Annotated in this window: 49 protein-coding genes; 33 read left to right on the top strand and 16 right to left on the bottom strand. The window is 67.5% G+C overall.

Features of this window, described 5'->3' with window-relative positions:
* Both NN2_RS26925 and NN2_RS26920 read left to right on the top strand, forming a co-directional pair.
* Positions 1–378 (top strand): transglycosylase SLT domain-containing protein (locus NN2_RS26925; protein ID WP_156511478.1); only part of this gene is annotated, 378 nt, incomplete at its 5' end.
* Positions 379–482: 104 nt separating this feature from the next.
* Positions 483–1,631 carry a cystathionine gamma-synthase gene (locus tag NN2_RS26920; protein ID WP_063017008.1) on the top strand — a complete coding sequence of 383 codons (1,149 nt, stop codon included), beginning with the start codon at positions 483–485 and terminating at the stop codon, positions 1,629–1,631.
* Positions 1,632–1,807: 176 nt separating this feature from the next.
* Here the strand turns inward: NN2_RS26920 and greA are convergent, their stop codons facing one another.
* Together greA and NN2_RS26910 are read right to left on the bottom strand one after the other, a co-directional pair.
* Positions 1,808–2,302, bottom strand: coding sequence for a transcription elongation factor GreA (greA, locus tag NN2_RS26915; RefSeq protein WP_030518168.1), 495 nt, complete (start codon positions 2,300–2,302; stop codon positions 1,808–1,810).
* 275 nt (positions 2,303–2,577) lie between these two features.
* A complete protein-coding gene (locus NN2_RS26910) occupies positions 2,578–3,075 on the bottom strand; it encodes a DUF4307 domain-containing protein (RefSeq protein ID WP_082857295.1) in 498 nt (165 codons plus the stop codon).
* Between the two features lie 184 nt (positions 3,076–3,259).
* Between NN2_RS26910 and mca the strand changes: the two genes are divergently transcribed.
* From mca to NN2_RS37435, 16 genes are all read left to right on the top strand, one after another.
* Positions 3,260–4,192: a mycothiol conjugate amidase Mca gene (mca, locus tag NN2_RS26905; RefSeq protein WP_063017006.1), complete on the top strand. Its 933-nt coding sequence runs from the start codon at positions 3,260–3,262 to the stop codon at positions 4,190–4,192.
* Between the two features lie 5 nt (positions 4,193–4,197).
* Entirely contained in the window at positions 4,198–4,572 is a 375-nt protein-coding gene (locus NN2_RS26900) for a hypothetical protein (protein WP_439955868.1), read from the top strand.
* A 324-nt stretch (positions 4,573–4,896) separates the two neighbouring features.
* Entirely contained in the window at positions 4,897–10,350 is a 5,454-nt protein-coding gene (locus tag NN2_RS26895) for an ATP-binding protein (RefSeq protein ID WP_063017002.1), read from the top strand.
* 81 nt (positions 10,351–10,431) lie between these two features.
* The gene (locus NN2_RS26890; protein WP_342749156.1) at positions 10,432–11,370 is read left to right on the top strand and encodes an alpha/beta hydrolase; all 939 of its coding nucleotides are present in this window, start codon (positions 10,432–10,434) and stop codon (positions 11,368–11,370) included.
* Between the two features lie 703 nt (positions 11,371–12,073).
* A complete protein-coding gene (locus NN2_RS38250; protein WP_218022061.1) occupies positions 12,074–12,598 on the top strand; it encodes a hypothetical protein in 525 nt (174 codons plus the stop codon).
* Between the two features lie 172 nt (positions 12,599–12,770).
* Positions 12,771–13,385, top strand: coding sequence for a hypothetical protein (locus NN2_RS26880; RefSeq protein ID WP_063910884.1), 615 nt, complete (start codon positions 12,771–12,773; stop codon positions 13,383–13,385).
* 5 nt (positions 13,386–13,390) lie between these two features.
* Positions 13,391–14,467 carry an SRPBCC family protein gene (locus tag NN2_RS26875; protein WP_063016994.1) on the top strand — a complete coding sequence of 359 codons (1,077 nt, stop codon included), beginning with the start codon at positions 13,391–13,393 and terminating at the stop codon, positions 14,465–14,467.
* Positions 14,464–14,877 carry a gas vesicle protein GvpJ gene (gene gvpJ / locus NN2_RS26870; protein WP_174553898.1) on the top strand — a complete coding sequence of 138 codons (414 nt, stop codon included), beginning with the start codon at positions 14,464–14,466 and terminating at the stop codon, positions 14,875–14,877. Before NN2_RS26875 ends, gvpJ begins: the two co-directional genes overlap by 4 nt.
* Positions 14,877–15,638, top strand: a complete 762-nt coding sequence (locus NN2_RS26865) for a GvpL/GvpF family gas vesicle protein (protein ID WP_051757144.1) — start codon at positions 14,877–14,879, stop codon at positions 15,636–15,638. Before gvpJ ends, NN2_RS26865 begins: the two co-directional genes overlap by 1 nt.
* 3 nt (positions 15,639–15,641) lie before the next feature.
* On the top strand, positions 15,642–15,869 hold the full coding sequence (locus tag NN2_RS26860; protein ID WP_063016993.1) for a gas vesicle protein GvpG: 228 nt from the start codon (positions 15,642–15,644) through the stop codon (positions 15,867–15,869).
* Positions 15,870–15,897: 28 nt separating this feature from the next.
* A complete protein-coding gene (locus NN2_RS26855; protein WP_245658866.1) occupies positions 15,898–16,218 on the top strand; it encodes a gas vesicle protein GvpO in 321 nt (106 codons plus the stop codon).
* Positions 16,218–16,619: a gas vesicle protein gene (locus NN2_RS26850; protein ID WP_063016991.1), complete on the top strand. Its 402-nt coding sequence runs from the start codon at positions 16,218–16,220 to the stop codon at positions 16,617–16,619. The genes NN2_RS26855 and NN2_RS26850 overlap by 1 nt, the downstream gene beginning before the upstream one ends.
* Positions 16,609–17,397: a GvpL/GvpF family gas vesicle protein gene (locus NN2_RS26845; protein WP_082857294.1), complete on the top strand. Its 789-nt coding sequence runs from the start codon at positions 16,609–16,611 to the stop codon at positions 17,395–17,397. Before NN2_RS26850 ends, NN2_RS26845 begins: the two co-directional genes overlap by 11 nt.
* Entirely contained in the window at positions 17,394–17,645 is a 252-nt protein-coding gene (locus tag NN2_RS26840; RefSeq protein ID WP_063016989.1) for a gas vesicle protein, read from the top strand. The genes NN2_RS26845 and NN2_RS26840 overlap by 4 nt, the downstream gene beginning before the upstream one ends.
* Positions 17,638–17,934 (top strand): gas vesicle protein K, encoded by a 297-nt coding sequence (locus NN2_RS26835; protein WP_030518151.1) that lies wholly within the window; start codon positions 17,638–17,640, stop codon positions 17,932–17,934. Before NN2_RS26840 ends, NN2_RS26835 begins: the two co-directional genes overlap by 8 nt.
* Positions 17,935–18,258: 324 nt before the next feature.
* Positions 18,259–18,408, top strand: a complete 150-nt coding sequence (locus tag NN2_RS37435) for a hypothetical protein (RefSeq protein WP_156055833.1) — start codon at positions 18,259–18,261, stop codon at positions 18,406–18,408.
* A 75-nt stretch (positions 18,409–18,483) separates the two neighbouring features.
* Here the strand turns inward: NN2_RS37435 and NN2_RS26830 are convergent, their stop codons facing one another.
* Positions 18,484–19,692: a helix-turn-helix domain-containing protein gene (locus NN2_RS26830; protein ID WP_169812450.1), complete on the bottom strand. Its 1,209-nt coding sequence runs from the start codon at positions 19,690–19,692 to the stop codon at positions 18,484–18,486.
* 150 nt (positions 19,693–19,842) lie between these two features.
* Between NN2_RS26830 and NN2_RS37865 the strand changes: the two genes are divergently transcribed.
* From NN2_RS37865 to NN2_RS26815, 4 genes are all read left to right on the top strand, one after another.
* Positions 19,843–20,013 carry a hypothetical protein gene (locus NN2_RS37865; protein ID WP_169812449.1) on the top strand — a complete coding sequence of 57 codons (171 nt, stop codon included), beginning with the start codon at positions 19,843–19,845 and terminating at the stop codon, positions 20,011–20,013.
* Positions 20,014–20,387: 374 nt separating this feature from the next.
* Complete coding sequence (locus NN2_RS26825; RefSeq protein WP_063016985.1) at positions 20,388–20,648, top strand: hypothetical protein; 261 nt, start codon at positions 20,388–20,390, stop codon at positions 20,646–20,648.
* 429 nt (positions 20,649–21,077) lie between these two features.
* The gene (locus NN2_RS37430) at positions 21,078–21,482 is read left to right on the top strand and encodes a hypothetical protein (RefSeq protein WP_156511476.1); all 405 of its coding nucleotides are present in this window, start codon (positions 21,078–21,080) and stop codon (positions 21,480–21,482) included.
* Between the two features lie 91 nt (positions 21,483–21,573).
* Positions 21,574–23,652 (top strand): thioredoxin domain-containing protein, encoded by a 2,079-nt coding sequence (locus NN2_RS26815; protein WP_063016983.1) that lies wholly within the window; start codon positions 21,574–21,576, stop codon positions 23,650–23,652.
* Positions 23,653–23,829: 177 nt separating this feature from the next.
* Here the strand turns inward: NN2_RS26815 and NN2_RS26810 are convergent, their stop codons facing one another.
* Positions 23,830–25,341 carry an adenylate/guanylate cyclase domain-containing protein gene (locus tag NN2_RS26810; protein WP_036526294.1) on the bottom strand — a complete coding sequence of 504 codons (1,512 nt, stop codon included), beginning with the start codon at positions 25,339–25,341 and terminating at the stop codon, positions 23,830–23,832.
* A 105-nt stretch (positions 25,342–25,446) separates the two neighbouring features.
* The gene (gene trhA, locus NN2_RS26805; protein ID WP_063017014.1) at positions 25,447–26,070 is read right to left on the bottom strand and encodes a PAQR family membrane homeostasis protein TrhA; all 624 of its coding nucleotides are present in this window, start codon (positions 26,068–26,070) and stop codon (positions 25,447–25,449) included.
* Between the two features lie 304 nt (positions 26,071–26,374).
* Between trhA and NN2_RS26800 the strand changes: the two genes are divergently transcribed.
* Both NN2_RS26800 and NN2_RS26795 read left to right on the top strand, forming a co-directional pair.
* Positions 26,375–27,169 carry an isoprenyl transferase gene (locus tag NN2_RS26800; RefSeq protein ID WP_063016981.1) on the top strand — a complete coding sequence of 265 codons (795 nt, stop codon included), beginning with the start codon at positions 26,375–26,377 and terminating at the stop codon, positions 27,167–27,169.
* Positions 27,170–27,262: 93 nt separating this feature from the next.
* Positions 27,263–27,868, top strand: a complete 606-nt coding sequence (locus NN2_RS26795; RefSeq protein WP_063016979.1) for a hypothetical protein — start codon at positions 27,263–27,265, stop codon at positions 27,866–27,868.
* Between the two features lie 27 nt (positions 27,869–27,895).
* Here the strand turns inward: NN2_RS26795 and coaA are convergent, their stop codons facing one another.
* Positions 27,896–28,828: a type I pantothenate kinase gene (coaA, locus tag NN2_RS26790; RefSeq protein ID WP_063016977.1), complete on the bottom strand. Its 933-nt coding sequence runs from the start codon at positions 28,826–28,828 to the stop codon at positions 27,896–27,898.
* A gap of 264 nt (positions 28,829–29,092) precedes the next feature.
* On the opposite strand from coaA, the gene NN2_RS26785 reads away from it, so the two are divergent.
* Both NN2_RS26785 and glyA read left to right on the top strand, forming a co-directional pair.
* Positions 29,093–30,289 (top strand): DUF885 domain-containing protein, encoded by a 1,197-nt coding sequence (locus NN2_RS26785; RefSeq protein ID WP_063016974.1) that lies wholly within the window; start codon positions 29,093–29,095, stop codon positions 30,287–30,289.
* Between the two features lie 559 nt (positions 30,290–30,848).
* Positions 30,849–32,147 (top strand): serine hydroxymethyltransferase, encoded by a 1,299-nt coding sequence (gene glyA, locus NN2_RS26780; RefSeq protein WP_063017012.1) that lies wholly within the window; start codon positions 30,849–30,851, stop codon positions 32,145–32,147.
* 109 nt (positions 32,148–32,256) lie between these two features.
* Here glyA and NN2_RS26775 read toward each other — a convergent pair whose 3' ends face one another.
* On the bottom strand, positions 32,257–32,529 hold the full coding sequence (locus NN2_RS26775) for a hypothetical protein (protein ID WP_030518599.1): 273 nt from the start codon (positions 32,527–32,529) through the stop codon (positions 32,257–32,259).
* Between the two features lie 302 nt (positions 32,530–32,831).
* On the opposite strand from NN2_RS26775, the gene phoH2 reads away from it, so the two are divergent.
* The 3 genes from phoH2 (at position 32,832) to NN2_RS26760 (ending at position 36,039) form a co-directional block, all read left to right on the top strand.
* Complete coding sequence (gene phoH2, locus NN2_RS26770) at positions 32,832–34,211, top strand: RNA 5'-3' helicase PhoH2 (protein WP_030518600.1); 1,380 nt, start codon at positions 32,832–32,834, stop codon at positions 34,209–34,211.
* Between the two features lie 256 nt (positions 34,212–34,467).
* Positions 34,468–35,061 (top strand): LGFP repeat-containing protein, encoded by a 594-nt coding sequence (locus NN2_RS26765; protein ID WP_063910885.1) that lies wholly within the window; start codon positions 34,468–34,470, stop codon positions 35,059–35,061.
* Between the two features lie 120 nt (positions 35,062–35,181).
* Positions 35,182–36,039, top strand: coding sequence for an acyl-ACP desaturase (locus NN2_RS26760; RefSeq protein WP_063016970.1), 858 nt, complete (start codon positions 35,182–35,184; stop codon positions 36,037–36,039).
* Positions 36,040–36,139: 100 nt separating this feature from the next.
* On the opposite strand, the gene NN2_RS26755 is transcribed toward NN2_RS26760, so the two are convergent.
* Both NN2_RS26755 and NN2_RS26750 read right to left on the bottom strand, forming a co-directional pair.
* Positions 36,140–36,583, bottom strand: coding sequence for a limonene-1,2-epoxide hydrolase family protein (locus NN2_RS26755; protein WP_036505026.1), 444 nt, complete (start codon positions 36,581–36,583; stop codon positions 36,140–36,142).
* An 80-nt stretch (positions 36,584–36,663) separates the two neighbouring features.
* On the bottom strand, positions 36,664–37,377 hold the full coding sequence (locus NN2_RS26750) for a TetR/AcrR family transcriptional regulator (RefSeq protein WP_063016968.1): 714 nt from the start codon (positions 37,375–37,377) through the stop codon (positions 36,664–36,666).
* A 96-nt stretch (positions 37,378–37,473) separates the two neighbouring features.
* On the opposite strand from NN2_RS26750, the gene NN2_RS26745 reads away from it, so the two are divergent.
* On the top strand, positions 37,474–38,658 hold the full coding sequence (locus NN2_RS26745; protein WP_063016966.1) for an FAD-dependent monooxygenase: 1,185 nt from the start codon (positions 37,474–37,476) through the stop codon (positions 38,656–38,658).
* Positions 38,659–38,719: 61 nt separating this feature from the next.
* On the opposite strand, the gene NN2_RS26740 is transcribed toward NN2_RS26745, so the two are convergent.
* A complete protein-coding gene (locus tag NN2_RS26740) occupies positions 38,720–40,126 on the bottom strand; it encodes a class II fumarate hydratase (protein ID WP_063016964.1) in 1,407 nt (468 codons plus the stop codon).
* Positions 40,127–40,243: 117 nt separating this feature from the next.
* On the bottom strand, positions 40,244–42,970 hold the full coding sequence (locus NN2_RS26735; RefSeq protein ID WP_218022060.1) for a beta strand repeat-containing protein: 2,727 nt from the start codon (positions 42,968–42,970) through the stop codon (positions 40,244–40,246).
* Between the two features lie 562 nt (positions 42,971–43,532).
* On the opposite strand from NN2_RS26735, the gene NN2_RS26730 reads away from it, so the two are divergent.
* A complete protein-coding gene (locus NN2_RS26730) occupies positions 43,533–44,522 on the top strand; it encodes a hypothetical protein (protein WP_156511475.1) in 990 nt (329 codons plus the stop codon).
* Between the two features lie 179 nt (positions 44,523–44,701).
* Here the strand turns inward: NN2_RS26730 and glpX are convergent, their stop codons facing one another.
* A complete protein-coding gene (gene glpX / locus NN2_RS26725; protein WP_063017010.1) occupies positions 44,702–45,748 on the bottom strand; it encodes a class II fructose-bisphosphatase in 1,047 nt (348 codons plus the stop codon).
* Positions 45,749–45,932: 184 nt separating this feature from the next.
* Between glpX and NN2_RS26720 the strand changes: the two genes are divergently transcribed.
* Positions 45,933–46,496, top strand: coding sequence for a DUF4245 domain-containing protein (locus tag NN2_RS26720; RefSeq protein ID WP_063016961.1), 564 nt, complete (start codon positions 45,933–45,935; stop codon positions 46,494–46,496).
* Between the two features lie 18 nt (positions 46,497–46,514).
* On the opposite strand, the gene NN2_RS26715 is transcribed toward NN2_RS26720, so the two are convergent.
* The 4 genes from NN2_RS26715 to NN2_RS26700 all read right to left on the bottom strand — a co-directional run bounded on the left by NN2_RS26715 (position 46,515) and on the right by NN2_RS26700 (position 49,226).
* Entirely contained in the window at positions 46,515–46,859 is a 345-nt protein-coding gene (locus NN2_RS26715; RefSeq protein ID WP_030518610.1) for a VOC family protein, read from the bottom strand.
* A gap of 2 nt (positions 46,860–46,861) precedes the next feature.
* Positions 46,862–47,089 (bottom strand): exodeoxyribonuclease VII small subunit, encoded by a 228-nt coding sequence (locus NN2_RS26710; protein ID WP_063016960.1) that lies wholly within the window; start codon positions 47,087–47,089, stop codon positions 46,862–46,864.
* Complete coding sequence (gene xseA, locus NN2_RS26705; RefSeq protein ID WP_218022062.1) at positions 47,086–48,333, bottom strand: exodeoxyribonuclease VII large subunit; 1,248 nt, start codon at positions 48,331–48,333, stop codon at positions 47,086–47,088. The genes NN2_RS26710 and xseA overlap by 4 nt, the downstream gene beginning before the upstream one ends.
* Positions 48,334–48,449: 116 nt before the next feature.
* The gene (locus NN2_RS26700) at positions 48,450–49,226 is read right to left on the bottom strand and encodes a lipid droplet-associated protein (protein ID WP_063016959.1); all 777 of its coding nucleotides are present in this window, start codon (positions 49,224–49,226) and stop codon (positions 48,450–48,452) included.
* Positions 49,227–49,365: 139 nt separating this feature from the next.
* Between NN2_RS26700 and NN2_RS26695 the strand changes: the two genes are divergently transcribed.
* Positions 49,366–50,373 (top strand): 4-hydroxy-3-methylbut-2-enyl diphosphate reductase, encoded by a 1,008-nt coding sequence (locus tag NN2_RS26695; protein WP_063016958.1) that lies wholly within the window; start codon positions 49,366–49,368, stop codon positions 50,371–50,373.
* Positions 50,374–50,867 lie beyond the last annotated feature (494 nt).

The raw sequence follows: 50,867 nt of genomic DNA, 5'->3' as shown, positions 1-50,867 counted from the left end.
GCTCCGGCGCCCGCCCCCGCGCCGCTTCCGCCGCCGCCCCCGCCGGCGCCGGTCTACCCGGACAACCTGGACGGCTGGATCCACAACGCTCTCGACATCATGGCCGCGCACGGCATCCCGGGCAGCTACAACGGCATCTACCGCAACATCATGCGGGAGTCCTCGGGTAACACCCAGGCCATCAACCTGTACGACTCCAACGCCGCCATGGGCATCCCGTCCAAGGGTCTGCTGCAGGTCATCGACCCGACCTTCGCGGCCTATCACGTCGACGGCACCTCCTGGGACATCTGGGATCCGGTCGCCAACATCGTGGCCGCCTGCAACTACGCAGCGCATCGCTACGGCTCGATGGACAACGTCAACTCGGCGTACTGAGCCGAGGCGACCGCGCCCGAGCGGGCATGACCCCGCTCACATCGATCCCCGGCCGGGGGTTCCCGCCTCGAGCGCCGCGGCGGCACGGATCTAGGCTGGTCGGCATGACCGACGATCAGCTGGGGTTCTCCACACGAGCCGTGCATGCCGGGTTCGATCCCGACCCGCAGACCGGTGCGGTGAACGTGCCGATCTACGCGAGCTCGACCTTCGCCCAGGACGGCGTGGGCGGGCTGCGTGGCGGCTACGAGTACGCCCGCACCGGTAACCCGACCCGCGCCGCGCTGGAAGCGAATCTGGCCGCGCTGGAATCCGGGAGTTACGGGCGGGCATTCTCCTCGGGGATGGCGGCCACCGACTGTGTGCTGCGGGCGACGCTGCGCCCGGGTGATCACCTGGTGATCCCGAACGACGCCTACGGCGGCACGTTCCGGCTCATCGACAAGGTGTTCACGCAGTGGGGTATCGAATACTCCGTGGCCCCGGTGTCGGATCCGGACGCGGTCGCCAACGCGTTGCGTCCCAACACCAAACTGGTGTGGCTGGAGACGCCGACCAACCCGCTGCTCAACGTCGGCGACATCTCGGCACTGGCCGACGTCGCGCACGGCGGCGGCGCGAAACTGGTGGTGGACAACACCTTCGCCTCGCCGTATCTGCAGCAGCCGCTGCTGCTCGGCGCGGACATCGTGCTGCATTCGACCACCAAATATCTGGGCGGTCATTCCGATGTTGTCGGCGGTGCGCTGATCACGAACGACGCCGAACTCGACGCCGCCTTCGCCTTCCTGCAGAACGGCGCCGGCGCGGTTCCGGGTCCCACCGACGCCTTCCTCACCATGCGCGGCATCAAAACCCTTGCGCTGCGGATGGATCGGCATTGCGACAACGCGGAGACCCTCGCCGGATTCCTCGCCGAGCACTCGGCCATCTCACAGGTGATCTACCCCGGCCTGCCCGAACATCCCGGAAATCCGGTGGCGCAGAAGCAGATGCGCCGCTTCGGCGGCATGATCTCGGTGCGGCTGCGCGGCGGTAAGCAGGCCGCGCACGACTTCTGCGCGCGGACCAAGATCTTCACCCTCGCCGAATCGCTCGGTGGAGTGGAATCGCTGATCGAGCACCCCGGCGCGATGACCCACGCCTCGACCGAGGGCTCCGAACTGGAGGTGCCCGCGGATCTGGTGCGACTGTCGGTCGGTATCGAGGACATCAGCGATCTGCTCGCCGATGTGGAGCGCGCGCTGGGCTGACGCAGGGAAACGACGAACGGCCGCACCGGAATCGGTGCGGCCGTTCGTGTGGGTAGAGCTATATAAGGTATCCGGCCGGGCTGCTGCCGACCCGGCCGAATCTGCCGAGGAGCGCGCGCAACGCAGCCGCGGTGGTATCACCGCCGCTGCTCGCGTCCATCGACGACACCTTCCCGTCAGCTGTGGTACGGCTCCGCGCTGACCAGGGTCACCTTCATCATGTTGCCGTTGGGCAGGCGGTATTCGCGCGTCTCGCCGACCTTCGCGTCGATCAGGGCGCCGCCGAGCGGGGAACTCGGCGAGTAGGTCTCCAGGTCCGATCGGCCCAGGCCCTCTTCGCGGGTCGCGATCAGGAAGGTCTCGGTGTCGGTTTCGTCGCCGTCGTAGTAGACCTTGACCACCGAACCCGGAAGCGCCACACCGGATTTGGTCGGCGCGACGCCGACCTTGGCGTTGTTCAGCAGCTCCTGCAGCTGACGGATGCGGGCCTCCTGCTGACCCTGCTCCTCGCGCGCGGCGTGGTAGCCGCCGTTCTCCTTCAGGTCGCCTTCTTCGCGGCGTTCGTTGATCTCGGCCGCGATGACCGGACGGTTGGCAATGAGCGCGTCGAGTTCGCTCTTGAGCCTCTCATGCGACTCCGGTGTGAGCCAGGTCACTTGCGTCTCAGTCATCTCGATCACTCCCTAGTAGTTGTTCCCGGCGTGCCGGGGTCCGTGATACCCGTCGCGCATGCGCGAGAACGTGTCCGCGCACAGCAACAGTCGACGGCTAGAGCGATCCGGGGGGATGTTCCTCGAACCCCGACGGTGCGCGGGCATTGTGTGCCCGGGAACCGGCAGCGCTGGCCGTCAATGCAGCAAACACGGCTCCGAGCGTTCGGAACCGTGTTCGCGCCATTCTAGCACGAATTGGATATGTGCAGGTAGAAGGCTTGAATGTGGGGGTGTCAGCCGGCCTTCAGGTAGGCCGGTACCTGATCGCTGCACCCATAGATATTGCCGTTGGCGGGCCGGGCGGTGGTCCGCACCGTGGTGGTGAGTTCGACGGTTCCGCTGTCCGAGCCGGGGATCAGCACCTCGCGGCGGCCGATCTCGCTGCCCTCGGTGTCCATGCCCCGTACCAGGCACACCACCGGCTGCTCCGGATGCTTGCGGGTCAGCTTGAAGTGCACGGTCAGCGTGGAATCGTCGACGACGTCGTAGCCGAGTTGGTCGGGCTCGATATCCTTGGGACCGTACTGCCGATAACCCACATAGGCGACGATCAGCCCGAGTATCACCACCACGATGCCGAGTGCGATCGGAACCCAGCGGAGGTTGCGCACGGGACCGGTTCCGTAACGATTCGACACCCGATCGTTGCCTGCTCCCGTCGCCCCGGTCGCGGCGTCGGCGGTGCGCCCGTCCGGATCGGTCCGGTCGGACTGCGGTGCCGCCTCGCTCATGATGTGGTTGCTCCCGTGGTCGATCAGGGGGTAGGTCGGAACAAAAGACCGTCGGATGGAACTATAGGGAATGCAGTTCGGACACCCGCGTGCCGCTCGGGCACGGCGGACGGCTATGAGGTGAAACGGTGAGCAACGAGGTGAACGAGAAGTGAGCGGCAGCTTCGATCGGCCGCTGCGCCTCATGGCGGTGCACGCCCACCCCGACGACGAGTCGAGCAAGGGCGCCGCCACCACCGCGAAATATGCCGCGGAGGGTGACGACGTGCTGGTCGTGAGCCTGACCGGGGGTGAGCGCGGCTCCATCCTCAATCCGGCGATGGATGTGCCGGGCATTCTCGATCGCATCGACGATGTCCGCCGCGAGGAGATGGCGGCCGCCGCGAAGGCACTGGGCGTGCAGCACCGCTGGCTGGGATTCGTGGATTCCGGTCTGCCCGAAGGAGATCCGCTGCCGCCGCTGCCCGAGGGCAGTTTCGCGCTGGTGCCGCTCGAAGAGGCCACCGAGGCCCTGGTGCGGGTGGTGCGCGAGTTCAGGCCGCACGTGATGACCACCTACGACGAGAACGGTGGCTATCCGCATCCGGACCACATCATGTGCCACAAGGTGTCGATGGCGGCCTTCGAGGCGGCCGGCGACCCCGAGCGCTTCCCCGACGCGGGCGAACCGTGGACGCCGCTGAAGCTCTACTACAACCACGGTTTCAGCCTGCAGCGGCTGGAGACCTTCGCCGACGAGTACGACCGGATCGGGGAGCCGTTCCCGATGCGCGACTGGATGGAGCGCATCCGCAAGGCCGCCCAGGAACACGGCGATGTGATGTCGCGGGTGACCACGCAGATCGACTGCGGCAAGTACTTCCCGCAGCGTGACGAGGCCCTGCGCGCGCACGCCACACAGATCGACCCCAACGGCATGTTCTTCGCGATCCCGCTGGAGATGCAGCAGCGGTTGTGGCCGACCGAGGAATTCGAACTGGCCAGGACCCGGGTGCGCACCGCGATTCCGGAGAACGACCTGTTCGCCGGAATCCGGGACGCCGATGATGCGGAGGCAGATGACATGGTCGCCGACGATATGGTCGCCGACCGGGCGGTCGAGGGCACCGTTCGATGATGTCGATGTTGTACGCGCACACCGCGCTGCTGGCCCAGAACACCACCACGAACCCGACCGGTCCGGAATTCGGCAAGGCGTCGCCGCTGGGTCTGGTGATCATCCTCGTGCTGCTGGCCGGCACGGTGCTGTTGATCCGCTCGATGAACAAGCACATCAAGAAGCTGCCCGCGGATTTCTCCCGCGAACATCCGGAACCGGACCAGGAAGCCGACGAGGGCACCGAACACGGTGTCGCCGGTGATGGTGACGATGCGGCAGGTGGCGATGCGGCAGGCGGCGATCGGGCGGAGCAGCCGCGCGACGGCGCCGCCAACGGATCCGGCCGCAGCGATTCGGGTCCGTCCACCCCTCCGCCGGCCTCCGGTAAGGCCTCCTGAGATCCGCTGATTCGCCGCGTCGTCGCCGATTCGCCGCCCAATCGCAATCCGAGGCCGGTCACGGCCGCGGGCGGCGACGTCGATTGATGCTCTGATCTGCTTCGATGTTGCCCGGGTCATACGACCCGGCGCTCGCTCACGCATGTCTCGATACCGCGCTTCGGCGGGAATCGGCCGGACGACTCGTATGGGATCCCACACGATACGTGCGGGTAACCCTGCACGGCGTACACATTCGTGGAATAAAGGTGCACACTACGCGGAGCCGCGATACCTCGAATTCTGCCCATGCACCGGGCCTACGCTGTGGAAAGGAGTCGGCGAGTGTTCAGCCGCATCGCCATCGTGAACCGGGGTGAGGCCGCAATGCGCCTTATCCACGCCGTCCGAGATTTGGCCGCGGCGACCGCGCGACAGATCGAAACCGTCGCTCTGTACACCGATGTCGACCGGAACGCGACGTTCGTGCGCGAGGCCGATATCGCCTACGACCTCGGTCCGGCCTCCGCCCGCCCCTACCTGGATCTGAAAGCGCTGGAGAAGGCGCTGGTGGCGACCAAGGCCGACGCCGCCTGGGTCGGCTGGGGTTTCGTCGCCGAGGATCCCGCCTTCGCGGAACTGTGCGATCACATCGGTCTCACGTTCATCGGTCCGAGCCCGGACGCCATGCGCAAACTCGGCGACAAGATCGGCGCGAAGCTGATCGCCGAAGAGGTCGGGGTGCCGGTGGCGCCTTGGAGCCGCGGTGCGGTCGAGACGCTGGACGCCGCCATCGCGGCGGCCAAGGACATCGGCTATCCGCTGATGTTGAAGGCCACCGCCGGTGGCGGTGGTCGCGGTATCCGTGTCATCACCAACGAAGCCGAACTGGTCGACGCCTACGAGCGCACCAGCCAGGAAGCGGCCCGCGCCTTCGGCAGCGGTGTCGTCTTCCTGGAGCGGCTGGTCACCGGCGCTCGCCACGTCGAGGTTCAGGTGATCGCCGACGGTCAGGGCACCGCGTGGGCGCTGGGCGTGCGCGACTGCTCGGTGCAGCGGCGCAATCAGAAGGTCATCGAGGAGTCCGCCTCGCCGGTGCTGCGGCCCGAACAGGTCGCCGATCTCAAGGCCTCGGCCGAGCGGCTCGCGGTGGCGGTCGGTTACCGCGGCGCGGCGACCGTCGAATTCCTCTACCACCCCGGCGACGAGTTGTTCGCCTTCCTGGAGGTCAACACCCGCCTGCAGGTCGAGCACCCGATCACCGAGTACACCACCGGGTTCGACCTGGTCCGGGCGCAGTTGCACGTGGCCTCCGGCGGACGGCTCGAGGGTGAGCCGCCGGCCGAACGCGGGCACGCCATCGAGGCCCGCCTCAACGCCGAGGACCCCGACCGCGACTTCGCCCCGGCGCCGGGCCGCATCGCCCTGCTGGATCTGCCGGCCGGCCCGGGTATCCGCGTCGACACCGGTGTCAGCGAGGGCGACACCATCCCCGCCGACTTCGACTCGATGATCGCCAAGATCATCGCCTACGGCCGCGATCGCGAAGAGGCCCTGGGCCGGCTGCGCCGCGCGGTCGGCGAGACCCGCGTGATCATCGAGGGCGGCGCGACCAACAAGAGCTTCGTCCTGGATCTGCTCGACCAGCCCGAGGTCATCGACGCCAGCGCCGACACCGGCTGGATCGACCGGGTGCGCGGCGAGGGCCGATTGGTGGCCCAGCGGCACACCGCGGTCGCCTTGGCCGCCGCCGCCATCGACGCCTACGAGGAAGAGGAGCGGGCCGAGCGGCATCGGCTGCTGTCCACCGCCGCCGGTGGCCGCCCGCAGGTGCAGCACGAGAGCGGCCGCCCGCTGGATCTGAAGCTGCGTGGCGCGAGCTACCGCCTGCGGGTCGCGCGAGTCGGCGCGCACCGATTCCGGATCGGCATCGAGGCGGCCGGCGAGATCGCCACCGCGGACGTCGATCTCGAGCGTTTCGACCGCCACACCGGTCAGATCGTGGTCAACGGCACCCGGTATCGGCTGGTCACCGGCACGCACGGCCCCACCCACGTGGTGGATGTCGACGGCGTGACGCATCGGGTGAGCCGTGACGAAGGCGGTGTCGTGCGCTCGCCCGCGCCCGCGCTGGTCGTCGCCAAGCCGCTCGAGGTCGGCGACGAGGTCGAGGCGGGCGCGCCCGTGCTGGTCCTCGAGTCGATGAAGATGGAGACCGTGCTGCGGTCGCCGTTCAGGGCGCGCCTCAAGGAGTGCAGCGTCTCGGTCGGCTCGCAGGTCGAGGCCGGCGCGCCGCTGCTGCGGCTGGAACCGATCGCCGACGACGATCAGGCCGACGAGGCCGCCGCGGTCGAGTCGGTCGAACTGGACCTGCCCACCGCGCCCACCGAGGTGCTGGCCCACGAGCGCACCGTGCGCGGCCAGGAGGATCTGCGCGGGCTGCTGCTCGGTTTCGACGTCGACCCGCACGACGGCGGCCGTGTCCTGACGGACTACCTGGCCGCGCGCCGCGCGGCGATCGCGGACAGCCGCCGCCCGCTCGCCGAGGAACTGGAACTGATCGAGGTCTTCACCGATCTCGCCGAGCTGAGCCAGTTCTGGGGCGAGGACGCCGGCCACGGCCACGTCCACAGCGCCCGCGAATATTTCCACACCTATCTGCAGAGTCTCGACGTCGAGCGGGCCGGACTGCCGGAGTCCTACCGGGCCAAGCTGTCGAAGGCGCTCGCGCACTACGGCGTCACCGACCTGGAGCGCACCCCGGAACTCGAGGCCGCGGTCTTCCGGATCTTCCTCGCCCAGCAGCGCCCGTCCGACACGGTCACCGTCGTCACCACGCTGCTGCGCGAATGGCTGGGCGAGCCGGTGCCGGATCGGGTGCTGCAGGAACCGGTGGGCCTGGCGCTGGAGCGGCTGGTGGCCGCGACCCAGGTGCGCTTCCCGGTGATCGCCGACATCACCCGCGGTGTGGTCTACGCCTGGTACGGCCAGCCGCTGCTGCGCCGCAACCGCGCGCGCGTCTACACCACGGTCCGCAAGCATCTGAGCCATCTGGACGCGCATCCGGACGCCGCCGACCGCGCCGATCGCATCGCCGAGATGGTGCGCAGCACCGAACCGCTGGTACGCCTGCTGGCCCAGCGGCTGGTGCGGGGCAACCCCGACAACACCGTCATGCTCGAGGTGCTGACCCGGCGGTACTACGGCAACAAGGGCCTGACCGACGTCCGCACCCAGGAGGTGGACGGCTGCACCTTCGTGGTCGCCGAACGCCGCGGTGTGAATCTGGTCTCCGCGGCCGTTAGTTTCGACTCGCTCGACACGGTGCTGAGCGGGCTCACCGAACTGGCCGGCGGCGCCGCCTCCATCGAGGCCGACATCTACCTCGGCTGGGAGAACCAGCCGGAGGACTTCGACGCGATGGCCGCCGCCCTGCAGGAGGTGCTCGGCGCCCGGTCGCTGCCCAACCAGGTGAATCGGATCACGGCCACCGTCGCGGGCAGCAACGGCGCGGTGATGCACCACCACTTCACCTTCCGCCCGTCGGCGACCGGTCTGGCCGAGGAGCGGTTGATCCGCGGCCTGCACCCCTATATCGCCGAGCGGATGCAGATGCGCCGCCTGCGCAAATTCGATCTCACCCGGCTGCCGTCCTCCGACGAGGAGGTCTACCTGTTCCGCGGTGTCGCGAAGGAGAACCCCGCCGACGAGCGGTTGATCGCCTTCGCGCAGGTGCGCGACCTGACCGCGCTGCGTGACCACGAGGGTCGGCTGCTGTCGCTGCCGACCGCCGAGAGCACGGTCGCGACCTGTGTCGATTCGATCCGCCGGGCACAGTCGCGGCGCCCGTCGGCCAAGCGCTTCCACACCAACCGGATCGTGCTCTACATCTGGCCGCCGCTGGATGTGACCCGCGCCGAGCTGGACACCATCGTCGGTCGCGTCGAACCGGCCACCGCGGGCGCCGGGCTGGAGGAGATCCTGCTCATCGCCCGCCAGCCCGACGCGCAGACCGGTGAGCTCGTCAAGCTCGTCGTGCGCATCCGGTTCGATGCCACCGGTAGCACCGAGGTCACCGTCGGCGAGCGCACCGACGATCCGGTCGAACCGCTCGACGAGTACCGCCAGAAGGTGCTGCGGGCCGCCGGCCGCGGTACCGTGTACCCGTACGAATTGACCGGTCTGCTCGGCACTTTCACCGAATACGATCTCGACGCCGAGCACACCCTCGTCCCGGTCGACCGGCCCAAGGGCCGCAACACCGCGGCGATGGTCGCCGGTGTGGTGAACACGCCGACCGACCGGCATCCGCAGGGCATCACGCGGGTGGTGCTGCTCGGCGATCCGACCAAGTCGCTGGGCGCGCTCTCGGAGCCGGAGTGCCGCCGGGTGATCGCGGCGCTGGATCTGGCCGAGCAGATGCAGGTGCCGCTCGAGTGGTACGCGCTGTCCTCCGGCGCCCGGATCTCGATGAAGTCCGGTACCGAGAACATGGACTGGGTGGCGGCGGCGCTCAAGCGCATCGTCGAATTCACCCAGGACGGCGGCGAGATCAACATCGTGGTCTCCGGCATCAACGTCGGCGCGCAGCCGTACTGGAACGCCGAGGCGACGATGCTCATGCACACCAAGGGCATCCTCGTGATGACCCCGGATTCGGCGATGGTGCTGACCGGTAAGCAGGCGCTGGACTTCTCCGGCGGTGTGTCGGCCGAGGACAACTTCGGCATCGGCGGCTACGACCGCGTGATGGGCCCCAACGGTCAGGCGCAGTACTGGGCGCCGAATCTGGCCGGAGCCCGCGATGTGCTGATGTCGCACTACGACCACACCTACATCGCTCCCGGTGAGCAGGGTCCGCGCCGCGCGCAGACCACCGACCCGATCGACCGCGACGTGTGCACGTTCCCACACAACGTGCCGGACAGCGATTTCACGACTGTCGGCGAGATCTTCTCCGCGACCGCGAACCCGGATCGCAAGAAGCCCTTCGATATTCGCACCGTGATGCGGGCGCTGGCCGATCAGGACCACGCCGTGCTGGAGCGCTGGGCGGGTATGGCCGATGCGGAGACCGCCGTCGTCCAGGACGCGCATGTGGGTGGTATCCCGGTCTGCCTGCTGGGCATCGAATCGCGGGGTGTGCCGCGGCGCGGCTTCCCCTCCACCGACGGACCCGACACCTACACCGCGGGCACGCTGTTCCCGCGGTCGTCGAAGAAGGCGGCTCGCGCGATCAACGCGGCCAGTGGCAACCGCCCGCTGGTGGTGCTGGCGAATCTGTCCGGCTTCGACGGATCGCCGGAGTCGATGCGCAAGCTGCAGCTCGAATACGGTGCCGAAATCGGCCGCGCGATCGTGAACTTCCGCGGGCCCATCGTGTTCTGCGTGATCTCGCGCTACCACGGCGGTGCGTTCGTGGTGTTCTCGAAGGCGCTGAACCCGAATATGACCGTGCTCGCGCTGGAGGGTTCGTTCGCCTCGGTGCTCGGTGGCGCCCCGGCCGCGGCCGTGGTGTTCGCCGGTGACGTCAACACCCGCACCGCCTCGGATTCGCGGGTGCGCGAACTGGAGTCGCGGGTCGCGAACGCGTCGGGCACCGAGCGCGCGGAGCTGTCCGCCGAACTCGACGAGGTCCGTTCGCAGGTGCGCGCGGAGAAGCTGGGCGAGGTCGCCGCCGAGTTCGACCGGGTGCACAACATCCACCGCGCCGTCGAGGTCGGCTCGGTCGACGCGGTGATCAGCGCTCGCGAGCTGCGGCCGCGCATCATCGAGGCGATCGAGGCGCGTCTCGGCTGATTTCCTGCCCGTGACCGGCCGTCCGCGGCCGGTCACGGGTTCGGCCGCGTTGCGATGATCATGGCGGGGTAGTCCCTTGTCGTGACGGTAATCACGCGACTTCTCGTAATGGTGTGTGCGGTCGTTGCCGGGGGTACTTTCGCGGCGGGTTCGGCCGCGGCGGACCCGGCGGCGCATGTGGTGGGCGAACATCCGCTGGGTCCGGCGGCGGTCGAGATGGACGTCTATTCGCCATCGATGGACCGGGTGATCACGAACCGGGTGATCCGCGCGGCCGGTGGCGGACCGGCACCCACGCTCTATCTGCTCACCGGCATCGGCGGCGGTGTGGACAACATCTCCTGGTGGGACGACACCGATGTGCGCGCGTTCTTCGCCGACAAGCATGTCAATGTGGTGATGCCGATCGGCGGGCCCAACAGCATGTACACCGATTGGATCGCCGACGACCCGATGATGGGCCGCAATCGCTGGCAGACCTACCTCACCCAGGAACTGCCCGATGTGGTCGACGCCCAGCTGGGGACCACGGGCCGCAATGCGATCGCCGGGGTGTCGATGAGCGGGGCGTCGGCGGTGGACCTCGCCATCCAGGCACCGGAACGCTTCGCCGCGGTGGCTTCCTATAGCGGGTGCCCGTGGTCGAACGACCCGGCCGGGATCGCGATGGTGAGTGCCCAGGTCGTGCGGGGCGGCGGTAATCCGGGCAATATGTGGGGCCTGCCGGGAACCGGGGCGTGGCCCGCACACGATGCGTTCGCGCGGGCCGGCGCCCTGGCCGGCAAGGCCATCTATCTGTCGGCGGCGTCCGGCATTCCGGGTGGTATCGACCGGGGACTGCCCTTCCCACCGGTGGAGGCCGTCGCGAGTGCGTGTACCGGTGCTTTCGCCGGTCGGCTCGGGCAGCTCGGCATCCCGGCGGTGTTCGTGGACCGGCCCGAGGGCTCCCACACCTGGGGACTGTTCGAGGCGGACCTCCACGATTCCTGGCCCGTACTGGCCGGTGGTATCGGCGCCTGAGCCTGTTCTCGACGGTTCCCAGCAGTGGGAACAAACGCCGCCGAGATCAGCCGGTTCACGAGCGCCATATCGTTGCCGCCACCCGTGACCGGGGTGAAGGAGTAGACCAGGCGGCGACCGAGGTCTCGGGTGGTGAACATTCCGTCCGTGTAGCCGTAGGTACTGCCGGTCTTCCCCCAGACCGTCACTCCGTTCGCCGAGGTGACCCGCATGAGGCCCGCGCTGTAGTAGGCCCGGCTTCGGCCACTGTCGCTCGTCCCTCGGCGCTACGTAGCTGTATGGGGTGGGGCCGGGAATCGTCGTATCGGTCTGCGGGGCAGTGGTATCGGGTAGACGCGGCGCTGCCCGGACGGAACCGCCCGTCCACCGGCACCGGGGCTTTCGTGGCCGTGCTGGCGATGCCGGAAGTCCCGGACCACTGTCCTGCGGGTCCGTTCACCTGCGTGAGAACCGCCGTTGTTCGGTCGGGCGCGCTGGATACCGCGGCCTGCATCGATGCCGAATCGAGTTGTGGGAGAGCGGAATCGGCATACTCGTGGACGAGACTGCTCGTCGAGGGGACGAACTTCAGGGCCAGAGTTCCGGCGCCCAAGATCACTACGGCCGAGGCGGCGCTCACCAGGGCTACCCTCGGCGATCGGACTGCTCGCCGAAAACCGAACGGCGCGAAGAATTTTCAGACCGCTGCGGGCCGGAACCGCCGGTGGCAGATCTCGCAATCACAATCGAAATAGCCGAGTCCGGCATTGCCGTGGGCGCCACGTCGTTCGGCTTCTTCCAGATCCGCGAACCAAGGCCGCCGCCGCATCGGTACCGGTCGAATCTGCGCGCTGTCGTTCATGGCGACGGAGTACCCATTTCGGACAGCGCGTACGGTCACGGTTTCGGCGCGATGGGTGTGGTGATACTGGAGGGGATGGCGAGCACAGATCCCGAACCGATCCGGGAATCGCGCAGGGCGTCGGCGGGCGCCGGATGGTCGGCCGCCGACCGCGCGGCCTACCGCCGTTTCGTGCGCGCCCAGCACCCTGACGTCGGCGGCGACCCGGCCGCGTTCCGAGAAGGTCTCGCTCGCTACGAGGCCGCCCGCCGGGCCGGTACCTTCGCATCCGAAGTCGACCCGACGGACCGATTCGACGGGCCGGTGCGGTTCGTCGCCACACCGCGTGGCTGGCGGCGGGCAGTGCGCGTGCTGCGCCCGCGCCGGCGTACCCGGCACCTGCAGTGATCGATATGCCGGAAGCCTATCCGGCTAATGGCCGACAACAGCGATAGCTGGGTATACGCTGATGTAAGGCCATTCTGTGATGTGGCTTACTCCAAACATCGGGGTGTCGTCGCTCGACCTATCCCGCGGCAGTGCGTCCGCGTCGGCGTGTCGAGCAAACCAGGAGAAGGCCATGAAAGGTGGCACAAGTATCGCGATAGGGGTGGGCATAGGTTACGTGTTGGGGCGCACGCGCAAGATGCGGTTCGCGCTGGGGGTGGCGGGGGCGATGATGGCGAAACGTTCGTCGGATATCCCCGGTGAGTTGCTGGAGCGGGGGACATCGCTGCTCAAGTCGTCGGCGGATCTGACGCAGCTCACCGATACCGTTCGCGACGAATTGCTGGGCGCGGCCCGGTCCGCCGCCGTGACCGCTGCGAGCAATCAGCTCGACTCACTCAACACCCGGCTGCAGCAGGGCTCGTCCCTGCTGTCGGGCGACTCCCTGTTGTCGGGCAAGGACCGCGAGCGAGCACCGGCAGCCGAGCCGGACGACGAAGGCGAGCCCGAGGTCCTGGACGTGGAGTCCTCCGACGAAGATCTCGAGGAAGTCGATTCCGGCGACCGGGAAGAAGACCGGGAGCCGCCCGCCCCGCGGGCACGCAAGTCCGCGGCCCCCCGCGCGCGGAAGACGACTTCTCGGACTTCCACTACTCGTAAATCCGCGGAACGCAAACCCGTTTCGGTCAGCCGACGCCGTAGCAGCTCCGATTCCGACGAACCGCCCGTGCGACGCACGAGGAGGTGAGAGCGATGGCGAAAACGGCTCAGCCGACCAGCCCGCTCCAGCAATCGGTGCAGAACCTCGCGGGCACGCTGGCCGAACGCGCGGTGGAAGGGCTGTCGAACCGGGTCTCGAAGACCGCCGGCCGGTTGAACGACTACGCGGGTGGCGAGGGCAATCTCCTCGCGGCCGTGACCGGCGTCGACAAGCTGGCCGGCGGCGCTTCCCCACTGCACGCCGTCATGAGCGGAGGTATGAGCAAACTCAAGCACTCGGCGGGGGAGACGTTCCAATCGATCAAGAATTCGCTGACCGGTGGTGGCAAAGGAGGCGGGGGGAAGAAGCTCAAGCTGACCAATATCGTCGAGGAGATCGACGTCGGCGTGCCGATCGATCTGGCCTACGACCAGTGGACCCAGTTCGCGGACTTCCCGAAGTTCACGAAGAAGCTCGAGCAGGTCGAGCAGGTCTCCGATGAGAAACTCAGCTGGACCGGCAAGGTGTTCTGGTCGAGGCGGACCTGGGAATCGACGATCATCGAACAGATTCCGTTCGAGCGAATCATCTGGCGTTCCAAGGGCGCCAAGGGCTATATCGACGGTGCCGTCGGCTTCTACGAGCTCACCCCGAATCTCACCCGCATCCTGGTGGTGCTCGAGTACCACCCGCAGGGAGTGTTCGAGAAGACCGCCAATATGTGGCGCGCCGCCGGGCGCCGATGCCGGTTGGAGCTCAAGCACTTTCAGCGTCATGTCATGACCGATGCGGTCCTGCACAGCGACGACATCGTCGGCTGGCACGGCGAGATCCGCGACGGCAAGGTCGTGGAAGACGACGAGACGGCGCGACAGCGCGAAGAGGAAGAAGAGGCCGCCGAGGAAGACCACGAAGAGGACAACACCGACGAGGACAACGCCGGCGAGGAAGCATTCGACGACGAAGAACCGGATGAGGCAGAAGAAGAGGAAGACGAGGAAGACGAGCAGGACCGGGATCGGAGCGAGCCGGACGAGGAGGAAGAACCGGAGCCGCCTCGCCGCCGAACGGCCGCCCGCAAGAGCTCGGTCACTCGCCGGCCACGTGTGAGCGGAGGAGCAAGAAGATGACGATCGAACCCGCAGGAGGCGGGGGCGGAGGCGGAGCCGGCACGATGGCCCGGCCGAACTCGTCCAGCCTGGCCGATGTAATCGACACCATTCTCGACAAAGGCCTGGTCATCGACGCGTTCGCCCGGGTGTCGCTGGTGGGTATCGAATTGGTGACCATCGACGCGCGCGTCGTGGTCGCCAGTGTCGACACATATCTGCGGTTCGCCGAAGCGGTGAACCGGCTGGAGATTTCGACCAGTGAGCCGAAGGGCATCACCGACATCGTCGGCGACGTCACCGAGGGCGCGGCCAAGCACAAGACCAAGGGCGCACTCGATGCGGCCGGACAGAAGGTCGCGGACTTCCTCGGCGATGTGCAGGAGAAGCGGCAGACGGTGCACCGGCCCTCCAAGCGGGAGGAGCGGTGATGGCTGCCGATGCAACCGCCGTATACGTCTACGGCATCGTGCCCGCCGACGTCGAGCCGCAGCCACACGCCACCGGAGTCGGCGATCCACCGGGTGAGGTAACGGTCGTGCGGCACGGCGACATCGCCGCGCTGGTCAGTCCGCTCTCCTCCGATCGGCCCCTGGGCACACCCCAGGACCTCACCGCCCACGAGAAACTTCTCGACGGGTCCGCGGCGGTGGCCCCCGTGCTGCCGCTGCGGTTCGGCGCGGTCATGACCGACACCGATGCGGTGGAAAATGAGCTGCTCGAGGCGAACGAAGACGAATTCCACGCGGCCCTGGTGGAACTCGAGGGGCGCGTGCAGTTCGTTATCAGAGGACGTTACGTCGAGAATGCGATCTTGCGCGAACTGCTCGACGAGAATGCCGACGCCGCCCGCCTCCGGGACGAGATCCGTGGGAAATCGGAGGATGCGACCCGCAACGAGCGAATCATGCTGGGCGAGATGATCAATCAGGCCATCGAGACGAAGCGAGCCGAGGACACCCGCAAAGTGGCTTCCGAACTCGAGAAACTCGAGGCGATGGTCAACCTGCGCGACCCCACCCACGAAGAGGATGCCGTGCACCTCGCGGCACTGATCGAAACGGCCCGCCAGGACGAGTTGGAGGAGTTGTTGCGCCGGCTCATGTCGGACTGGGACGGCCGGGTGGAGTTGAGTCTGCTCGGGCCGATGGCGGCTTACGACTTCGTGACCAAGCGAGCACCGGAGGGGTGAGGCATGGGTCTGTTCTCTTCGATACTCCTGCTCCCCGCCGCGCCGGTTCGTGGCGTGATCTGGCTGAGTGAATTGATCCAGGAGCAGGTCGAACAGCAAATGCACGATCCCGTGAGGTTGCGGCGCGAGCTCGAGGACATCGACCGCGCCGCGGCCGCCGGCGAGCTGTCCGCGGAGGAGGCCGCGCAAGCGCAACAAGAGATCCTGAATCGGATGACCGGTCCGAGGTAGGTCCGACCGACCGGAAGAAGTGACTCCCGTGGCCCGCGACACCATCTCCGACGATGCCCAGGCATCGGACGAACAACCGCCACTCACCGCGGCGCAGGCCGCCGGGGTGGCGGTCGAATGCCTCGCGGAACTGACGACGAAGCCCCTCCAGGGTGTCACGAGCGTGGAGCCGACCGACGACGGGTGGCTCGTGGAGATCGAGGTGCTCGAGGATCGCCGCATCCCCTCGTCGGCGGACATCATGGCGACCTATCAGGTGGAGATCGATTTCGACGAGAATCTGCTGGCCTACCGCAGAACCGGACGCTACCACCGCGGTAGCACCGAAATCGGCCCGAGGGGGCGGTGATGACGGTAGTCGGAGGTGAGTCGTATCAGCCGCAGCCGTTCGGGGGCGGGGGCGGTGGCGGGCACTCGACCAACCTCGCCGACATCCTGGAACGTGTCCTCGACAAGGGCTTGGTGATCGCAGGCGATATCCAGGTCAATCTTCTCGACATCGAACTGCTCACCATCAAGCTGCGGTTGGTGATCGCCTCGCTGGAGACGGCCAAGTCGGTGGGCATCGACTGGTGGGAGACCGATCCCTGGCTCAACAGCAAGGCGCACACGCTGGAGAAACAGGACAACGACCTCGAACTCGAGAATCGGAAACTCCGCGAGCGGATCGCCCAACTGGAGGCCGCGAACGAACGCCCGGAGCCCATCGAACGTGCCCGCGAGCCGCGAAGGACCCACCGTGACCGGTGATCGGGCGGTCTGGTTGTACGCCGTGGCGGCCTCTCGCGACGACGCGGTCGCGCCCGACGGACCGGCCGGAGTCGCGGGGGAGTCGGTGCGCGCTGTTGTGTCGGGCGATCTCACCGCGATCGTCGGCTCGGTGCCGATGGATGTGTTCGGCGAGGAGCCGCTGCGCCGGAACTTCGAAGACCTGGACTGGCTGGAGGCGACCGCGCGGGCACACGACGCGGTCGTCTCGGCCGTGGTGCGCCGCGGCCCGGCCGTACCGTTGCGGCTGGCCACCGTCTTTCGCGACGACGAGCGGGTGCGTGAGCTGCTCGACGAACGGCGAGCGGATTTCGCCGCGGCGCTGGAATTGGTGAGCGGGCGCACCGAGTGGGGAGTGCGCGCCTACGGCGACCGTGCCGTCCTCACCGCCGCCGTGGCCGAGGCCAAGGCCGAAGCCGGCACCATGACGCCGGGCGCGGCCTATCTCGCCCGGCGGCGCGCGCAATTGTCCGCGCAGGAGACGGTCGAACGCGACGCGGCCGAGCGGGCGTCGCAGGTGCACGAGCGGTTGCTGCGCCGGGCCGCGGCCGGACGATGTCAGCCACTGACCGATCCGGCGGTGAGCGGCCGCCGGGACTGGATGGTGCTCAACGGCACCTACCTCGTCGACGACGACCGGACCGAGGACTTCACGGCGACCGTGAACGCGCTCGGCGCCGAATTTCCCGGTATCCGGCTCGAACTCACCGGCCCGTGGCCACCGTATTCGTTCGCCGGCGTACAACGTGAGCCGACATGACGCGGGCCGATATGACGCGGGCCGGCACCACACCGCCCGATCGCGGCGTCGACGCCGAGCGGCGTATCGCGCTGGTGGACCTCTTGGACCGGGTGCTGGCCGGCGGTGTGATAATCACCGGCGACATCAAACTGGCCATCGCCGATGTGGATCTGGTGCAGATCTCGCTACGCGCCCTCATCTCCTCGATCAGCACCCTGTTCCCGCCGGCCCTGTCCACGTCGTCCGACAAGCACGGCGATGACTGAATTCGGCGGTATCCCACCGCGTATCGACACCGACCCGGAATCCGTCGAACGCGGACTGGTCACCCTCGTGCTCACCCTGGTGGAGTTGCTGCGTCAGCTCATGGAGCGCCAGGCGCTGCGCCGCGTGGACGCCGGCGACCTCACCGACACCCAGGTCGAACGCATCGGCACCACGCTGATGCTGCTCGAACAACGCATGGCGGAACTGCGCGAACACTTCGGCCTCACCCCGGAAGACCTCAACATCGACCTCGGTCCGCTGGGGCCATTACTGCCCCCGCCGGAGTGACCGGGTCGCCCTCCGCCACTTGCTGCCGCGTCGAGCATGCGCGATAATTGCGATCGATGATCTGTAAAGTGTTGGAGGGCAATTGGTCTGATATAGCACAATCTCGTTCACTGTTTCTTGTGTGATGCAGCCTGTGGGGGACTTCGCATTGGATACAGTGCCGGAGAGTGAAAACGCGAGCGTAACGCTCGGCAGCGTAATCGCTGCGCTCTGCTGCTCGAGTCGGCAGAGTCCGGGTCGGGGCTGAGGCCCTGGTCGACATATCTGCCTGCGAATTGATTGGTGCGTATTCGCGTCTCTCGTGCACTTCTTCAGGAGTTCTACATGTTTGATATCGCCCTGCTCGGGTCGGGTTGCTTCGTCTGCTATCTGGCGCTGTGTACCGTCGTGGTGCTCCGCACCGGCGACACTTCTGGTTTGCGTGATGTCGCTCTCGCGGTTCAGTGCTTGCGACGGATGCGACAATTGAGCTGATGACGCAGGGCGGGGCGATGTATTCGAATCGCTCAATGCTCGCCTCGCCCTACAGCTTTCGATAGCGTTCATGCCTCATGCGGCGTGCACGTACGCGCTCAATACCTCGCGTTCCTCCGCCGCCGCCTGTGAATCCGGGAAGTGTTGTGCCAGAATCTCATCCAGTTGGTTGAGCCGCTTTCGTACCCACGAAAAATGATGTTCGATCGGCTGTTCGAGGACCGGCGCTACCGCGGCCAAGCTGGCGTCGAGGTCGCCCAGCCGGGCGCTGGACATGGCGAGATAAATCGTTGTCAGCATCTCATCGCCGGGTGAACGCTGATTTTTCCACGCGCGCAGGGCTTCTTCCGATGCTTTTACCGAACGCTTCAAGGTCTTGGCATCATCGGCCCACATGAGTGAAAACCCGTGATAGTAAATCTGTTTCGCGGGTGTGAAGGTGAACAGACCTGGTATCTCATCGTTGTTGGCTCCGTGATCGCGCGCCCGGTCGGCTTGTACGAGCAATTCTGCGGCCCCCTCTGAATTGCCGAGGTTGGCTACCGATGCTGCCAAGCTGCACAACAGCCGTGGCTCACTGGTGCCGGTCGATGCGCTGACGTAGCGCAAACCGTCCTCCGCAGCGTCGCGGGCCAACTCGAAATCACGCGTGAAGCGGTGTGCGAGCGCCTGGGTTCCCCGCGCCCACGCACGGAGTTGGTCGTGGTTGGCTCGCTCACCGAGCTGGAAGGCCGCTTCGGCGTGCAACTTCGCATGGGAGTGCTGCCCGAGGTCGAGGGTGAGATATGCCAGCACACCGCACACGCGCCCGAGCGCTACGTAGAGGTCGCGAATCGTGTTCGGGTTGTACGCGCCCACTCGCAGCCGCCGCGTCAACTCTGCCCGGAGTGCAAGGGCACGATCGAGGGTGCGGTCATAGGACTCCAAGCGCGCCTGTGTAGCGATGTCCACGATGCGCTGGCCGATGTCATCGAGTGAGACTCCGTCCGGCGCCGCCAGCAGCGCCTCCGACCCGCGCCGAGCATCCTCGAGCATCCGCATGGTGTCGGCCGCTCGGGATCGTTCGATCTGGTCCGCGTCCCAAGCCGTGACCACCTCGCCGTCTGCATCGAGCGCCAGGTCTGCCTGTTCCGCCCACGCTCGATTGCCGGGCCAGCGCCGGCCTGCCTCGATGGAAGCGATCCACGAATGATCGCAGAACAGCGCCGCGGCCAGCTCGCGTTGGGTATGTCTCCGCATAAGGCGGTAGCGGCGCACCATCTGTCCGACTCGGTTCGCGTTCATATGTGGCAATCGTGCACTGGTCATCTCATCCCCGCTGGTGACAGATCACGGATGCGCGCTTTGTCACCACGGTATCGCTACCGCGAGCTGCTTGCGACTGGTGATCTGAGCTGGACGGTTTCAAGGACCAGGGGAGTAGGGGAGTCAGCAATGTACGGGGTGATGAATCACGATCGCGTGCCGGTGATGACGATCGGCTACGCGCACATCATCATGCAGGTGCATATCGACTGTGCGCTGTGTGTCTGCCCGGTCAAGCAGCAGGCGAAGCAGCGTCTCATCGAAGCGAAGCATCTTGTCCCGGATAGCACGCGGCAATGACGGCTGAGGGGTGGGGACTCGTTGCGGCAGTCGGTATTCCGATCGCCGTAATTGTGCTCGCGGTGGTCTGGCCCGAGCGGGTCGCCAAAGACATAGCGCGGGACAACTCGGTGCAGGGAATTCTGAATCGCGTTGAGCGAGAGAAGGAACAGGGTGCGCGGCAGGCGAATTATCTGGGTCGAGCCTACGGCGGACTTGGATTGGATGTTACGGATCGCTTGCCCCGATTGCGGCCAGGGGACGCCGGTGGTGCGAGGTACGGCCGCGAAATTCCTCATAGCGGACCATCTCGGGCGCGACGACGAGACGCGTACGGCAGCTGAAGCTGAAATTCACAGGCGCCTAACCAGACTGAAGTCATGGGAGGAGACCCGGTGGCGGTCGAATTGAGCACAACCAATCTCGGTCGGCAGTGCGCGGACTGGGCATTGACGGACGGGCAAGTCACTGTCTTCGGTTTCGTCGACAGCGACCGCGACCGTCTCTACATGGCCCGGTTCGACCGAGTGAACGCCCTGTGGCGTGAGCCGCGTGGCGTCGCATTCCCGGAGGGGCTGTCGTTGGCTCGGGTTCATTCGATCCTGCCCGAGTTCACCCGCAAGAGCGACCCAGACCTCGGCTTCCCGCATCACTGACGCCAGATGCCGGAGAGCGGAAACCCGTCGTTTCGTGGGTGCCTACGCCTCAGGCCGTCGGTGCCGTGTGTTCGCAATTCGATTGCACGGCAGTGCGCAGTCGTGTGATGATCGGGATCACTCGTACGGTGCGACGAAGGGGAGGCAGCTTGTGGAACGTGCCACGGTCTACCGCTGGAACGTTCGTAACGGCACCGGAGTGCTGACTCGACCGGACGGCTCACTCGCGTGGTTCCACTTGTCAACTGTGGACCAAGAAGATGTTCTTGCACTGCGGGAGGGCGATGAGGTCGATGTCGAGATCGAGAATATTCCTCAGGGGGACTACGAATGTCGAGCTGTATCCGTGCGACGGCATATAGAATAAGCGCCACACTGGCGGCGCTATTTGCTTGCGCCGCAGCGTTTCTCGTATCAGCGCCGCAGGTTGTGGCAAATCCCGGAGCTGTGCCGGGCGTCTATCACTATCATCCGAATGACACTCGCTATCGCTATGACGGACAGCACGGGAGTTTCACGGGTGACGCAATTTACGCCGTCCAGGACCCTGCGGGTGGTAATCGTTTGATTTGGTCGCTGCGCGTGTCACCTTCTGTGCAGGAAATCGTGCAAGGGCCGATGTCGTGCGGTGCCTCCGTACTCGGCAAAGCCGGCTACCACGATTTTCACCCGTCGATCCCAGCGGATTATTGGTGGCATTCAGCAGTCACCGATATCCAACTGGACCGTACGTACAAACTGGAGGCCAAATGCGACTTCACCGCCACCAATGGCCACACCACCGCTCCCGGCAATGTGCGATTCACTGTCGAGTTCACCTTACATTCGAGCTGATGGAGTGATCATTCCGTCGCGCACGACCGTGCGTTGCTCCTGGCGAGCCCATCGCCCGGATCCCGGGGCGGAAGGGCCGTAGGGTGAATGTATGAACCGGTTAGGTAGCGCCACTTCTCCCTACCTGCGCCAGCACGCCGACAACCCCGTCGACTGGCGGGAATGGAGCGCCGAGGCGCTGGCGGAGGCGCGGTCGCGGGATGTGCCGATCCTGCTGTCGGTCGGTTACGCCTCCTGTCACTGGTGTCACGTGATGGCGCACGAATCGTTCTCCGATCCGGCCACCGCCGAACTGATGAACGCGAATTTCGTCTGTGTGAAGGTCGATCGCGAGGAACGGCCCGATATCGACGCGGTGTACATGTCCGCGACCGTGGCGATGACCGGGCAGGGCGGGTGGCCGATGACGTGTTTCCTCACGCCGGCCGGGGAGCCGTTCTACTGCGGCACCTACTATCCGAAATCGCCGCGCGGCGGTATGCCGTCGTTCACCCAGCTGCTGACGGCGGTCGCCGATACCTGGACCAATCGCCGTGCCGAGGTCGACCAGGCCGCCGGTCAGGTGGCGCAGGCGCTGCGGGACCAGGGCGCCGGACTGCCCGCGAGCGAGTTGACCGTCACGCCCGAGTTGCTCGCGCACGCGGTCGCCACGGTGCTGCGCGATGTCGACGAACGCTACGCCGGATTCGGCGGGGCGCCGAAGTTCCCGCCCTCGGCGCTGCTGGAGGGCCTGCTGCGCCATTACGAGCGCACCGGGGAAGACGCTGCGCGACAAGCGGTTTCGGCGACCTGCGCGGCCATGGCGCGCGGGGGAATCTACGATCAGCTGCGCGGTGGCTTCGCTCGCTACTCGGTCGATGCCGCCTGGGTGGTTCCGCATTTCGAGAAGATGCTCTACGACAATGCGCAACTGCTGCGTGCCTACGCGCATCTGGCACGGCTGGAGGCGAGCGGTGAACCGGGTACGGGCGACCCGCTGCCGCAGCGGATCACCGAGGAAACCGCGGCCTTCCTGCTCACCGATCTGCTGACCGCCGAGGGCGGGTTCGCCTCGGCCTTCGACGCCGACACCCATGTGGAACCCGGGGCGCCCGGAATCGAGGGCGCCACCTACGTGTGGACGCCGCCGCAGCTCACGGAAGCCCTCGGTCCCGAGGACGGCCCCTGGGCCGCAACGATTTTCGGCGTGACGCCCGAGGGCACGTTCGAACACGGCACCTCCGTGCTCACCCGGTACACCGATCCCGGCGCCGGACCGGGCGAGGATCCCGCCGACGCCCGCCGCTTCGACGACATCCGGCAGCGGCTGCGCGCGGTGCGGGACCGGCGGCCGCAACCCGAGCGCGACGACAAGGTGGTCACCGCCTGGAACGGCATCGCGATCACCGCCCTCGCCGAGGCCGGTGCCGCCCACGACCGGCCGGAATGGGTCGACGCCGCGGCGCGGTGCGCGCGGTACCTGCTGGACCGGCACCTCGTCGACGGCCGTTTGATGCGCGCCTCACTGGGCGGCGCGACCGGTAACGCGCCCGCCGTCCTCGAGGACTACGCGTGGCTGGCGACCGGACTGCTGACCCTGCACCAGGCCACCGGCGAACTGTCCTGGCTCGACCGGGCGCAGCAGCTGATCGACGCCGCCACAACCCTTTTCGAGGACCCGGCACAACCCGGCAGTTGGTTCGACACGGCCGTCGATGCCGAGGAACTCGTCGCCCGCCCGCGCGATCCGCTCGACGGGGCGACCCCGGCCGGGGCCTCCACCTTCGCCGAAACCCTGCTCACCGCCTCCGCCCTGAGTGCCCCGGACCGCGCGGCCCGTTACCGCACGCTGGCCGATGCCACCCTCGACGCAGGCGCCATCGTGCTGGCCCGTGCGCCGCGCTCCGGCGGCCAGTGGCTCAGCGTCGCCGAGGCGGCACTGGCCGGGCCGATCCAGATCGCGATCTCGCAATCGGCCGACGCCGACGCTAGCGCCGAACTGCTCGGCACTGCACGGCGTTTCGCCCCTGGCGGTGCGGTCATCGTTGCCGGACAGGCAGATTCGGCGCCGCTGCTCACCGAGCGCCCCGCACTGGGAGGCGCCCCGGCGGCCTACATCTGCCGTGGCACCGTTTGCGATCTCCCGGTCTCGGATCCGCAGCGGGTGCGCACAGCACTGGTGGGAGAGTGAAGCGCCGCTGATCCGGTAGCGGCATCCATTCGATGCCGCCCAGCTGTATTCGGGTCTCAGACGGCTTACACGGTACCGAAGCTGAGCGTGCGGGGTGGGCGACGGCGTGAATCGGAGGTAGCGAGAGGTTCGCGTGGTGACGATGGGTGCGCGGCATCCGGCCCGGCGCAGCCGCCCTCACTCCTCGACCGGAGCGTTCGCGCCCAGTCCCACCGGTTTGCGATCGGTCCAGCACGCCGTCGGCTCCCGGCGGCCGCGCAGCTGGATCTTGTCGTAGAGCACCCACCGGGAACGTTCGGATTCGGTCGCCGCGTCGATCACGGCCTGGCTGGCCAGGATCCGGCGGGGGACCTCCTTGGCCTCGGTGGTGAGCCGGGAGGCCTCGTTGACAGCGTCGCCGATCACGGTGAATTCCAGCCGGGTGTCGGTGCCCACGTCGCCGGCGAAGACGCTGCCGCGCGCCAGGCCGATGCCGATATCGAATTCGCCGCCGAGGGCCACCTCGTCGCGGATGCGCCGCGCGGCGCGCAGGGCGGGAGTCGCGTTGTCGCCCAGAGCGATCGGGGCGCCGAAGATGCACAGCGCCGCGTCGCCCTCGAATTTGTTGACCAGCCCGCCGTTGTCCTCGGTGGCCGAGACGACCACGGCCAGTAGGCGATTGAGCTGATCGACGAATTCGCGCGGCGCGAGTTCGGTCGACATCTCGACCGATCCGGTCACGTCCACGAACAGCGCGGTCACCACCCGCACATCGCCGGTCAGGTCGACGCCGCCGGCCAGTGCGCGTTCGGCCACCTCGTTGCCGACGTGGCGGCCGAAGACGTCGCGCATGCGTTCGCGTTCGGACAGATTCTCGGCCAGCTCGTTCACCGACAGTTCCAGGCGCCCGATCTCACTGGCGCTGGTGATCGGCACCCGCGCGGACAGTTCCCCGCGCGCGATCCGGTCCAGCGCCCGCCGCAGCGTCCCCAGCGGCGCCGCCACCGACCGGGCCAGCGTGGCGGTGGTCAGCGCCCCGACCAGCAGGCCGACCAGCGACATGTACAGCGCGGTCCGCACCCGATCGGTGGCGTCGGCCACCGGATCGCCGAGGACGGTGATCAACATCAGCAGCGGCATCGCCCCGGCCACCGCCCAGGAGATGACCAGCCGGTTGAGCACCGTGGCACTCCAGTGCGAGGTACCGCCGAGCACCCGCGCGATGACCGGGATCGTCGGCCGGATGAGCCGGTCCACCACCAGGAAGGTGAAGCCCGCCGACTCCAGCCCGCCCAGGAAGAACATCGCCCCGATCGCCCACAGGGCCCGGGTGGGCACCACCTGGGCGAACAAGGCCGTGGCGATGGCGACACCCGGTATCCAGATGGCCAGCGCCCGCACTGTGATGGCGATGGGTAGTCGGAGTAGTCGCTCGGCCTCGGGACGGGTGGGTCGGCGGGTCTGATCGATCCAGCTGAAGTAGTACACCCGGTCGCGCACCGCCAGCACGATGCCGGCCAGTGCGCCGATCACCGGATAGATCGCGGTCTGGGCCACGGCACTGAGCCAGTCCTCGCCGAGGTTGCCGAGAAATCCGCTCAACCACAATTCGACGACGATCACCGCGAGGCCGCCCAGATTGCAGACCATCACCACCGTCGAAAGGCCCCAGCGCGCACGCAGGGCCCAGAGCACGAGTCGACTGGTCATAGCCCCTGGCAGTGGTCTGGTTCGGTATTACCGGTTTCGGACGTATAGCACGAACGAGCATAGAACCCGCCCGTACGGCCGCGGCAGGTTACCGGTGATCTTGCCCTACGAGAATACGACCAACCAGATCGCGACGTAATGACACAGGGCAGCGAGAACCGTTGCCGCGTGGAAGAATTCGTGGTGACCGAAGACCTCCGGCCACGGATTCGGCCATTTCGCGGCGTACAGGATCGCGCCGACGCTGTATGCGATGCCGCCGATCAGCAACAGCACCATCGGTGTGACGCCCACATTGTGGGTGAGCGTCGCGGCGACCGGCACGATGGCCCAGCCCAGCAGCAGATACAGCGGCACCCCGACCCAGCGCGGCGCGGTCGGCCACAGCACCTTCAATGCCACCCCGGCGACGGCACCCGCCCAGACCACGCTCAGCAGGGTGATCCCGGTGCGGCCGGGCAGCCCCAGCAGGGCGAACGGTGTGTAACTGCCCGCGATGAACAGGAAGATCATCGAATGGTCGGCGCGCTTCATCCGGATCCGGGTGCGTGCGGACTGCCAGGTCACCCGGTGGTAGATCGCGCTGATGCCGAAGATGCCGCAGACGGTCACGCCGTAGACCAGCGTCGACCAGCCCGCGGTGGCGGAAACGGTGGCCGAGAACGCGACGAGCACCGCCACGGCGATGGCCGCGACGCCGACCGCGTAGGTGTGGATCCAGCCGCGCATCCGCGGTTTGACGGCCAGGGTGCGCAGCCCCTTCTCGGCCAGATGCTCGAGTGTGGACACCTCCCCGCGGACCGGATTTGCCGAGCTCACCGATTCGGACACTAGTTCCCTCCTGAGTAACCTACGGTTGCGTAGGTTAGTTCTTCAGCCACTGTACCGGCAGTAGGCTCCGCGTGCCGGACGCCGCCGCGATAGGGTCGATCGGAACCGGGGAACTGATTCGTGGTGTCCGCTGCCATTCCTGCGCAGCAGAAATTGGCGGAGAACTCGGGCGGCACGCGAGAGGTGGATAAGGTTGGCAGCCGTGAAGCTTGCTAGTCGGGTGCTCAGCGGTAAGGTGCGCAACCTGCCCTATCGCATCTACGAAGCGCAGCTGTCGAAACAGCTGGCAGGCAAACAGCATCCGCGTCACGTCGCGGTCGTTTGTGACGGAAATCGCCGCTGGGCGCGGGAGAACGGCTTCACCGACGTCACCCACGGCCACCGGGTCGGTGCGCTGAAGATCGCCGAACTGGTCGGCTGGTGCGAGGCCGAGGGCATCGAGATGGTGACGGTGTATCTGCTCTCGACCGAGAATCTCAGCCGCTCCGCCGACGAACTGGAAACCCTGTTCGAGGTGATCACCGATGTGGTCGAGGAGCTGTCCGCGCCGGAGAACAACTGGGGTGTGCGCATCGTCGGGTCGCTGAAGGGCCTGCCCGAGGATGTCGCCCGCCGCATGCAGAAGGCGGCCGACGAAACGCACGGTCGTGGCGGTGTGCACGTGAACGTGGCCATCGGCTACGGCGGCCGGCAGGAGATCGCCGACGCGGTGCGCTCGCTGGTGCGGCAGGAGATCGCGGCCGGGGAGACCGGTGAGGATCTGGTGCAGTCGATCACGGTCAACGCGATCGGCCAGCATCTCTACACCTCCGGTCAGCCCGATCCGGACCTGGTCATCCGCACCTCGGGAGAGCAGCGGCTCTCGGGCTTCCTGCTGTGGCAGAGCGCCTACTCCGAGATCTGGTTCACCGAGGCCTACTGGCCGGAGTTCCGCCGCGTCGACTTCCTGCGCGCGCTGCGCGACTACGCCGCGCGGCATCGCCGTTACGGAGTGTGAGCGGGCGGGCCGCAGATAACGGCCCGGCGCAGGATGTGTTGCATTGCATGATCATCCCCCGATCCGGTCGTGTGCTCGCGTACCGTCGCGAACATGAGCGAGATGCGGGGCGGGCCGGGTGGTGCGACGGAGGTGGCCGGAGCGCCGGTGCCCTACGTCACCTATGCCGAATTCGGCCGGCGATTCGTGGCCTACGCGGCGTCCGAACAGCGCATATCCGCTGTTTTCGCCCAATTGGCAGGTAGCGCATTCGATTTCGGCCCGATCGGGGTCGGCCCGGCGCATCTGGCGAAGGCCTCGGCGCAGGTGCGACTCGGTGATCCGGTGCTGGAGCGCTCGGTCGGCGAGGTCGTCGGCTTCGAGCTCGCCATCCCGCTCGATATCGATCTGCTGCTGGATCTGGCCGTCGATCGCCACCGCTTCGAGGTCAGGGGTTTCGTCCACGTCCACCTGACGGTGCGCACCGCGGCGCCGCTGCGGATCCTCATCGATATCGCCGAACCGCGTCCGGGCGATGTGCGGATCAATGTGGCCACCACGACCCGGCGCGGCCAACTGCTGCGGCTGCTGGCCAGCGTCGATCACGAGATCCGCCGGTTCGTCGCCCGCTATGTGGCCAACGAGATTCGCCAACCGCATATCGCGGCCGTCCGCGATATCGATGTCGCCGCACGGCTGGACGCGGCCTGGCCGGCCTGATTCGCCAACTCGTCGAAAGGAACCGAATCAGAGCTTGCGCAGCCGGATCCGGTTGATGCTGTGGTCGGAATCCTTGCGCAGCACCAGGGTTGCGCGTGGCCGCGTCGGGAGGATGTTCTCCACCAGATTGGGCCGGTTGGTGGCGTTCCAGATCTCCTGGGCGGCGATGGTCGCCTCGGAATCACTGAACTTCGCGTAGTGGTGAAAATGCGACTGCGGGTCCGCGAACGCCGTTTTCCGAAGGGAGAGAAAGCGATCGACATACCACCGCTCGATATTCTCGATGCGCGCGTCGACGTAGATCGAGAAGTCGAACAGGTCCGAAACCATCAGCCGCGGCCCGGTCTGCAGGACGTTGAGCCCTTCCATGATGAGGATGTCGGGCTGGCGCACGCAGTGGAACTGGTCCGGCAGAATGTCGTAGGCGATATGCGAATACATCGGTGCGCACACCTCGGACGCACCGGATTTGACCTCGGTGACGAAGCGCAGCAGCTTGCGCCGGTTGTAGCTTTCCGGGAAACCCTTGCGGTGCATGATGCCGCGCCGGGTGAGCTCCACGGTGGGATAGAGGAATCCGTCGGTGGTGACCAGATCGACGCGCGGATGGTGATCCCAGCGCGCCAGCAGCGCCTGCAATACGCGGGCAGTGGTCGATTTACCGACCGCCACACTGCCGGCGATGCCGATGACGAACGGCACCTGATGATCCGGATGCGTTTCGCCGAGGAAGGTCGCGGTGGCGGCGAACAGCCGCTGCCGGGCGGCGACCTGGAGATGGATCAATCGGGCCAGCGGCAGATAGACCTCGGCGACTTCTTCGAGATCGATCTGCTCGCCGAGACCGCGCAGGCCGATCAGTTCTTCCTCGGTGAGGATCAGCGGAGTCGATTTACGCAGGGTGCGCCATTGTTTGCGATCGAATTCGACATACGGACTCGGCTCGCTCATCCGGGCCACCTACGCACACTCCCGGTCCGGAGTTCCCCCGCTGGGCGGGCGCGCCACCACCCGTAACGACGTCACCGATGAACCTGTGCCGTGCCCGGCGCGGTGAAATGCGCTCGACAGTCCTCGCATAGGCGAATTCTCCTCGGAGTGGGCACCGCGCCGAACGCGGGGTGTTATTACTCGCCGGTAACCCTGGGTGACATTTCTCTCTCGACCGACGGGTTTCGGTCGCCGGCGAGGCCGGGAACGGGGAAGCGGCTATCGTCGGATGTCATGGCTGCGCATCCGCTCGTCACCGAATATCTGCGCCTGGGACTGGCATTCGACCGATTGGAACCCGGCTTCGTCGACGCCTACACCGGCGATCCCGCGCTGCGCCGGGCGGTGGAGTCGGCGCCCGCGCCGCAGCCGCGCGAACTGGCCGACCGGGCGGCGGCCCTGCGCAAGGAACTGCCCGAGGCCGGGCTGAGCGAGCAGCGCGCCGAATTCCTGGAGGCGCATCTGCGCGCGCTGGAATGTTCGGGACGCAAGTTCGCCGGTGACGACATCTCCTTCATCGAGGAGGTGCGGTCCTATTTCGACGTCGATATCGCCCTCGGTGACGTCGAGGACTATCGGGACGCGCACCGGCAGCTCGACGAGGTGCTGGCCGGTGACGGCTCGCTGCTGGATCGGATGACCGCACATCGGCGCGCCGACGAGATTCCGCCGCAGCGCCTCACCGAATGTGTGCAGGCGTTCTCGGGCGCACTGCGCGAGTTGGTGCGCGAACGCTATCCGCTGCCGGATCACGAGCAGGTGGAATACGAGATCGTCGGCGACAAACCGTGGTCGGGATTCAACTACTACCTCGGCAATTTCCGGTCCCGGGTCGCGATCAATTCCGATCTCAAACAACATATGGCGCAGCTGCCGGCGCTGATCGCGCACGAGGCCTATCCCGGTCACCACACCGAACACTGCCGCAAGGAGGCCGGGCTGGTCGCCGCCGGACAGGACGAGCAGACGCTGTTCGTGGTGAACACGCCGCAATGCCTGATGGCCGAGGGGCTGGCGGATCTGGCGCTGAAATCGATCATCGGCCCGGACTGGGGAATCTGGGCGCAGGAGATCTACGCCGACCTCGGTCTGCGATTCGACGGCGAACGCGCACAACGACTGTCGAGCGCCTCGGCGAAACTGCTGGCGGTCCGCCAGGATGCGGCGCTGTTGCTGCACGATCGCGGCCGCAGTGCCGACGAGGTCGCCGAATTCCTGCAGCGCTGGAGTCTGACCACACCCGAGCGCGCCCGGCAGTCCCTGCGTTTTCTGTCCTCGCCGCTGTGGCGGGCCTACATCAGCACCTATGTGGAGGGGTATCGCCTACTGGGCGGATGGCTGGATCGCGCGGTCGACACCGACGATCGGGTGGCGCGCTTCGGCCGGCTGCTCGACGAGCCGCTGACGCCGGCGGCGCTGCGCAGGATGTGAGGACGCGCCGTAGCGAGAATCGGGGAATATTCGGCCCCGGGACATTCGGTGGCGATGTCCGTACGCGGAAATAGTTAGCACGGCAAACAATGGCGACCGTGACCGGCATCGCAATATCCGGTTCGGGGCTATCGAGTAATTCGCCGGAAATCCGATTTCATGCACCGACCGGATCCGCGCCCCGACTCGCGAACCCGGCCGAAGGGTGTCGGTGCTACTACGCGCCCCAGCCCGCGCACCCGGCGTTGCCGCCGGAGGAGATGGTGCAGGCGGACTTCAGGATGGCGAAAAGCATGTCCTGAATCGAGTTACCGGTACCCGCGGTGAAAAACAGCATGTGAACCCCTGATGTGATCGAATGAGTCGATGACGCTGTCACAGTCGTCGACAGCGCGGCGAATGTTACGCCTTTTTTACACAGTGGGCAGCCCCGTTTTATGGGGGCGCAACGGGCCGGTGTGCAGTCGCTATTACGCCTCGGCGGGTATCGAGGTCGCCGCGCCCGGCACCGGTGCGGGGCACAACGGAGCGGCCGGGGGCCACCACATAGACTGTGCGCGTGACCCAGACGACCGCCCCCTCTGTCAACACCCAGTCGCTCGCCGATCTCGATCCCGAGCTCGCCGCCGCGATGGCGGGCGAACTCGCCCGTGAGCGCGACACCCTCGAGATGATCGCCTCCGAGAACTTCGTGCCGCGCGCGGTGCTGCAGGCACAGGGCAGCGTGCTGACCAACAAATACGCCGAGGGTTATCCCGGTCGCCGCTACTACGGCGGTTGCGAGCACGTCGACGTGGTGGAGAATCTCGCGCGCGAGCGGGTCAAGGAGTTGTTCGGCGCCGAATTCGCCAACGTGCAGCCGCATTCGGGCGCACAGGCCAACGCCGCGGTGCTGATGTCGCTGATGAATCCGGGCGAGAAACTGCTCGGCCTGGATCTGGCGCACGGTGGTCACCTCACCCACGGCATGCGGCTCAACTTCTCCGGCAAGCTCTACGAGGTGCACGCCTACGGGGTGAGCAAGGAAGACCACCGCGTCGACATGGACGAGCTGCGCAAGCAGGCGCGCGAGGTCCGGCCGAAGGTGATCGTGGCCGGCTGGTCGGCCTACCCGCGTCACCTGGACTTCGCGGCGTTCCGCGAGATCGCCGACGAGGTGGGCGCCTACCTCTGGGTCGATATGGCGCATTTCGCCGGTCTGGTCGCCGCCGGTCTGCACCCCTCGCCGGTGCCGCACGCGGATGTGGTGTCCTCGACCGTGCACAAGACCCTGGGTGGTCCGCGTTCGGGTCTGATCCTGGCCAAGCAGGAGTACGCGAAGAAGCTCAACAGCGCCGTGTTCCCGGGCCAGCAGGGCGGTCCGCTCATGCACGTGATCGCCGCGAAGGCCGCCGCCTTCAAGATCGCCGGCACCGAGGAGTTCAAGCAGCGCCAGGCACGCACCCTGTCGGGCGCCAAGATCCTGGCCGAGCGCCTGACCGCCGCCGATGTCGCCGGTAACGGCGTCACCGTGCTGACCGGCGGCACCGATGTGCACCTGGTGCTGGTGGATCTGCGCAACTCGCAGATGGACGGCCAGCAGGGCGAGGATCTGCTGCACGAGGTCGGAATCACGGTGAACCGCAACGCCGTTCCGTTCGACCCCCGTCCGCCGATGGTCACCTCCGGCCTGCGCATCGGCACCGCCGCGCTGGCCACCCGCGGCTTCGGCGACACCGAATTCGCCGAGGTGTCCGACATCATCGCCACCGCGCTCGCGGGCAAGGCCGATCTCGCCGCCCTGCGCGCGCGAGTGTCCAAGCTGGCCCAGGACTTCCCGCTCTACGACGGCCTGGAGGACTGGAAGCTGCTCGGCTGAGCCGTACCGCAGTGCGATCGACCCCGGTAGCCGGACCCGGCCGCCGGGGTCGATCTGTGAGTGCCCTTGTCCGCCAGGGCATCTCGCTTCGCGGTCGGTCCGGCAGCGCTCAGTCGCGGGTGCTCAGGTATTCGATGTACATGGGCCGCAAGGCCTCGGCGATCTCGCCCTCACCGGAGTGCATGTAGTCGTCGAGCATCGGCAGTACGTACTTGATGTCCGCCTCGCTCTCACCGATGTTCCCGGTGGCGGCCTCCGCCGCCGGAATCTGCTCCAGCAGCCGCCACAGGAACTTGACGTCGCCGTGCCGGACGGCGTGCTTGACCGCTCGGTCGTGCAGTTCCTTCGACGACAGCTTCTCCAGCTCTGCCACATCGCTCATGTAGCGACTCTAGCGGGTTCGGCCGGGTGGCCGGGCAACTCCGTAGCTGACCGATAGCTACCGGTCGGCGTTCACTACCTATTCATCGACACGCCTGTCATCTCGGGAGCCGGAATCGCGAAATCGCAGTACCGTCGAAGTGCGAGCCGCGTCGGTGTGGCTCGTCCGGGAGGTTCTGATCGTGGCTGAGCAACTCAGTACGAGAGGGCCGGTACCCGGCCCTCGGGTCGTTTGACCCCAGGGCGGACCGGCCCAGCGAGAACGTCCGTGCGGGTATGGCACGGACAACAAAGGAGCCCACCGTGACTGATGCACGCTCCGTCATCGCTCCCTCGAAAGCCCGCTCCGACAAGAGCGGAGGCTCCGGAAAGGGAGCCGGCACCTCGCCCCGCAAATCCTTCGTGATCGACACCTCCGTGTTGTTGTCCGACCCCTGGGCCATGACGCGTTTCGGTGAACATCACGTGGTGTTACCGCTGGTGGTCATCAGCGAACTGGAGGCCAAACGGCACCATCACGAACTCGGCTGGTTCGCCCGCGAAGCCCTGCGCAATCTCGATGATCTGCGTTTGGAATTCGGCCGGTTGGACCTGCAGGTCCCGATCGGCACCGAGGGGGGCACGCTGCAGGTGGAGTTGAATCACACCGACCCGGAGGTGCTTCCGGTCGGGTTCCGCACCGACACCAACGATTCCCGCATCCTCGCCTGTGCGCTCAACCTCGCCGCCGAGGGGCAGCGAGTAGTGCTGGTGTCCAAGGACATTCCGCTGCGGGTGAAGGCGGGCGCGGTGGGCCTGCCCGCCGAGGAATACCACGCCCAGGACGTGGTGATCTCCGGCTGGACCGGAATGACCGAGCTCGAGGTCGGCGCCGAGTGCGTCGACCGGCTCTACGCCGATTCGGTCATCGATCTGGACGAGGCCCGGGACCTGCCCTGCCACACCGGGATTCGGCTGCTCGGCGCCAAGGGCAGCGCGCTGGCGCGGGTGACCGCGGACAAGCGGGTGCAGCTGGTCCGCGGCGATCGGGAGGCCTTCGGCCTGCACGGCCGCTCCGCCGAACAGCGCATCGCCCTCGATCTGCTGCTGGACGAGAGTGTGGGCATCGTCTCGCTGGGCGGTAAGGCCGGCACCGGCAAATCGGCCCTGGCGCTCACAGCGGGCCTGGAAGCGGTGCTGGAACGGCGTTCTCAGCGCAAGGTGGTGGTCTTCCGGCCGCTGTACGCGGTCGGCGGTCAGGAGCTGGGCTATCTGCCCGGCAGTGAGAGCGAGAAGATGGGTCCGTGGGCCCAGGCGGTCTTCGACACCCTCGACGGCCTGGCGAGCCCGGAGGTGATGGAGGAGGTGCTGGCCCGCGGCATGCTGGAGGTCTTGCCGCTCACCCACATTCGCGGCCGGTCGCTGCACGATTCGTTCGTGATCGTGGACGAGGCGCAGTCGCTGGAACGCAATGTGCTGCTCACCGTGCTCAGCCGGTTGGGCAGCGGCTCGCGGGTGGTCCTCACCCACGACGTCGCTCAGCGCGACAACCTGCGGGTGGGCCGCCACGACGGTGTCGCGGCGGTGATCGAAAAGCTCAAGGGCCACCCGCTTTTCGCTCACGTCACGCTGACTCGCAGCGAGCGCTCGCCGATCGCCGCGCTGGTCACCGAGATGCTGGAGGAATACGGGCCCAACGCCTGACGGCGGCCGGCCGAGCGAAAACCCCGAGGCGGTAGCGGACCTGTTCCGCTACCGCCTCGGCGGCAAAAGGTGTGTCCCAGCAAACATTCGGAATATGGTTCAGATCACACGGTGGCGGGTTTCTTTCCGCAAGAACCCTGCTCGACGTGATTGTCGGTGTGTCAGATAGGTTCGCCGGATCATTGCCGAGCGCTGGCCTGTGGGTCGGTGGTGTCGCATGCGGCACTGTCTGCCTTCACCTTCCGAGAGGATGAACATGCACCACTTCGCTCGACGTTCCGCCGCCGTTGTGATGGCCTTCGCCGGGACGGCGCTGCTGTTCACCGCCGCCTGCAGTAACGACAACAACGACAACAACAGCTCGGGTACCACCACGACCCATGCCGGTGCTGCCGAGACCACCGGCGCGATGGCTACCGGGACCATGGCTACGGGCACCATGACGCCGGGCGAGACGCCGCCGGGCGCTGCCGCGGCCACGGAAACCAAGATCGCGACCCAGAACGGCCAGGAGATCGCGGTCTCCGGCCACATCCTCACCAAGTACACCGACATGGGCGGTGTGCAGAGCCCGCTCGGCGAGCCCACCGGCGCCTCGGTCCAGGGGCCCAACGGTGGTTCCTGTCAGGAGTTCACCGGCGGTGCGATCTGCTGGAGCGAGCAGACCGACGCCCATGTGGTGTGGGGCGATATCCGCACGGCCTGGGAGAGCAACGGCGGCGTGAACGGCAAGCTCGGCTATCCGACCAGCGACGAGAAGGACAACCCGACCGGTAAGGAGAGCGACTTCACCGGCGGCACGATCACCTGGAACTCCGCCGATCGGCAGACCACGGTAACCGCCAAGTAGGCGACCCGCGCGGCGCGGCGGCGAGGCATCGTCACGGTCTCGCGGGCCGCGCCGCTGTGTATCGCACGACGTCCGCGCGTAATTCCCCCGTTCGGCCCGGGCAGCCGGTACCTTGTCGGGGTGCAAACTCAGTTGACCGATCGTGAGCTGCTGGAATCGCTCGCGCACGCGGTGGAAGACAATCTCCGGCGCCACACCGATCTGGCGCAGGTCTGGCAGCCGCACGAATACGTGCCCTTCAGTGACGGACGCAATTTCGGCTTCCTCGGTGGTGTCGACTGGGATCCGGAACAGGCCACCCTGGGCGAGGTTGCCACGGTTGCGCTCACCGTGAGCGTGCTGATCGCCGACAATTTGCCGTCGTACCATCGCGAGCTCGGCAAGTACCTGCGCACCGGGCCGTGGTGGCGCTGGGTCGGCCGGTGGACGGCCGAGGAGAACCGCCACGAGATCCTCATCCGCAACTATCTGATGGTGACGCGGGCGCTGGATCCGGTCGAACTCGAGCGCGCGCGGATGGAGCATATGACCACCGGCTTCCGCCGGCCGCCGCTGCATCTGCTCGATGTGCTGGCGCTGTGCGCCTTCGAGGAGTCCGCCTCGGCCGTGCGGCATCGCAATATCGCCGCGCTGCAGGAGAATCCGATGGTGACGGCGATCGCGGACCGGATCGCGCTCGACGACGAATTGCAGTCGGAGTTCTTCGGCAATCTGGTTGCCGCGGCGCTGGACCTGGTGCCGGATCAGGCCATGCGGGCGATCGCCGATCGGATCGCCGAGTTCCGGGTTCCCGAACTCACCCTGCGCGACGGCCGCAACAGTACCGACGTCCTGGCCGAGGCCGGCATCTACGAACCGAAGCGCGCCGGTGAGCTGGTTTTCGCGCCTCTGCTGGAACGCTGGAACATCTTCTCGCGCACCGACTTCGGTACCACCGGTGAGGCGGCGCGGGCGGAGATCGCCCACCTGCGCGGCTGATGTCGCGACGGTCGTGGTGTGCCGGTGCGCGCACCACGACCTCGAGCACCGGCCGGTGCGGATCCTCGGTCCGCGCCGGGCGCCGCTCGGCTGCGCGTGCTCAGCGTCGGCGGACCAGGTTCCAGATCCCCGCCGCGGTGCCGCGCAGGAAGTTCTCCCAGCTGAAGTGGTCGTGCCACAGGGTGATGCGGCCGTCGACGAGTTCGAACGTGCCGCATACCCAGAACCCGATTTCCAACGGGCCCATGCGCAGGTAGTCGGTGCGCTCGGTCAGCACCGTCTCGCCCTCGACCGCGGGCGCGCCGTCGGTTTCCGCGGCGATGTGGTGCATATCGGCGCGGAAACCGAACGCATCGCGACTGAGCCCGCGCAGCACCGCGCCGACCCGGTGAATGCCCCGGATATCGGGCAGCGACGTGTTCTTCCAGACGATGTCGGGATCCAACAGATCCAGCGCCTCGTTCACCGCGCTCATTTCCATCGCGGCGAAGAACTCGCGCACCGTGGTCACGGCGTTCTGTTGTAGCTCCGGTAATTCGGCCATAGTCCGACTGTAGGCGTGCGAGGGCGCGGACGGGGGATGATCGGGCTCGTTTCGGCTCGTCGTCGGGTGTTCGGCGCGGTTCAGCCGCGGCGCCGGGCGATCAGCGCGGCCACTCCGTCGAGGATGCGCTCGATGCCGTAGCTCAGGGCCGCGTTGCGATCGTCGGCGGGGGTGTCGGCGAAGGCGGCCACGACCTCGGGATAGCGGTCGGCATGAGCGGCCAGCACCTCGCCGACCTGCCGGGTCATCTCGCTTTCGGCCTGTTCGGGGCCGGTCGCGGCGGTCTGCTGCACCAGGCTGCGGACGTGGCCGTTGAGCAGCACCACCGTGTCGAGGCGTTCGGAGCCCCGTAGACCCGTGCCGGCCAGCGGGGCCAGTGCGGCCTCCATCCAGCCCAGTTCGTTCGGGCCGAGCGGCCGCGCGCCGGCGGTGAGTTCGATGGTCCACGGATGCGCCCGATAGCGCTCGTACATCGTGTAGGACCACTGCCGCAGCGCCTCGCGCCAGGGTTCGGGGTCGGATTCGGCGGCCTCGACCTGCGGCGGCTGTCCCATGCCATAGTCGAGCATCAACGCGGTGAGCTCGGCTTTTCCCGGCACGTAGCGATACAGCGCCATTTTGGCGCAGCCCAGCCGCTCGGCGAGCCGCTGCATCGATACCGCGGCCATCCCGTCGGCATCGGCCAGCGCGATGGCCTCGGTCACGATGCGCTCCAACGACAGCGACGGCTTGGGGCCACGCCGGGGGCGCTGCGAAGTACCCCACAGCAGTTCGTGGGCAGTCGGTCCGGTCATGACGCCATCCTCTCCGAATCCGGGCTTGACGGGAAACTGCGTCCAACATACGCTAATTAGCGTCCAGCAGACACAGTTACTGACCGAGGGGTCCTCATGCGGAATACGACAGTTCTCATCTCCGGTGCGAGCATCGCCGGCCCGGCGCTGGCCTACTGGCTGCAGCGCTACGGCTTCGCCGTCACCGTCGTCGAGCGGGCGCCCGAATTGCGGCCCGGTGGTCAGGCCGTCGACTTCAAGGGCGCGACCCACCGCACGGTGCTCGAGCGGATGGGCGTCTGGGAGGAGATCCACCGCCGGCAGACCGGCAAGACCGATATGGTCCTCACCGACGCGGAGGGCCGCGAATTGGCCGTCATGTCAGGCGATTTCACCGGTGGCGATGTCGAGATCCTGCGCGGGGACCTGGCCGAGATCTTCTACGAGCGCACCGCGGACCGCTGCGAATACCTGTTCGGCGATTCCGTCACCGCGCTGCGCGAGACCGCTACCGGTGTCGAGGTGGAATTCGAGAGCGCGCCCGCCCGCACCTTCGACCTGGTGGTCGGATGCGACGGTATCCACTCCCGGGTGCGCGCGCTGGCCTTCGGTCCCGAGGCCGACTATGTCAAGCACCTGGGCTACTACTACTGCACCGCCGGTGCGGCCGGCTGGGGCCACGATCCGAACGGGCCGCGGCAGCGCAACCGCTCGCTCGCCTACAGCGAACCCGGACGGCTCGCGGTCCGCGGCGGCAACAAGGCCGCGCACATGTACATGTTCGCCGCCGATCGGCTCAGCTACGACCGGCGCGACGAAGCGGCGCAGCGGCGGGTGCTGGCCGAGGCCTTCGCCGGGGCCGGGGGACCGGTCCCGGCGATGATGGCCGAACTGTCCGGACTCGACTCCTTCTACCTGGACTCGATCGGGCAGGTCCGGATGAAGGGCCGCTACACCACGGGCCGGATCGCGCTGGTCGGCGACTCCGCGTACGGAAATACGCTGGGCGGCTTCGGAACCGGGCTCGCGGTGGTCGGCGCCTATGTGCTGGCCGGTGAGCTGGCGTTGGCCGCCGGCGACCACACCGCGGCCTTCGCGCGGTACGACGAACTGATGAAGCGCTACGCCAAGATCGCGGGCAACAGCAACGCCGGCCGCTTCCTCGCGCCGCGCACCGCCCGCGGGATCCGGATGCGCAACTGGTTCCTCGGCTCGCGCATGTTCGACCTGATGCTGAAGTACACCGACAATGCCGCCAACGACATCGAATTGCGCGACTATCCGGCGCTGGTGGCGGCCTGAAACGCACTTCCGGATCCGACCTCCCGGCGCGTCCCGGCGGCCGGATCCGGAGACCGTGTGATCAGTCCTGTTCCTCGACCTTCGCCATCGACAGCACGTCCAGCCGGCGATCGAGCTCCTCCTCCGACAGCTTCTCGCCGATCAATCCGCGATCGACGACCGTCTCGCGAATCGTCTTGTTCTCGCGCAGTGCCTGTTTGGCGACGGCGGCCGCTTCCTCGTAGCCGATGGCCGAGTTCAGCGGTGTGACGATGGACGGCGAGGACTCCGCGAGCCGGCGCAGCCGTTCGGTATCGGCGGTCAGGCCGGCCACGCACTTGTCGGCGAAGAGGCGAGACACATTGGCCAGCAACCGAATCGACTCCAGCACGTTGCGGGCCATCATCGGAATGTAGACGTTCAGTTCGAATGCGCCGTTGCCGCCGCCCCACGCCACCGCGGCATCGTTGCCGATCACCTGGGCGGCGACCTGCGTAACAGCTTCCGGCAGCACCGGATTCACCTTGCCGGGCATGATCGAGGAGCCCGGCTGCAGATCCGGCAGCTGGATCTCCGCGAGCCCGGTGAGCGGTCCGGACCCCATCCAGCGGATATCGTTGGCGATCTTGGTGAGACTGATGGCGATGGTGCGCAGCGAACCGGAGATCTCGACCAGACCGTCCCGGGCGGCCTGGGCCTCGAAGTGGTTGCGGGCCTCGGACAGTTCGTCCAGCCCGGTCGTCTTGCGCAGTTCCGCAACGACTTTCGCGCCGAAGCCGGCGGGCGCGTTGAGTCCGGTGCCGACGGCGGTGCCGCCGATGGGCAATTCACCGAGCCGCGGCAGCGCGGCGACCAGGCGTTCGGTACCGGCCTCGACCTGGCGGGTGTAGCCGCTGAACTCCTGGCCGAGCGTCACCGGGACGGCGTCCATCAGGTGAGTACGGCCGGACTTCACCACGGTTCGCCATTCGGTGGCCTTGTCCAGCAGTCGCAGCCGCAGATGATCCAGCGCCGGAAGCAGTTCCTTCACCACGGCCTCGGTGGCGGCCAGATGCGTCGCGGTGGGGAAGGTGTCGTTGGACGACTGGGACATGTTCACGTCGTCGTTGGGGTGCACGGTGATGCCGCGGGCGGCGGCCAGGCTCGCTATCACCTCGTTGGCGTTCATGTTCGAGCTGGTGCCGGAGCCGGTCTGGAAGACGTCGATCGGGAACTGGTCGTCGTGGCGGCCCTCGGCGATCTCGTTCGCGGCGGCGATGATCGCCTCGGCCTTCACACCGTCGAGCAGCCCCAGATCCCGGTTCACCGTCGCACACGCGGCCTTCAGCAGGCCGAGGGCGCGGATCTGAGCGCGTTCGAGGCCGCGGCCGCTGATCGGGAAGTTCTCCACCGCCCGCTGCGTCTGCGCCCGCCACAGCGCGTTCACCGGAACGCGGACCTCGCCCATGGTGTCGTGTTCGATGCGGTACTGCGTCTGGTCGTCGGTCATAACTCGACACTAAGCCGGTTGGCGGAGCGAGTGGGCTGCCACGCCTGAGGCTTTTCGCACAGTGCGGCTGGGCCGCCGGCAGGCAACAGCCCGCCGACGGCCCAGCCGCGTTCGGTGTCAGATGTAGATGTAGGCGACACCGTTACTGGTTCCGCCACCCGTCGCGGCCGTGATCTGCACTGTCCCGGCTACCCCCGCCGGGGCGACGGCGGTGATCTGGAAATCGGAGTCGACGGCGAACGAAGTGGCCGGCGTGGCACCGAAATTCACCGCTGTGGTGCCGGTCAGGTTTGTTCCGGCCAGAACGACGACTGTCCCACCGGCGGCCGAACCGGTATTCGGGACCGCCGCGATCAGGGTGGGCACCGCGACATAGGTGAAGGAGACACCATCCACCGTTCCCCCTGGGGTGGTGACAGTGACCAGCACCGTGCCGGCCGACTCGGCGGGAGCTACCGCGGTGATCTGGAGATCGGAGTCAACGGTGAACGATGTCGCCGGCGTGCTACCGAAATGCACCGCTGTGGCGCCGGTCAGGCCCGTGCCGGTGAGCACGACGTTCGTTCCGCCGGCAACCGGGCCAACGTTCGGCACCGCCGCGATCAGGGTAGGAACCACGACATAGGCATACGCGACACCGTTGCTGACGCCACCCGCTGTGGTGGCGGTTACCTGCACCGTCCCAGCCGTCCCGGCTGGGACGATTGCCGTGATCTGGGTCGCCGAGTCGACGGCGAAGGTGGCCGGTGTGGCACCGAATGCGACTGCGGTGGTGCCGGCCAGATTCGTTCCGGTCAGGGTGACGACGGTCCCACCGGTCACCGGCCCTGAACCGGGAACTATCCCGGTCAGCGTCGGAGCCGCGACATACGTGAAGGAGACACCGTCACCGGTACCACCCGCGGTGGTGACGGTGACCAGTACGGTCCCGGCCGTCCCGGCGGGTGTCACCGCCGTGATCTGGGTGGGCGAGTCGACGGTGAACGCGGCTGCCGGTGTGGCGCCGAAATTCACTGCCGTGGCACCTGCCAGCGCCGTGCCGGTGAGTACGACGGTGGTGCCGCCGGCGATCGGCCCTGAACCGGGAGCGATGGCGGTCAGGGCAGGCACGGCGACGTAGGTGTAGGCGACACCGTTACTCGTGCCACCCACCGTGGTGACGGTGACCTGCACCGTCCCCGCCGTCCCGGCGGGAGCGACCGCCGTGATCTGCGTGGCGGAGTCGACGGTGAACGACGATGCCGGAGTGGCACCGAAATCGACCGCTGTCGCGCCGGTCAGGCCGGTCCCGGTGAGTACGACCGTGTTCCCGCCTGCTACCGCGCCCACGTTCGGCGCCACCGTCGTCAAGGTGGGTACCGCGATGTAGGTGTAGGCGACGCCGTTGCTGGTTCCGCCCACGGTGGTGACCGTCACCAGTACGGTCCCGGCCGAATGTGCCGGCGCCACGGCCGTGATCTGGGTGGCGGAGTTGACCGTGAACGAGGTTGCCGGTGTGCCACCGAAACTCACGGCTGTCGCGCCCGTCAGGTTCGTGCCGGTCAGTACGACGGTGGTCCCGCCGGCGATGGGCCCGGAACTGGGAGCGACGGCGGTCAGGGTAGGCACGGCGACGTAGGTGTAGGCGACACCGTTGCTCGTACCGCCGGCAGTGGTGACGGTGACCTGCACCGTCCCCGCTGTTCCGGCGGGAGCGACCGCCGTGATCTGGGTGGCGGAGTTGACCGTGAACGAGGTTGCCGGTGTGGCGCCGAAGTTGACGGCGGTGGCGCCGGTCAAGTTCGTGCCGGTCAGTACGACGGTTGTCCCGCCGGCAACCGGACCGGCGCTCGGCACTATCGCCGTCAGAGTCGGCACCGCGACATAGGTGAAGGCGACACCGTTACTCGTTCCACCCGCCGTGGTCACCGTGACCTGCACGGTCCCGGCGGAATGCGCCGGGGTGACGGCCGTGATCTGGGTGGCGGAGTTGACCGTGAACGAGGTTGCCGGTGTGCCTCCGAAACTCACCGCTGTCGCGCCCGTCAGATTCGTGCCGGTGAGAACCACTGTGGTTCCACCCGTTACCGATCCTGACGCGGGGGAGATGCTGGTCAAGGTGGGCACCGCGGCGTAAGTGTAGGCGACACCGTTGCTGGTGCCCCCCGAGCCGGTGACGGTGACCTGCACGGTCCCGGCGGAATGGGCCGGGGCGACCGCGGTGATCTGGGTGGGGGAGTTCACGGTGAATGTCGTTGCGGTGGTGCCGAATCGGACCGTCAACGGGCCGGTGAATCCGGTTCCGGTGATCGTCACGTTGTTTCCGCCCGCGGTAGGTCCGGACGTGGGGGAGATCGAGGTGATGGTCGGAACGACGACGTAGACGTAGGTGACCGGGTTACTTGTGCCGCCGGGCCCGGTGACCGTCACGGATACGATTCCGGTGCCGGCGGGGGCGACGGCGGTGATCTGGGTGTCGGAATCCACAGTGAACGAGGTTGCCGGTGTGGCGCCGAAATTCACCGCGGTGACTCCGGTCAGCCCGGACCCGGTGAGCGTGACCGTCGTGCCGCCCGCGGTCGACCCCTGGCTGGGGCTGATGCTGTTCAACGCGGGAACGGCGAGGTAGGTATACGGCAATCCGTTACTGGTGCCCGCCGACGTGGTGACGGTGACCTGTACGGTACCGACGGATCCGGAAGGCGCGATCGCGGTGATCTGCGTCGGCGAATCGATCGTGAAAGTCGTTGCGGTAGCGCCGAATCGCACGGTAGTGGGGCCGGTGAACCCGGTACCGGTGATCGTGACGCTGGTTCCTCCGGTCGCAGGTCCGGACGTCGGCGAGAGTGAGGTGATGGTAGGCACGGCGTTTGCCTCCTGACTGCTGTGATGGGCAGCGCGGATAGCTGCCCGGGTTGCTCTGTGCTTCCGCTACTTCAATTAACGTCCGTGAAACATGCTGTGGGACGCTCTGCCCGGTTCGTTTTCGTCCGTTATCGCCTTTCCGTCCTGTTCCAAGATCAGCAAGCATCTTGTGCCGCAGCGTGTTTCGGCGTCGGTGCGGCCGTGCTCCGAGAGGACGAACGATCGGGGCGTCCGTGGCAGTTGTGGAAAACGGACGAAAACGGATCGGAGATCCGTTGCTGCCCAACGGTGTTAGGGGGCTTAATGGAAAGCGGGCCACCGATCGAGTAAGGCAACCATCCGGTATGCGGACACGCGGATCATCGCGTTCGCCGTGCCCGGAAAAAGGTCGCGCAGCTCATCGTGGTCGTGATGGGCGGGATCGGTAACGGAATTTCCTGCACCTGCGCCGGCGCAGTACCGGCTTCCAGCCGGTTGCCGCACGCGTCGGCGGCCCCGCGTGAGGTGCGGTTGTCGATCGAGCCGCCGCGGGGGCGGTGGTTGCAGGGGTAAGGGGGTTTCCTTGGCTACCGTTCTGAAGATGCTGCTGGCGCAACAGCATCTCACCAGCCACGCGGATTTCCTGGTGGCGTACGACACCTGCGCCGCGCGCCTCGATCCACCCATTCCGCCCGGCTACGGTCCGGCGAAGACCCAGTACTACCAGTGGCTTTCGGGCAAGATGGTCGGCCTTCCCCGTGACTACCACTGTCGGGTGCTGGCCGAGATGTTCCCCGGCTGGACGGTCGAAAATCTGTTTCGGACGGCGGATGCCACACCCCTCGGCACGGGAGCGCGCGAAACGGGTCCCGTGATCGACGTCGAACTCGAGGCTTTTCTCGGCGCCGAGATGATTTCCGGCGGAATAACTCTCGTCTACCCGTCCCTGGAGCTGCCCCTGCGATCCGTGCCGGCGCACCGGGCGGTCGATACTGCCGACCTGTGCGCAGTCGAGGGACGACTCCGCGCGTTCGCGGCCGATCATCGCTTGAATGTGCTGGCGGCATTGCCGGAGCGGGAGGTTCGCGGACTGCTGTATGTGTTGTCCATGCTTCAGCGCCGGACCGGCCTCTCGGCCGATGTCCGGAGCGACCGGGAGGTTGTCGCGCACGACGACCGGCCCTACATCGCCTTCGGGCTGACCGGAAACGCTTGCACACGGAGGTATCTCGACACCGCCGACCGGCGGCTGTTCACCCTCGACGACAGCGCCGCCGGATCGGAGCAACTGGCGTTGACCGACGGAAGCCGATTCGGTCCGAGCGGAGGACACAGCATCGGCATCATCGCGCGAGTGCGGACGAGCCCGGCGCTGCACCCCACCCGATACCGGATTTTCTGCGCCGGCTTGGGACCGAGAGGTACCACCGGGGCGAGCTGGTACCTCGCCAGCTCGTGGAGTCTCTTGCAGCGCCGAGTCAGTGACCACGAGTTCGTCGCCGTCATCGACGTCGGGGACGACGGCGACGAGACTGCCCGCCTCGAGTATCTGCTGATCGAATCGGAGCAGTGAGGCGCGAGTCCGGCACTGCGCTCCCACCCCCGAGCGCCGTCGAGGCAGATCCCTGTCGACGGGTTTCGGCCGCCTCGATTTTGCAGCGACGGAGGGAGGGAGCGCAGCGACTGACCGGAGGAGTGAAAAATCGAGGCCAAGAGGCCGAAACCCCGCCGGAGCGAAGCGGAGGCAGATATTTACGGCAGCGGCGGGATCGCGGTCTCGTCGCCGACGAAGTCGACCGAGGCGTACTCGTGCAGCTTGGTCAGGCGGTGGTAGGCGTCGATGATGCGCACGGTGCCGGACTTGGAGCGCATCACGATCGACTGGGTCGAGGCGCCGCCGCTGTAGTACCGCACACCGCGCAGCAGGTCGCCGTCGGTGACGCCGGTGGCGGAGAAGAAGACGTTCTCACCCGAGACCAGGTCCTCGGTGGTCAGGATGCGGTCGAGGTCGTGACCGGCATCGAGCGCCTTCTGCTTCTCGGCGTCGTCGGTGGGGGCCAGCTTGCCCTGCAGCGCGCCGCCCATACAGCGCAGCGCGGCCGCGGCGATGATGCCCTCGGGGGTGCCGCCGATGCCGACCAGCATGTCGGTGCCCGAATCGGGACGGGCGCAGGCGATGGCGCCGGCCACGTCGCCGTCGGAGATCAGGCGGATGCGCGCGCCCGCGTCACGGACCTCCTGGATGTGGCGAGCGTGGCGGGGCCGGTCCAGCACACAGACGGTGAGGTCGGAAACCAGCGAATTCTTGGCCTTCGCCACCCGGCGCAGATTCTCCGCGATCGGAACGGAGAGATCGATGACGTCGGCCGCCTCCGGGCCGACCGCGATCTTGTCCATGTAGAACACCGCCGAGGGGTCGAACATGGCGCCGCGTTCGGCCACGGCCAGCACCGAGATGGCGCCCGGCGAACCCTTGGACATCAGCGTGGTGCCGTCGATCGGGTCGACCGCGAAGTCGACCTCCGGACCGGTCCCGTCGCCCACGGCCTCGCCGTTGTAGAGCATCGGGGCCTCGTCCTTCTCGCCCTCGCCGATCACGACGGTGCCGCGCATGGAGACGGTGGCCACCAGTTGCCGCATCGCGTCGACGGCCGCCCCGTCGCCGCCCTCCTTGTCACCGCGGCCGACCCAGCGGCCCGCGGCCATCGCACCGGCCTCGGTCACCCGGACCAACTCCAGTGCGAGGTTGCGGTCCGGGGCCTCGCGGCGGCGACTGGTTGCGGGTGTGGGTGCCGTCATGACGGTGCCTCCTCGAGTTGTGTTTTGCTGCGTGAATTGTCGCAGAACGGTCGGATCGGCCATTCAGGTACTGCTGTTCCACTTCGAGGGAGGAGCGTCCGCGCCGGTGAAGGCGGCTGTGATGTCGGCCTCGTGGCCGGAGGGCGAGGCTCGGCGGCTTCGGCCGCGTGTGGATACTTGGGACGTGTCGCAGAAACCACGCATCCTCAACGACTACCGGGATCTGATCTGGTCGCTGATCCCGCTGGTACTGATCTGCGTGGTGCTGGCCGCGGTGGCCAGTCAGTGCAGCTTCTCCGCGCACGGGCCCACGCCCGGTCAGGTGCCGAATTTCGATGTCCAGTCGGCATTGCACGACGACGCGAAGGCGCTGCCCTTCCCGATCCGCGACCCCGCGGTTCCGGCGGACTGGAAGGCCAATTCCGGTAGTCGCGACACTGTGACCGGCACCGGTGGCGGTACCGTCAGCACCGTCGGTTTCATCACCTCCAACGGCACCTACCTGCAGCTGAGCCAGAGCAATGCGAGCGAGAGCGCGCTGGCCGCCCACATCGTCGACACCCGCAGTCCTTCCGGGTCCCGGATGGTGGGCAACCAGAAGTGGACCGTCTACCACGTGCAGGGCAGTGAGCCGGCCTGGATCTCCGACTTCGGGCAGAGCCGCGTGCTGCTCGAGGGCGCCGCGAACGAGGCGGCCTATCTGACGCTCGCGCAGGCCGTCGACGCCGCCGCCCCGCTGCAGCCCTGAGAATCGCCGCCCCGTGGCTCAGCGGTGGCTCACGACGTTGACGACCGTGCCGTCCGGATCGCGGACGAAGAATCGCCGCACACCCCACGGCTCGTCGCGCAGCGCGTAGACCACCTCGGCTCCGGCGGCGACCATCGTCTCGTGCGCGGCGTCCACATCGGCGACCTCGACGCTGATATCCGGTTGCGGCTCATCGGCATTCGCGCCGATCAGCAGGATCTGTGCGGTCGGATTGCTCGGTGAGGCCAGCCCGACCGCCCAGCCGAGATCCATCACCTCGTCCAGGCCCAGCGCCCGGTAGAAGGCGCGCGCCCGCGCCATATCGGCGACCCGCAGATCCGGGACGACACGACGGATGTCCATGCTCAATCCTGCGCTGCGCCGCGCCGCGACAGCGCGTCCTCTACCCGGCGGCGGGCTCCGGCGAGATGTTCCTCGCAGCGGTTGGCCAGCGCCTCACCGCGTTCCCACAGGGCCAGCGAATCGTCGAGGTCCATTCCGCCCTGTTCGAGCATCTTCACGACGTTGACCAACTCGTCGCGCGCGCGTTCGTAGCCGAAGGTCGCGATTTCGGCGTCTTCGCTCTCGGTCATGACGACTCCTCCTGTTCGGATGGCGGTGCCGGCCGGTCCGTAACCCGCTGAGCCGGCAGGGGATTCGCGAGTGCCTGACTGCCCAGGGCCGCGGCGCTGATCGCGCCGTCGGCGACCCGGATACGCAACTGCGTGCCCGGTGGGGAGTCGGCGACGGTGCGCACGACATGGCGTTCGCTACCGGTAACCCGTTGTACGACAGCGTATCCGCGCGCCAGGGTGGCGGCCGGGCCCACCGCGGTGAGCTTGTCGCGCAGATGCCGCGCGGTGGTGGCCTGGCTGGTGAGGCAGTGCTCGACCGCGCGGTGGGCCGCGGTCCGCAGCCGCTCGATCTCGTCGTGGCGCTGCTCCAGGATCCGCAGCGGATCGGCCAGCACCGGGCGCGACCGCAGCTGCTGCAACGCGCGCGCCTCGCGATCGACCCAGCCGCGCAGGGCGGCGGCCGAGCGGGCGCGCAGTTCCCGGACACCGGCGAGTTCGGCCGCGGCGTCGGGGACCAGCGTTTTGGCCGCATCGGTCGGGGTGGCCGCGCGCAGATCGGCGACGTAGTCCGAGAGCGGATTGTCCGGCTCGTGCCCGATCGCGCTGACGATCGGGGTGGTCGCGGAAACGATGGCGCGGCACAGGGTTTCGTCGGAGAACGGCAGCAGATCCTCGACACTGCCGCCGCCGCGCGCCAAGACGATCACCTCGACCTCCGGGTGATCGTCGAGCTCGGCCAGCGCGTCGAGTATCTGCGGCACCGCGGTGGGGCCCTGTACGGCGGTGTTGCGGATCTCGAAACGCACCGCGGGCCAGCGCTGCTGGGCCACGGTCACCACGTCATGCTCGGCGGCACTGGCGCGGCCGGTGATCAGGCCGATCACCTTGGGCAGGAACGGCATCGGCCGCTTCAGCCGCGGATCGAACAAACCCTCGGCCGCCAGCAGCGCCTTCAGCCGTTCGATGCGGGCCAGCAGTTCGCCGATACCGACGGGTCGAATCTCGGTGACGCGCAACGAGATCGTGCCCCGGCCGGTGAAGTACGACAGCTTGCCGTAGACCACCACCCGGCTGCCCTCCTGCAGCGGGACGGCCGAGGCGCGCAGCAGTTGCGGATCGCAGGTGATCGACAGCGACATGTCGGCGGCGGTATCGCGCAGCACCAGGAACGCGGTGCGGGTGCCGGGCCGCAGATTGATCTGGGTGATCTGTCCCTCCACCCAGACGCTGCCGAGCCGGTCGATCCACTGCGCGACCTTCATCGCGATGGTGCGCACCGGCCACGGCTGTTCGGCCGAGTTGGCGGGGCGGGCAGCAGAACGCGCCGGTTCCCCGGAGGCTCGGGCCCCGGCGGCCGGCGCGTCGGCGTGTGAGTCGGTCACTTGGCCTGCACGGTGGCGATCCGGTTCGTCAGCATGGTCACGAACGGCGCCCGGTCGAGGGTCTGCTGCTCGTAGGCCAGCAGGTCGGCCAACTCCTCGACGCTGAGCATGCGCAGCCGGGCCCGCAGCTGAGCCAGCGTCATGTTCGCGTAGTCGTACCGCCCGGCGACCTCGGGTTCGATCACGCCGCGCGATTGCGCCGGTGCGGACGCCGCGGTGCCGGCGGTGCCCGTTCCGGTGGTGTCCGTGTCCTCGCCGGTCGCCTCGGTGGCCTCCGCGCCGGCCGCCTCGGCGGCGGTGCTCTCCGCCGCGTCCGTTTCCGCGGTGGCCGCTTCGGTAGTGTCCGATTCCGCAGTGTGAGATGCGGCATAGCCGTTGGTCGGCGAGGGGGTGATCGAGGCCGTCGGTTCCGGGACGCCTTCGGCCGGGTCGGATTCGGCGAACAGATCGAAGCGGCTGAGCCGTGCGGCGAAATCGCTGTCGCTCCGCGCCGCGAAATCGCCGCTGCCGAACGGTTGCTCGTCGTCGAGATCCTCGTCGAACGTGGCCCATTCCGGCTGCTCCACCGGGCGATTGGCCAATCTGTCGAAGACCTCGTCACCCTTGAGGGCGAGGCTGGTCACGAACTGCTGCAGATGCATCGAGGTCTGCAGCAACTGGCTGATCGCCGTGATCGGCAGATGGATTGCCACAGTGGGTAACCGGCGAGTTTCCTCGAGGGCGTAGACGGCGGCCCCAGCGGCGACCCGGGCCAGGTAGGGAGGTCGGAACATGTCCCTAGCCTGCCCGAAACGGCCGGTGATGCAAAGAACAGAGTTCACGTGTTCCATTCTCGCGCGTCCCGTCGCACCGCCGCACCCGCTGTGCGCGGTCGGGACTTTCCCCGTCGGCCGGCGCACGTAAGCTGTGGGCATGTCCTCGGCTATCCCCCTGAATGTCGGAATCGCCCGGTCGGCCGATGCGGCCGGCACCGGCGCGGGCAAGCGGGTGCTGCTCGCCGAACCACGCGGCTACTGCGCGGGTGTGGACCGGGCGGTGGAAACCGTGGAGCGCACCCTCGAGAAGCACGGTGCGCCGATCTACGTGCGCAAGGAGATCGTGCACAACCGCCACGTGGTGGAGACCCTGCGCGAGCGCGGCGTGGTCTTCGTCGACGAGACGGACGAGGTGCCCGAGGGTGCGGTGGTGGTCTTCTCCGCGCACGGCGTGTCGCCGGCGGTGCACGAGTCCGCGGCGGCTCGCAACCTGCACACCATCGACGCGACCTGCCCGCTGGTGACGAAGGTGCACCAGGAGGCCAAGCGCTTCGCCCGCGACGACTTCGACATCCTGCTCATCGGCCACGAGGGCCACGAGGAGGTCGAGGGCACCGCCGGTGAGGCGCCCGACCACGTGCAACTGGTCGACGGCCCCGACGCGGTCGACGGCGTCGAGGTGCGCGACGAGAACAAGGTGATCTGGCTGTCGCAGACCACGCTCTCGGTGGACGAGACCATGGAGACGGTGCAGCGGCTGCGCAAGCGCTTCCCGAATCTGCAGGACCCGCCCAGCGACGACATCTGCTACGCCACCCAGAACCGCCAGGTCGCGGTGAAGGCGATGGCGCCGGAATGCGATCTGGTGATCGTCGTCGGCTCCCGCAACTCCTCCAACTCCAAGCGGCTGGTCGAGGTCGCCCTGAACGCGGGCGCCCGCGCGTCCTACCTGGTCGATTTCGCCCGCGAGGTCGACCCGGCCTGGTTCGAGGGCGTGCGGACCGTCGGCGTCACCTCCGGTGCCTCGGTGCCCGAGATCCTGGTGCGTGGCGTACTCGATCTGCTCGCCGAACACGGCTACGGCGAGGTCCAGCCCGTCACCACCGCGAACGAAACCCTGGTCTTCGCCCTCCCGCGCGAACTGCGCACCACCGGCCGCCGCTGAGCGAGCGCGGGTCCTACGAGACCCTCGCAACGCCAGGGCCCGTGCCATTGTCCGGCGACGCTCGCGGGGCGGTCGCGATGGCGATTCGCTCGCGGGACGGTCGGCGGCGTCCGGCGATAGGGCGCCGTTCACGTCCGGGACGTGTCGCTCAGCTGCGCGGGAGCTCGTCGACGCCGGTGCTTCCCGACCTCGAACCACGTTGGGAGCGTGCTGTTTTGCGGCACGTAACGGCGCGCGCCATCGAGACGATGAGTGGGCGTGGGGAATTCGGGGATGACCGCTACGGGCGCAGCCGTAACCGGTTCGGCGCCCGCGACGTTCGGCTCAGCGGTCGCGGTAGCGCACGTTCGGCCGAGGATGCGGGGGCACATCACTCGGCGGCTGCGGCCGGCCGCGACGAGGCTGCGGTTCGGCGACTCGCGTGCGTTCGGCGGTCCGGGTGCGCTCACCCGTGCGGGGATAGGCCGCGGCGGCGGAGACGCGCGGCGGGCGTT

Source organism: Nocardia nova NBRC 15556 (assembly GCF_001613005.1).
GTDB lineage: Bacteria > Actinomycetota > Actinomycetes > Mycobacteriales > Mycobacteriaceae > Nocardia > Nocardia nova.
The sequence above is the reverse complement of the archived record's forward strand: the minus strand, read 5'-3'. Positions and strand labels throughout refer to the sequence as shown.

Coding starts and splice junctions, on each gene's coding strand:
- NN2_RS26810 (WP_036526294.1), bottom strand. CDS start 25,341: ATGACCAGTCGACTCGTGCTCTGGGCCCTGCGTGCGCGCTGGGGCCTT.
- NN2_RS26740 (WP_063016964.1), bottom strand. CDS start 40,126: ATGACCGACGACCAGACGCAGTACCGCATCGAACACGACACCATGGGC.
- NN2_RS26850 (WP_063016991.1), top strand. CDS start 16,218: ATGACGGTAGTCGGAGGTGAGTCGTATCAGCCGCAGCCGTTCGGGGGC.
- NN2_RS26795 (WP_063016979.1), top strand. CDS start 27,263: ATGAGCGAGATGCGGGGCGGGCCGGGTGGTGCGACGGAGGTGGCCGGA.
- NN2_RS26875 (WP_063016994.1), top strand. CDS start 13,391: ATGGCGAAAACGGCTCAGCCGACCAGCCCGCTCCAGCAATCGGTGCAG.
- NN2_RS26750 (WP_063016968.1), bottom strand. CDS start 37,377: ATGACCGGACCGACTGCCCACGAACTGCTGTGGGGTACTTCGCAGCGC.
- NN2_RS26815 (WP_063016983.1), top strand. CDS start 21,574: ATGAACCGGTTAGGTAGCGCCACTTCTCCCTACCTGCGCCAGCACGCC.
- mca (WP_063017006.1), top strand. CDS start 3,260: ATGGCGGTGCACGCCCACCCCGACGACGAGTCGAGCAAGGGCGCCGCC.
- NN2_RS26700 (WP_063016959.1), bottom strand. CDS start 49,226: ATGTTCCGACCTCCCTACCTGGCCCGGGTCGCCGCTGGGGCCGCCGTC.
- NN2_RS26755 (WP_036505026.1), bottom strand. CDS start 36,583: ATGGCCGAATTACCGGAGCTACAACAGAACGCCGTGACCACGGTGCGC.
- NN2_RS26745 (WP_063016966.1), top strand. CDS start 37,474: ATGCGGAATACGACAGTTCTCATCTCCGGTGCGAGCATCGCCGGCCCG.
- NN2_RS26775 (WP_030518599.1), bottom strand. CDS start 32,529: ATGAGCGATGTGGCAGAGCTGGAGAAGCTGTCGTCGAAGGAACTGCAC.
- NN2_RS26920 (WP_063017008.1), top strand. CDS start 483: ATGACCGACGATCAGCTGGGGTTCTCCACACGAGCCGTGCATGCCGGG.
- NN2_RS26880 (WP_063910884.1), top strand. CDS start 12,771: ATGAAAGGTGGCACAAGTATCGCGATAGGGGTGGGCATAGGTTACGTG.
- NN2_RS26830 (WP_169812450.1), bottom strand. CDS start 19,692: ATGAACGCGAACCGAGTCGGACAGATGGTGCGCCGCTACCGCCTTATG.
- NN2_RS26715 (WP_030518610.1), bottom strand. CDS start 46,859: ATGGACATCCGTCGTGTCGTCCCGGATCTGCGGGTCGCCGATATGGCG.
- NN2_RS26910 (WP_082857295.1), bottom strand. CDS start 3,075: ATGAGCGAGGCGGCACCGCAGTCCGACCGGACCGATCCGGACGGGCGC.
- trhA (WP_063017014.1), bottom strand. CDS start 26,070: ATGCGCGGCTGGATCCACACCTACGCGGTCGGCGTCGCGGCCATCGCC.
- NN2_RS37435 (WP_156055833.1), top strand. CDS start 18,259: ATGTTTGATATCGCCCTGCTCGGGTCGGGTTGCTTCGTCTGCTATCTG.
- NN2_RS26710 (WP_063016960.1), bottom strand. CDS start 47,089: ATGACCGAGAGCGAAGACGCCGAAATCGCGACCTTCGGCTACGAACGC.
- NN2_RS26865 (WP_051757144.1), top strand. CDS start 14,877: ATGGCTGCCGATGCAACCGCCGTATACGTCTACGGCATCGTGCCCGCC.
- NN2_RS26860 (WP_063016993.1), top strand. CDS start 15,642: ATGGGTCTGTTCTCTTCGATACTCCTGCTCCCCGCCGCGCCGGTTCGT.
- NN2_RS26835 (WP_030518151.1), top strand. CDS start 17,638: ATGACTGAATTCGGCGGTATCCCACCGCGTATCGACACCGACCCGGAA.
- NN2_RS26840 (WP_063016989.1), top strand. CDS start 17,394: ATGACGCGGGCCGATATGACGCGGGCCGGCACCACACCGCCCGATCGC.
- greA (WP_030518168.1), bottom strand. CDS start 2,302: ATGACTGAGACGCAAGTGACCTGGCTCACACCGGAGTCGCATGAGAGG.
- xseA (WP_218022062.1), bottom strand. CDS start 48,333: ATGAAGGTCGCGCAGTGGATCGACCGGCTCGGCAGCGTCTGGGTGGAG.
- glpX (WP_063017010.1), bottom strand. CDS start 45,748: ATGACGGCACCCACACCCGCAACCAGTCGCCGCCGCGAGGCCCCGGAC.
- NN2_RS26900 (WP_439955868.1), top strand. CDS start 4,198: ATGTTGTACGCGCACACCGCGCTGCTGGCCCAGAACACCACCACGAAC.
- NN2_RS26695 (WP_063016958.1), top strand. CDS start 49,366: ATGTCCTCGGCTATCCCCCTGAATGTCGGAATCGCCCGGTCGGCCGAT.
- NN2_RS26765 (WP_063910885.1), top strand. CDS start 34,468: ATGCACCACTTCGCTCGACGTTCCGCCGCCGTTGTGATGGCCTTCGCC.
- NN2_RS37865 (WP_169812449.1), top strand. CDS start 19,843: ATGTACGGGGTGATGAATCACGATCGCGTGCCGGTGATGACGATCGGC.
- NN2_RS26785 (WP_063016974.1), top strand. CDS start 29,093: ATGGCTGCGCATCCGCTCGTCACCGAATATCTGCGCCTGGGACTGGCA.
- gvpJ (WP_174553898.1), top strand. CDS start 14,464: ATGACGATCGAACCCGCAGGAGGCGGGGGCGGAGGCGGAGCCGGCACG.